Here is a 57,671-nt window from a genome sequence, read left to right as displayed (position 1 = left end):
AGCATTCAGGCAAGGTCTCGGCGCGCACCACTAGCGAGTGGTAACGTGTCGACACCAGCGGGTTGTTAAGGTCGCGAAACACGCCTTGATTGGCGTGATACACCGGCGAGGTTTTGCCATGCATGACCTGCCGTGCGCGCACCACTTCACCGCCATATAACTGGCCGATGCTCTGGTGACCTAAGCACACACCTAAGATAGGGATCTGCCCGGCAAAGCGCTCAATGGCAGCAATCGAAATGCCTGCCTCGGTCGGGGTACATGGGCCCGGCGAGACAACTAAGCGCGATGGCGCTAACTCAGCAATTTGCTCTAGGGTGATTTCATCATTGCGAAAGACACGCACTTCTTCACCGAGCTCGCCGAAATACTGCACGAGGTTGTAAGTGAAGGAGTCGTAATTATCGATCATCAGCAACATGGCTTAGCTCCCAAACCCGGTCGATGCCAGCTCAGCGGCTTTCATGAGCGCACGCGCTTTATTTAAGGTTTCCATCCATTCCAGCTCAGGCACGGAATCGGCGACTACGCCAGCGCCTGCCTGCACATGCATTTGGCCGTCTTTGAGCACGGCGGTGCGAATGGCGATCGCCGTGTCCATCGCACCATTCCACGCTAAATAGCCGACGGCGCCGCCATAAATGCCGCGCTTCACTGGCTCGAGCTCATCGATAATTTCCATCGCACGCACTTTCGGTGCACCCGACAGCGTGCCGGCCGGCAAAGTCGCGCGCAGGACATCGAGCGCCGTCACTTCGGGGCGCAATGTCGCCTCAACATTGGAGACAATGTGCATGACATGCGAATAGCGTTCGATCTTCATTTTTTCAGTCAGGCGCACTTGGCCGATTTGTGCGACGCGACCAACGTCATTGCGACCTAAATCGATAAGCATCAGATGCTCGGCAATCTCTTTCGGGTCGGCCAATAACTCCACTTCGAGCTCACGATCGCGCTCAGGCGTGGCACCGCGCTTGCGTGTGCCGGCAATCGGGCGCACCGAGACTTGGCCATTTTCAACGCGAGCCAAAATTTCTGGACTGGAGCCGACAATATGGAAGTCGTCGCAATGAACAAAGTACATATAAGGCGATGGATTCAGATGTCGCAAGGCGCGATACAGCGACAACGGTGGCTGCACAAATGGCGCACTTAAGCGCTGCGACGGCACGACCTGCATGACATCGCCCGCCAGCACATAATCCTTGATACGGTTCACGCCGGCCTTAAAGTCGGCCTCAGGAAAGCTAGAAACAAAGTCTGCCTCGCACGTGACCTGATCAGGCACAAAGGCATCTTCTGGACGCACGGAGATAGGTTGGCGCAGTACCGCCACCAAATCGTCGATACGCTTTTCAGCATTCGCCAGCGCATCAGCCTGTGCAGGGTCGGCATGGACAACGAGCAGCACCGTGCCCTTGATGTTGTCGAAAACCAAGACTTCATCTGACACCATAAAGAAAATATCTGGCGTGCCAATCGGGTCTGGTTTTACTACGGCGGCCAAACGCTTCTCGACATAACGCACAGTGTCGTAAGAGAAATAGCCGACGAGGCCGCCGCTGAAGCGTGGCAAATGCTCAAGCTCTGGTACGCGATAACGCTCGCGAAACTCATCGACAAAAGCCAATGGGTCATCACAAGTGAACTGTTCGAGCACCACTCCATCACGGCGAATGTCGATCTGATGACCATTGATGCGCAACACCGTTCGTGCTGGCAAGCCGATCATCGAATAGCGGCCCCACTGCTCACCGCCCTGCACCGATTCAAACAAATAGGTGTAAGGCGCGTTCGCCACTTTCAGGTAGCACGACAGAGGAGTATCGAGATCGGCGAGGATTTCGCGCACCACGGGGATGCGGTTATAGCCTTGGGCGGCTAGCCCAGCAAAGGTTTCAGCGTTCATGTGGTTTCACTCAAAAAATGCAGACGGCACAACGTGTTAGCGAGGCAATCACCATCGCCAGCAGAAGCAGTCAACACGGTTGAGCAAACGCATCATGCACACCTAAATTCAGCGGATAGGCGCGACACACCGTCGCGCCTATCACAGAGGTTTGAAAATTAAAGCATGTCGGCCAATGTGGCAACCACGCGATCGGGTTCACTGGCCTCAATGGCTTCGCCGTAATTATAGCCATAGGGCAGTGCCAATACACGCACGCCAGCCGCTTTCGCCGCTTCCACGTCATTGCGCGAGTCACCAATCATCAGGGCTTTGTCGGGAGTTACTGAGAAATGCCGCAGCGAGTGTTGCAGCGGTTCGGGGTGTGGCTTTTTGTGCGTTAAAGAATCGCCGCCCAACACTACGCTGAAATACTCACTGAGTTCGAGCGCATCGAGCAGTGCATTGGCGGGCTTTAGCGGCTTGTTGGTGATGCAGGCCATGTTAATGCCCTGCGCTTTTGCCGCGTCGAGAAACTCACGTACGCCGGGATACACCGTGCTGAATTCGCACACCGCGTCTTCGTAGCGGTGCATAAAAGCGCTCAGCAATTGCTCGTTTTCAATTTGGCGCTGCATGGCGTTATCGAGCTGAGGCCGCACATGCTGCAGGGCGACATCCATTAAGCGTGCGGCACCACGACCAATGCCGTTGCGCACCACTTCATCGGCCACTGGCGGCAGAGCCAAGTCGTCCAGCGCGCGATTGAGCGCAATGGCAATATCGGCAGCGCTATCGGCAAGCGTGCCATCCAAATCAAACATAATGAGTTGCGGTAGACCACCAAACCAACTTTTCAGTTCATCCATGTCGCACACTCCGCTGTTAGAAAGCACTTCGACCAGTCTGCCCTAGCGTTTTGCTTGCGCCAACTCCGCACGCATCGCAGCAATAGCTTCGGCATAACTCGGCGTATTGAAGATTGCCGAACCGGCAACAAACATATCAGCGCCAGCCTCGGCAATTTCACGAATATTTTTCGCGGTCACGCCGCCATCAATCTCTAAACGAATATCACGCCCCGAAGCGTCAATGCGTGCACGTGCTTCACGCAGCTTTGCCAAGGTGCCGGGAATGAATTTCTGCCCACCGAAACCGGGGTTCACGCTCATCAACAAAATCACATCAACCTTATCCATCACATAGTCAAGGTAATGCAGCGGCGTGCCTGGGTTAAACACTAGCCCGCATTTGGCGCCACCCGAGCGTATCAGCTCCAACGAGCGGTCGACATGATCAGAGGCTTCGGGGTGAAAGGTGACGATACTGGCACCCGCTTCAATAAAATCACCAATGAGACGGTCGACCGGGCGCACCATCAAATGCGCATCGATGGGCGCAGTGACGCCGTATTTGCGCAGCGCTTTGCAGACCATCGGACCAATGGTCAGGTTCGGCACATAGTGATTATCCATGACATCGAAATGCACGACATCGGCACCCGCTTCGAGCACGGCATCGACTTCCGCACCAAGGCGAGCAAAGTCAGCAGACAGAATGGATGGTGCAATTAAAAACTCAGTCATAACGCTCTCGTACAGATTAAATTTGGCGGGCGCAGATGGCCGTATCTAGGTCGGTAAGTCGCTGCGGCGTGCCGACATCAACCCAAGGGCCGGGAAAATACTCACCACTGGCACGGCCAGCGGCAATGGCATCATGCAGCAAGGGAGCCAATGGCCGCACACCTTGGCTTAAGCCCTGAAAGAGACTAGGACAATACACGGCCAAGCCGGCATATGTGAAGGCTGAGTCTTCACACTTATCAGTCAGCAACGCCTGCTCTCCAACCACAGGGGCGCCAGATGTGATGCCCTGCAAGCCAAAATCACCCATTAAATTATGCTCAGGATTATCGACTAACACTAAGTGTGCCTGCTTGCCAGGAGCCAACGCCCCGCGCAAGGCAGTCATGTTATAGCGCAGCCAAATATCGCCATTGACCAAGATAAATGGCTCATTGCCGATCAAGCTCAGCGCCTGCACGATGCCACCTGCTGTTTCCAGCGGCTTGCCATCAGGTTCATGCGACCAATGAATTTGCACGCCGAAACTGCGCCCATCCGCCAAAACCTGCTCGAGCTTTTTACCTAGCCATGCAGTATTAATAACGACTTGTGTTATTCCTGCCGCACGCAAAGCTTCAAGATGCCATACGATCAGCGGCTTGCCACCCACCTTGAGTAGAGGCTTCGGCGTGTCATCAGTCAGTGGCCGCATGCGCGTACCCAGACCGGCAGCCAGAATCATTGCTTTCACAAATACGACTCCAATGTCGGCGCAGCACTCGGGTTGCGCGCTAAATATTCGGGCAAAATCCTCAGCAAAATGGCACGTAATGGTGCCAGCTCTGCATACGGCGCTAATTCATCAAGCGCATAGCGATAGACCACAGGAATATCGTTGAGATAGCCATGCTTGCCGTCGCGAAAGCTTAGGCGAGCAAAAATACCCAACACTTTGAGATGGCGTTGCACGGCAATCCAATCGCACCAGCGCGCAAACAAGCTCAAGCTAATATGTCGCTCAAGTTTGCCTGCCTGCTGCAGCTGGCGATGAAATTGCGCAATCCAACGACTGACATCCTCTGCCGGCCAAACCACATAGGCATCGCGCAATAGCGACATCAGATCATAGGTAATTGGCCCTGTTACCGCGTCTTGAAAATCGATAATGCCAAGCTCACCTTCGGGCGTGAGCATGAGATTGCGCGAGTGATAATCACGATGAACAAAGCCGGTGGGCTGCTCTGCAATAGCATCGGCGATCAGACCAAATTGCGCCTCAAGAGCAGCTGCATCAACTTCATTTAAGGTCACGCCCAAGAGCTGCGGAATAAACCAATCACTGAGCAGACGCATTTCTGTTAGCAGGCGCTCACGGTCATAGCTAGGCAAGGCGTAATTGGTTGGCGCAGGGCAATCCAGCATATCGATCAATGCCGTCATCGCGGCACCATAAAGTGTGTTGACCGATGTCGCGCTCAGCTCCGAACCTAACAAGGTGTCGCCCAAATCGGTGAGCAGCATAAATCCTTTCGATGACGACCATGCCAGCACTTGCGGCACACACAGGCCGTGGTCGTGTAACGCACCGGCAATCGCCACGAATGGATGGCAATTTTCCTTTTCGGGTGGCGCATCGACAGCCACTAAACTGCCCTGCGAAAACACTTGGCGGAAGTAGCGGCGAAAGCTGGCATCGCCAGAAATCATCGTTAATGGGCCCATGGCGGAAGACCACTGCGGCTGGCCTTTATGCCAAGCGTGCAGCCATTGCGCGAGCTGTTGCGCGCGGACATCTGAGCTCATTACGGGATTTTCCTAGCTGAACAGGGGTCAATGATTCTATTATCCGTTAAATCCTGATGCGACCCCTGCTTGCGCGCCATGACAAATAAACTTGTAAATACTTCTGCAAAGGTGGCTTTTGCCCGCCTAACCCCTCTGGCTGCAGCACTTTTAGTGCTGCCTAGCGCCGGCTTATCTGCGTCACCATACGGCGTCGAGTCCAATGAAGGACTTTCAGTTTATGCCGCTGCTGAGCGTGACGATGAATTTATTGAGGCTCCTAAGCCACAACGTCCATCATCTTTGCTGATGCAACTGCCTAGCGTTCCTAGTCCGGTCGCTCCAAAATCGGTGAATCAGCCAAGCCCGAGCAGCGCGGTTAATCCGCCTACTACTGCTGAACCGGCAAGAGTTATTGAGCCCGCGAAACCAGCCGACAAAGTTGTCGTGGATGCTCCAGCTGCTGCGACATCGATAGCCGCCACGCCGACTAAAGATCTAGACAGTGTCGATACAGTCGGGACACGCCTAGGCTGGTTAACCACCGCTCAAATCGCACAACTGCCCGACGCCGACAAGCCGCCATTAGATGCCACTTGCCAAGGCGCATGGGCCACGCCTGTGCCATTGAGCACACCATTGGGCGACTTAGACACCTCCGACATCGAGGCTCTAGCCAACTCATTAAGCTATAACGATGAAGGTGGCGCTGATCTCAGCGGCAGCGTGCGCATCACACAGGGCGGCCGCCTGCTCGAAGCCGACAGCGGCAGCATCACGCAAGACCGTAACTTTGGTCGCTTCGATGGCAATGTGCGCATTGCTCAACCCGGCGTATTGCTCACCGGCGAACAAGCGGTAGTGAATATCAACACCAGCGCAGGCCAACTACTCAGCAGCGAGTTTGTCTCGCAAGCCATGCATGCCCACGGCCGCGCCGATCGTATGCGCCGCTTTAGCGACGGCACGCTATTAATCGACCGCGGCATTTACACCACTTGCGCACCAGGTAGTCGTGTCTGGTCATTTGAAGCGAAAGATATTGAGCTCAATCCCAACACCGGCATTGGCGAAGTTTATAGCGCTAAATTGCGCATTCAAGACGTGCCAATTCTGTACTTACCGTACTTCCGCTTTCCAATTGATGATCGCCGCCAAACCGGCATCTTGATTCCGCGCTTTGGTAACACCAACGATGGCGGCTTCGATCTGTCAGTGCCGATTTATTTGAATATTGCACCGCAACTCGATGCCACAGTGACACCGCGTCTGCTGAGCTCGCGCGGTGCCATGCTAGAAACCGAAACTCGCTATTTAACGCATGACTTTGGCAGCGGCGAGCTGAAAGCGGCTATTTTGCCTGGCGATCAAAAAACAGGTGAAGATCGCAAGTCCGCCTCGCTAGATCAGCGCGCTGATTGGCAAAATGGCTGGCGCGCACGTACCTCGCTGAATTATGTCTCAGATAATTTCTATTTCACCGATTTAGGCACTGACCTAAACCTCGCTAACCAAACGCACCAAGAGCGTTTAGGCGAAGTGTTTTACGACACACCAGACTGGCATTTCGTCGCTCGAGCACAAGGCTTTCAAACCATCGACCCCGATCTTTTAGATGTCGATAAGCCCTACTCACGCGTACCGCAATTTCTAGTCACCAGTGAGCGCGAGCGCTTACCGGGCTGGCAACGCAGCATGCGCGCCGAAGTAGCTCGCTTTGAGCGCAATATTGATGATGGCAGCGCGCCCGAAGTCAATGGCACACGCATACGCTTAGATCCAGAGGTTCGCTTTGATTATTCGCAACCTTGGGGCTATCTACGTCCAGCAGCCAAACTCAGCCACTTGAGCTATGCGCTCGATGGCAATGGCGTCACTGGCAATGAAGATACCAGCCTAACTGTGCCAACGCTAAGTCTAGACACAGGCCTAATATTCGAACGCTTCAGCAATAATGGCAGCTCGCAAGTACTTGAGCCACGCTTGTATTACCTCTACGCGCCGAATCGCGACCAAAGCTCATTGCCTAACTTCGACAGCGCCGTGACCACATTTAGCTATGATCAGCTCTTTCGTGATACCCGCTTTTCCGGCGGTGACCGCATCGATGATGCCAACCAGGTCGCTATCGGCTTAACCTCCCGCTGGCTCGACGCCGATGGCTTTGAGCGCCTACAAGCGTCATTAGGCCAAATTGTCTATTTGCGTGACCGCGAGGTTCGCTTAGACCCTGCAGTCGCAGTCGACACCAGCCCCGCATCTAGCTATGCCGGCAATATGACTTTCCGCGCCAATGAAGAAACCAGCTTTTTTGCCGACTTGCTGATGGACTCTGAAGGCTCTCGCCTCTCGCAATACAGCGTTGGCGCTAGCTACTTACCAAAAACAGGCGACCGCCTCTATAACGCCGGCTATCGCTTCCGCCGCGACGACCCAAGCATCGGCCAAAAAGCCGTCAGCCAAACTCAGCTATCCTTCGTTCAACCATTGGGCGTGAACTGGAAAGTGCTCGGCTTATGGAACTACGACATCAAGGAAAAAGAGTCACAAGAGGCCCTCTTTGGCGTATCGTACGAGGCTTGCTGTTGGCAGGTGCGCCTGTTTAAACGCAGCTTTATTGCCGATGCGGCGGCCAACAACAGCCCCACATCTGACCGTAGCCGCGAGGCTATCTTTATTGAAATCGTGCTAAAAGGTTTGGCAGGATTCGGCACTAACGTCGACACCTTGTTTGAGAAAAACGTGTTCGGCTACAACCAACTTGATCACAAAAAGGAAGGCTTTTAATGCGGCGCTATCTGCTGGCACTCACCTGCTTAACGACACTGCTAACTGGCGTATCGCACGCGGCGACAGCGGTCGATCAAGTCGCCGTCATCGTCAACGATGGCGTGATTTTGAAATCTGATATCGAAGCGCGTATGGGCGACCTGCGCTTTCAAGCGCAGCAGCGCGGCGCTCAAGTGCCAGACGATGCGCAGCTATTTGGTGCCGCTCGCGAACAGCTGATCATGGAAAACTTGCAGCTACAACTCGCTAGCCGCAACAGCATTCGCCCTGATGACAATACCGTGAATGCCGCGCTGGCAAATTTAGCCAAGCAAAATGGCTTAAGCCTTGACGCCTTTCGCGCCAAGCTCGACAGCACACCAGGCACTTCGTTCGAGTATTTGCGCAATGCCATTGCTCGCGAGCAAATCATTGAGCGTATGCGCCAACGCCGCATGAACGATCGCATCAATATTACTGATGCCGACATCAATCAGTTTATGGCCACGCCTGCCGGCTCCGAGCTAAACCGACAGCTCGATGTTCAGCTCAATAAAAAGTCAGAAGCTGCCGCGCCCGTTGCAGCGCCAACCATGGAGTATTTAGTCACGCAAGTGCTAGTGCCCGTGGAAGAAAGTGCCAACGCTAAAGAGCAGCTGCGCTTAGCCGATCTCGCCAAGCAAATTCTGCAGTTGCAAGCGCAGGCAATGACTCCCGAGCAGGCCATCGATAGCTTTAAAGGCAAAGCTCCTGAGGCCGCAATTGAGCCATTAGGCTGGCGTAGCACTGCGCAACTGCCCGACTTACTGCAAGCGCCGCTAGAGCGCTTGATCGCTGGTGATGCGCCAGAGCTAATTCGCTCACCGCGCGGCTGGCACTTAATTTGGCTACTGGATCGTCGCGAACTGCGCAGCCCAAACACACTATTGCCGCCACCACCGCCCGTCCCTACTACGGTCGTTAAGCAGCGTGAGGTGCGTCATATCCTCATGCGTCCCAATGACTTGCAGTCTAGCGAAGATATTCGTGAAGTCATGAATGTGCTTTATAAGAAGCTGAAAAATGGCGCCGACTTTGCTGAGTTAGCACGCATCAATTCGCAAGACCCAGGCTCTGCAGTAAAAGGTGGCGACTTGGGCTGGGTTTCGCCCGGCGACATGGTGCCTGCGTTCGACAGCATGATTGGGCAAACACCGATCGGTGCTATTAGCCAACCATTCCAAAGTAGTTTTGGCTGGCATATTTTGCGCGTCGATGGCGAGCGTGAAAAAGATATGCGCGAAACCGTTCTGCGTGATCGTGCTAAGCAGATTCTCTTTGCTCGAGCCTATGACGAAGAGCTTGGGGCATGGCTACGTGAGCTTCGCGCAGAAGCCTATGTCGACTTCCGTGGCAGCAACTAAGCCCTACTACTCTGCCGCCAAACGATAACCAACGCCGAGCTCCGTTAGCAAATAACGGGGCTCGCTTGGATTGGCTTCAATTTTCTGTCGCAGTTGCCGCAAATAAATCCGCAAATAGTGGGTGTCATCGCCATGATGGCGTCCCCATACCGCCTGCAATAGCTGAGCATGCGTGACCACTCGCCCAGCCGATTGCGCCAAAATGGCCAACATCTGAAACTCTTTCGGCGTTAATCTCACCGGCTCACCGGCCAGAGTGACTTGGCGCTGTGCTAAATCAATAAACAACTCAGCCACCGAATATTGCTGACTAATTGGCGTACTTTCGAGCCGCCTCCTCTGCGCCACGCGTAAGCGCGCTAAAAGCTCAGCCACACCAAATGGCTTGGTTAAGTAATCCTCCGCACCGGCATCAAGCGCTGCAATTTTTTCCTCTTCGCGGCTGCGTGCCGATACCACAATAACTTGCGCTGCACAGCGCTCTTTCAGCTGCGGCAATAGCTGAAGGCCATCAATATCTGGCAGGCCAAGATCGAGCAATATCAGTGCTGGATCATCTACGGCCACACGCGCTAAAGCTTCATTCCCCGACATCGCGGTGGTGACGACGTAGCCTTGAGCCGTCAGCGCCGTCGATAGTAATCGCACCAGGCTGGACTCATCTTCAATCACTAAAATATCAACGCTCATGCCTAGTCCCTACCTTCGGTCGCTGCATTAGCTACTGCTGTTTGAGCACTATTGCTTGGCAATGCAAGCTCATCGTCATCTGAAGCTTCATCGTAGTCGAGCATGGGTTGCGCGCTCGTCGGCAAGCTCAGAGTAAAACGTGCACCTTGCGGATCTCGACTACTCGCCACAATGCTTCCGTCATGGGCATCCATAATGGCACGACAAATCGTCAAGCCTAGCCCAGCGCCCGGTGCAGAACCCACGCTGTCGCCACGATAAAATTTCTGAAACAGCATGCTAGGGTCTTCACTAAAGCCCGGGCCATTGTCACTAATGGTCAAAGTCACAACATCGGCAAGAACCTTGGCGCGCACAGTAACCACAGTCTGCTCTGGCGTGTATTTACCAATATTTTCAAATAAATTGGCGAATACTCGCTCTAATAAACGTGGGTCAAAGCGCAGCAACGGCAAGTCATCAGGCAGTTCTACACGAATTTCTCGCGGCGCTAATGCACGACGCCATACCGCCAGAGCAGCGCCTAATACCTCTTCCAAGGCCTGCCAGTCTTGCTGCAGTTTTACCGGGCCGGACTCAAGTCGCGCTAACTCCAGCAAATTCTCAACGAGCACCTGCATGCGCCGCGACTCATCATAAATAAGACTCATGAGTTCGCGCTGAGCGGGCTCATCTAAGGTGATTTCATCAGACATTAACGATGAGCTCGCACCCACTAGACTTGCCAATGGCGTGCGCAAATCATGCGATAGCGCGCTTAATACCGAGTTGCGAAGGCGTTCGGTCTCTAGCTCACGGGTATAGCGATACAGCCGGTCTAGCTCGCGCGCCCGCTCGGTAGCGACCAGTGCTTGATCTCGCCAACGCGTGGTGAGCTGGCTAATAAACCAACTCAAACCGACAGTAATAAATAGCGTTAAGGCGTACTGCCCCGTTTCCGCAACATCCAAAAATGCCCATGGCACATAGAGCACGGCATAAGCCAAACCACCCAGCACCGACGCCAACACAGCTGCGCCACGACCGCCCCAATAGGCCACCATGACGGCGGCCATAACAAATAGTAAGACGAGATTTGGTAGCGACACATAGGGCTGCAATAGCCATGCGAGCAAGGTAGTCGCCGCCAACACGCTGAGCGCAAAAACGTATGGGCGTAAACTCAGCCACGACAACATAACGCTCTCCATGAAAGGCCACATAAAAAGCGTGTGTGAAAATAACTACGCCGATTTTACGGGATTTTTACTTGGCGGCGCGGAGCAATCATCTAACAATAGCCAAGTCGTTAATCAGGCCACCTCTGCTGGCCATAACACCTGCACTGCAGCCCTTTGCGGTAGGCCTCCAGCGCAGAGCGTCCGACGTCGGCATTCACTCCCCTCTCAGGTTGCCTATGGCACAATGGCGTGAATGACCGACGCACGGGATGCACCTTCGCATGTCACACCCTCATATCATTTCACGCCTAGCGCTAACGCCCGGCGAACCCGCTGGCATTGGCCCCGATCTGCTTGTGCAGATTGCCCAAGAGTCGTGGCCGGCGCAACTCATTGCCATTAGCGATAGCGCCATGCTGCTGCGTGCTGCTGCGCGCTTGAAGCTGCCGCTGAGCTGTAGCGCTTGGCAGCCTAACTCACCTGCTTCAGAGCATACGCCTGGGCATTTGTGGGTTTGCGAAACGCCATTGCCCGAACAGGAGCAGCCCGGCCAACTCAATACCGCACTAGTGCCTGCAGTCTTGGCCTCACTAACCCGTGCCTGCGATGGTTGTCTAGATGGTGGCTTCGATGCATTAATAACTGCCCCGCTGCACAAGGCGGTGATTAACGACGCTGGCATTGCCTTCAGCGGCCACACCGAGTTTCTGCAAGAGCGATGCGGCGTTGAGCGCGTGGTGATGATGCTGACCTGCCCCGGCTTGCGCGTGGCGCTGGCTACGACGCACTTACCCTTGCGCGATGTTGCCGATGCCATCACGCCGACACGCCTGAAGCAGGTGTTACGAATTTTGCACGCCGATTTACGCGATAAGTTTGGTATTGCTCAGCCGCGAATTTATGTCACTGGCCTGAATCCGCACGCCGGCGAGGGTGGGCATTTGGGCCGCGAAGAAATTGAAATTATTGAGCCCACACTCGCGGCCTTGCGCGAAGAAGGTTTAAGCCTCATCGGCCCACTGCCCGCCGACACACTGTTTACGCCACAGCATTTGCAGCAGGCCGATGCCGTCTTGGCGATGTATCATGACCAAGGTTTGCCGGTGCTAAAACACGCTGGCTTCGGCAATGCCGTGAACATCACGCTAGGCCTACCAATTATTCGCACCTCAGTTGATCACGGCACCGCGCTCACACTCGCCGGCACCGGTCTTGCCAATGCCGGCAGCTTGAAAGCCGCCATCCATGAGGCACTTGCCATGATCAACGCTAGACGCTCGCTATTGGGCACACAGGATTTACTCGTATGAACTCACCTCGCCCAAAGCGCCGCCCATCAGGAAAAGCTGTTGAGGGCCATGTTGTACGCAAACGCTTTGGCCAAAACTTTCTCCATGATGAGCGCGTGATTCAGCAAATCGTCGCCAGCTTCACGCCAATTCCTGGCCAATCAGTGGTGGAAATTGGTCCAGGCTTAGCAGCACTGACAAAGTTTTTATTGCCAGCCGTTGAGCGCCTGCACGTCATCGAGCTCGATCGTGACTTAGCTGCTCGTTTGCCAAAAACACTGGCAGGTCTCGGCGAGCTGATCATTCACGAAGGCGATGCGCTGAAGTTCGATTTCAGCACCTTGGCGAGTGCCGATGCGCCGATTCGTGTCATTGGCAACCTGCCCTATAACATCTCCACACCGCTGATTTTTCATTTGCTTAGCCATAGCGAACTGATCGTCGACATGACTTTTATGCTGCAGAAGGAGGTGGTCGATCGGCTGTGCTCAGGCCCCGGCGATTCAGCCTATGGACGACTGAGTGTGATGACGCAATATCGCTGCTTGCCCGAATGGCTATTTGATGTGCCGCCAGAGGCATTTAATCCGCCGCCGAAAGTGATGTCGGCGATCATTCGCCTCACGCCACACGCTGTGTTGCCACATCCTTGCCGTGATGAAAAACTGCTCGGCGAAGTTGTCGGCACTGCATTTACTATGCGCCGAAAAACCTTACGCAATGCCCTAGGAAAATACCCCGCCAGCGCATTGGAAAAGGCTGGCGTAAACTTAGGTGCTCGCCCTGAAACCTTGTCAGTGGCAGACTATGTAGCCATTACACACGCCCTTTTGGACGAACCCACATGAGCCAATCAGTGCAAGCAACCGACGAGCGCGGCATCCGCGTATCGGTGCGCAGCGAATACCTTGCAGAGCCATCGAGCCCGAGTGATCAGCGTTATGTGTTTGCCTATCACATTCATATTAAAAACGAAGGCACGCGCACCGTGCGCCTGCTAACACGGCACTGGATCATCACCAATAGCGAAGCCAGCGTGCAGGAAATTCGCGGCGATGGCGTGATTGGCGAGCAGCCCGTTTTAGCCCCGGGCGAATTTTTCGAATACACCAGTGGCACCGTGATCGAAACGCCGGTGGGCAGCATGCACGGCTCCTATGGCATGCTCGATGATATTGGCGAGCGCTTCGAATCGCCGATTCCTGCCTTCACGCTGGCTATCCCTCGCGTACTAAACTGATGCGCCATTTTCTCATCGGCGATGTGCAAGGTTGTCGAGCCGCGCTCGAAGACTTATTAGTGCGCATCGCCTTTGATCCAGCGACCGATCATGTGTTTTTTGCTGGTGATTTAGTCGCACGCGGGCCAGATTCACTTGGCACATTGCGGCTTATTAAAAATCTTGGTTCAGCTGCCAGCACCGTGCTCGGCAACCATGACTTGCACTTGTTAGCAGCCTTTCACGGCCATGCCAGAGTGAAGCCAAAAGATCTCACACAGCCGATTCTAGATGCATTCGATGCCACTGAGCTCATGCGCTGGCTGCAGCAACAGCCGCTGCTGATCACACTGCCCACAGGCGATGTGCTGACCCATGCAGGTCTACCGCCAAGCTGGTCTTTTGAGCAGGCGCAAACGCTCGCCTTTGAGGTTGAAACCATCCTACGCAGCGAACACGCCGCTGGTTTTTTTGCCGCCATGTATGGCAACGAGCCCAGTGCGTGGAGCGATGACTTAGCTGGCACCGATCGCCTGCGCGTCATCACCAATCATTTCACTCGCATGCGTTTAATCGACGCCGATGGCCAGTTAAATTTTCAGCACAAAACTGGCAATAGCGATCTGCCCGAAGGCTTTAAGGCATGGTTTGATTGGCCGGCTCTGCGCCCTGTTGCCCAGCGCGTATTTTTCGGCCATTGGGCAGCGCTCGACAGCATCACTCATCAAACCCATGCCATCGCACTCGATAGCGGCTGCGTCTGGGGCAAATACCTCACGGCCTATTGCCTAGAGACCGGCGAACGCACGACCAGTACACCGGGGCTGACATGAGCCCGCAGATTTATCGCGTTGGCGGTGCCGTGCGTGATGAGCTGCTCAGCCTGCCGGTACATGACATCGATTATGTGGTGGTAGGCGCAACACCGGAATGGCTAACCGATCAAGGCTATCGCCAAGTTGGACATGAATTCCCCGTGTTTTTGCATCCCGAAACGCAGGCCGAATACGCTTTAGCGCGCACCGAGCGCAAACAAGGCGCGGGCTATCATGGCTTTATTTGCGACTTTCATCCTGATGTGAGTTTGGAGGCCGATCTTGAGCGCCGCGACCTCACCATCAACGCCATGGCCAAAGCTGACGATGGCGCGCTAATCGACCCCTACGGTGGCCAACAAGACTTAGCCGACCGATTACTGCGACACGTCTCACCGGCGTTTGCTGAAGATCCACTGCGTGTGCTGCGCGTTGCACGATTTGCCGCACGTTTTCATAGTCTTGGCTTTCGCGTGGCCAACGATACATTAGCGCTGATGCGCGAACTGGCAGAGTCAGGCGAACTAGCACTGCTAACGCCCGAGCGCGTGTGGCAAGAAACCGAACGTGCGCTAATGAGCGACGCACCGCAGATTTATTTCCAAGTACTGCGCGATTGTGGCGCGCTAAAGATCTGTTTTCCCGAAGTCGATGCGCTCTTTGGTGTGCCCCAGCGCGCGGATTATCACCCCGAAATAGACACCGGCGTGCACACGCTAATGGCCTTAGGCCAGGCCGCGCGCCTGCAAGCCTCAAGCGCTGTCCGCTTTGCTGTGCTCGTGCATGATCTCGGCAAAGCCCTAACGCCAGACCCTGTTTTACCAAGCCATACCGGCCATGAAGTTCGCGGCCTGCCATTGATCGATGCGCTCTGCGCTCGCCTAAAAGTGCCGGCGACACATCAGGCCTTAGCTCGCGTCGTTGGCGAGTTTCATCTTGACTGCCATCGCGCCAACACACACTCGGCAGAAGTTTTACTTGATCGTTTGCAGCGCGTAGATGCATGGCGCCGACACGAGCGCCTAGGCGAGTTTCTCAATGCCTGCGAGGCCGATGCTCGTGGACGCACAGGCTTGGAAGATCGCCCGTATTGGCAGCGCGATTTTTGGTTAGGCGCTGCTGCTGCCTGTCATATCGACAATGCCGCGCTTGTTGCGCAAGGTTATCGTGGTGCGGAAATGGCTAACGCCATTGCGGCCATACGACTAGAAAGACTGACTGAATTTAAGGCGAGTTGGCAGGCTAAGCATGAATAATTCTGACGCTCCCGTTGCGCTAATCACAGGTGCTGCAAAGCGAGTTGGCGCAGCCATTACTGAGCAGTTACACGCCTTAGGCTGGCGCGTATTGGTGCATTGCCATCACAGCGAGGCCGATGCTGAAAGCCTGTGCCAGCGCCTAAATCTCCAGCGCTTAGATTCAGCGCACTATCTCGTCGCCGACCTTAGCGATGCAAATGCAATTACAGCACTAGCCGAGAAAGCACAGGCGCATTGGGGGCGACTCGATGCATTGGTGAACAACGCCTCCAGCTTCTACCCCACGCCCTTTGGTGGTGCCACGCAAAATGACTGGGACCTTCTTTTCGCTAGCAATGCGCGCGCTCCGTATTTCCTAAGCCAAGCGCTGCGGCCTGCATTGGCAGCACGTGGCGCTGGCGCCATCGTCAATATCATTGATATTCACGCTGCATATCCGCTGCAAGATCACAGCCTCTACTGCATGGCAAAAGCAGCCAATGCCGCCATGACTCGGGCACTAGCAAAGGAGCTGGCACCTGCTATTCGTGTCAATGGTGTGTCGCCAGGCGCAATTGCCTGGCCCGAAGGTAGCGGTGAAATGAGTGAGGCAATGAAGACCGAGATCTTGCGCACCGTGCCCATGGGGCGAGTTGGCGGCGTTGAGGCAGTTGCTGAAGCAGTGGTGTTTTTAATTACTGGGACTAGCTACATCAATGGTCAGATTATCGCTGTCGATGGCGGTCGCACGGTCTGGGGCTGAGCCCGCCGACAACAGGCCTAGCGCTCGTTAAGTAACAAACGCCCGGACCTACTGAGCTGGCTTCACACCACGCTCTATCAGCACACCAACATCTTTCGCACCACGTACCGCACCTGGCTTGCTCACACGCAGGCGGCACCACGGCACCGAAAACTCCTCGCGTAAAATCTGCCAAATCGACTCAGCCAAGGTTTCAACCAGTTGGTAATGCGCCTGCTCCACATGCGACTTCAGTCGCTCCGACACCGCTCGATAATCCAGTGCCTCGGCAATCGTGTCGGTAGCCGCAGCTGGGCGAATGTCCCAAGCCATCTCCAAGTCCAAACTCAGCGTCTGCTGGATGCGGCGCTCCCATTGAAACATGCCAATGACCGTCTCAATTTTGAAATCTCGAATGTATACAATGTCCACGTGTTGCCCCGTTTCGCGCCTGATTTTTTTGCTAAGATGCGAGCCACACACCCCAAGTTGGAGCGACTATGAGCCCTGAATCTATTGCCGACTTTGTTGCGATTGCGGCGCTGATTCTAGCCTATCTCGCCGGCTCTGTTTCGGCCGCGATCATTGTTTGTCGTGTTATGGGCTTGCCCGACCCGCGCACCGATGGCTCACGCAACCCTGGCACTACCAATGTGCTACGCCTAGGCGGCAAAAAAGCCGCGATCCTAACTTTGCTCGGCGACATGCTAAAAGGCGTATTGCCAGTCCTTGCAGCGCGCTATTACGGGCTCGATGTGATGCTGGTTAGCGCCATTGGCTTCGCCGCCTTTATGGGTCATTTATACCCGATCTTTTTTCGCTTCGAAGGTGGCAAAGGTGTGGCGACTGCGCTCGGCGTTTTACTCGCACTATCGCCAATTATTGGCGGCACCGTGATCGCGCTTTGGATTACGGCATTTGCTCTAACACGCTACTCCTCGCTTGGCGCCATCGTTGGCTTTATTGCCGCGCCCATCCTTACTCAGTTTTTGCTACCCGAAGCCATGCTCGGCGTGGTCGGCATGAGCTTGCTGCTATTGGCGCGCCACAAAGCCAATATGAAGGCGCTAATCGAGGGCACTGAACGCCGCTTTAAATAGCGGCGGCGGCTTATCTTGAATAGACCTTAGATGGCTGCCAGCTCAGTCATTGGCCATCGCGCACGCACATTAACCGTTAGGTCTTGACGCTCACCCGCACGCAAACGCTGCGCGCCAGCAAAGGCGATCATTGCGCCGTTATCAGTGCAAAAAGCTGGAGCAGGATAAAACGCTTGGCCACCGATAGGTTTCAAGGCTAGCGCTAAGTCATGGCGCAGGCGCTTATTTGCACTGACACCACCCGCTAGTACCAAGCGCTTCAAGCCAGTCTGCTTTAATGCGCGTAAGCATTTGCGAATTAAGGTATCGACCGCTGCCGCCTCAAAACTTGCACAAATATCGGCAACTTTAGTTGGCGAATCCTCTGATTGATTGCGCGCGGTGAGCACAGCGGTTTTTAAGCCACTAAACGAGAAGTCCAAACCTGGGCGGTCGAGCATTGGGCGTGGAAATTTAAAGGCATCATCACGGCCAGTTAAGGCTAGACGCGCCACCGATGGCCCGCCGGGATAGTCCAGCCCGAGCATTTTGGCGACTTTATCGAAGGCCTCGCCGGCAGCATCGTCGATGGATTCGCCGAGCAGCTCGTAACGGCCAATACCTTCAACTTTCATGAGCTGGGTATGGCCGCCAGAAACCAATAGGGCGACAAAAGGAAACTCAGGCGGCTCAGCCTCTAGCAAAGGCGCTAGCAAATGCCCTTCCATATGATGCACGCCGACGGCAGGCACGCCCCAGGCGTAGGCCAGCGAGCGTGCCATTAGCGCACCTGTTAACAGCGCGCCAGCAAGCCCAGGGCCCGATGTGTAGGCGATACCATCGATGCTATCGGCACTGATGTCGGCATCGGCCATCATGCCGCGCACTAAGGGCACGAGGCGGCGAATATGGTCGCGCGAGGCCAGCTCGGGCACCACGCCGCCATAGTCTTTATGCATCTCAATTTGGCTATGCAGGCGATGCGCCAATAGCCCAGCCCCCGGCGCATCGTCATAAATAGCGACGCCAGTTTCATCACACGAGGTCTCAATACCTAGCACGCGCATGCCATTTCTCTCCATTTTTCATGGCGCGAAGTGTAGCGCTCTACACAGGGTGTTTGCCATTCCAGATGAATCTGGCTAAAATCCGCGCCCCACGCCCCCGATGGCGTTCCGTAATTTGTAACAGGTGAGCAATTCATGCCCAACGTTAAAGTAAAAGAAGGCGAACCGTTTGACGTCGCACTGCGTCGCTTCAAGCGTTCATGCGAAAAAGCTGGTGTGTTAGCCGATGTTCGCAAACGTGACTTCTACGAGAAGCCCACGCAAGAGCGCAAGCGCAAAGCCGCTGCCGCTGTTAAGCGTCACGCCAAAAAAGTACAGCGCGAAGCCGTAAAAGTTAAACGCTTGTACTAAGCCATGCTGGTTACGCGAGCAGATTCTTTTGCGCTCGCGTACCGCATAGCTGCGTTGGTCACATCTGCTTTATTTCTATCGCTTCAGCATTCACTCGCTGTATGAGCTAGCTTTGCCATGCCTGCACTAAAAGTTCGTCTAACAGATGCCATGAAAGACGCCATGCGCGCCCAGCAAAAAGATCGCCTGCTGGTGATCCGCACCGCACTCGCCGCGTTTAAACAAATTGAAGTCGATGAGCGCATTGAGCTCGATGATGCCCGCTCCTTAGGCGTCATGGAAAAACTAGTGAAGCAGCGCCGCGAATCCGCCGCCGCTTTTATTGCTGGTGATCGCCAAGAGTTGGCCGAGCGTGAAAATACTGAGATAGCCATTCTGCAAGAGTTTTTGCCAGCGCCATTAAGCGAAGAGGAACTACTCTCGCTGATTTCCGCTGCCATTGCTGAAGCTGGTGCCACTAGCCCGAAAGACATGGGTAAAGTGATGAATTTATTGCGCCCCATGGTCGCTGGTCGTGCCGATGTCGGTGCACTGTCGCAGCAAGTTAAAGCGCGCCTTTCAATTTAAGAAAGCGCCAGCCTAGAGATCGTCAGCCAAAAAAGCTCCTGCTCAATTGACTGACGATTGCGCTGCAAAGCTTGCTGTCGCACACTCAACTCCCCGTTTCTGCTTGAGCATTAGCCCGCATGTCCGCTGGTCGTATTCCGCAATCATTTATCGATGAAGTGCTTTTGCGCACCGATGTCGTCGATCTGATTGACGCACGCGTCAAGCTCAAGCGTGCGGGCAAAAATTACTCGGCCTGCTGCCCTTTCCATCAAGAAAAATCGCCCTCGTTTACGGTCAATCGCGAGAAGCAGTTTTATTACTGCTTCGGCTGTGGTGCCACCGGTAACGCACTGAGCTTTCTGATAGAGCACGACCGTCTCGACTTCATTGATGGCCTGCGCCAACTCGCTGGTGCCGCCGGTTTAACACTACCTGAAACACGCGATGCCGCCGCGGCACACAAGCCAACACAGCAGCCCTTATTCGATGCTCTTGAGCGCGCCGCCGTATTTTTTGAGCAGCAACTTCGTAGCGCCACGCAGAAGCAGCGCGCCGTTGGCTATCTAAAAAATCGTGGTGTTAGCGGCGCAATCGCCAAGCAGTTTCGCATTGGATACGCGCCGCCAGGCTGGGATAACATGCTGCAAAGTCTTGGCCAAGACACGGCCATGCGCGATCTCTTGCTAGCCTCGGGTTTGGCTATTTTCAACCCGCAGCGCCAATCTCACTATGACGCGATGCGCGATCGGGTAATTTTCCCCATCCGTGATTTTCGTGGTCGCGTCATCGCCTTTGGTGGTCGCGTACTCAACGACGACAAGCCCAAATATTTGAACTCGCCTGAGTCACCGGTGTTCCACAAAGGCCAAGAACTGTATGGGCTTTATGAGGCACGCCAGTCCGGCAAGCTCACACGCCTACTCGTGGTCGAAGGCTATATGGATGTGGTCGCGCTCGCGCAAGCCGGCATCCATGAGGCCGTGGCAACGCTTGGCACAGCCACTAGCACCACGCATGTCGAACGCCTATTTCGCGTCGTGCCCGAAGTCGTTTTTTGCTTCGATGGTGACAGCGCTGGCCGCCGCGCTGCTTGGCGCGCCCTAGAGAATGCCCTGCCCGCTCTGCGCGATGGCGTTGGTGCGAAGTTTCTTTTTCTGCCCGATGGCGAAGACCCCGATAGCCTTGTGCGCAAAGAAGGCGCGGCGATGTTTCGTGCGCGCATCGATGCCGATTCCGTGCCGCTTGCCGACCAATTATTTAAGCATTTAAGTGAATCGCTAAACCTAGCGTCGATCGAAGGCCGCACGCAGCTCGCGACCGTGGCGCTGCCATTGCTGATGACTATGCCGGAGTCGCTGTTTCGCACCTTGCTATTGCAGCGCCTAAGCGAGATCACTCAGCTCAGCGTGGCCGTGCTGGAAAAGCAGCTCGCGCAAATGTTAGAAAAGCATGAGGCACAGACTGTGGCGCGTGAGCAGGCAGCGAAAGCTGCCGCTGAGGCCGTGGCGCAGACTGCTCAACAGACAGCGAGCACGCAGCAGTCACATCGTCATGCGCAGAGTAATTATGAGCAGAATCATCAGCCCCAACATGACAGCTCGCATGATGCCGCCTATGACACACACTGGGCCGCAGACGATGACGAGCGCAGCTCCATTGACGAGGCTTATTACGCCAGCCTAGCAAGCTCATCGAACCAGAGTGATGAGCGACCATCGAGCTTTACGCCGAGCAAGCGCCCATTCACCCAACAAGCAGCACGCAAGCTGCGCCCGCAAGCGCCGGCACGACCTGGGCTACGCTCATTGTCGGCGCAGGCCATTCGCCTGTTGCTGCGCGAGCCAAGCCATGCGCAACTCTGGCCTGAAGCCATGCTAGGCAGCCTCAACGACCCCGAAACCGAGCTGCTTTGCACATTGGCCCAGGCTCTACGAGAAGCGCCAGAACGCTCCTTAGCGGCGTTACTAGGAAGCTGGCATGGCCGACCCGAAGGTGAAGCATTAGCCTCCATCGCAGCTGCTGAAAGCCTTTTGCCCGATGCCGACAGCACATTGGAAGCTGAAGCGCTGAGCCATCGCTTACACAGCCGATTACTCGAACAGCGCATTGCTCATGCCGATAACACACTGCAAAAATCGCCAAATATGGAAAACCTACTGGCTTTAACGCTGGCAAAGCGTGAGTTCGCTGACTGGATGCGTCAATTGCCGCAAGCACCGAGTAGCTGAGTACGCTTGTGAGCTGACAAACACCCCCTTCTCGGCTTATAATCCCGCTCTTATTTTGCAGCCGTTGCGCGAGGGGCCACATGAGCACCAAAAAGCCGAACACGCCAGATCCATCTCAGCAAGACGCAGATGGACCAGACGATATGCCGTTGGATAAGGCAAAGCGTAACTCCCTGCTCGCCGAGCTCATCAAGCGCGGCAAAGATCAAGGCTATCTGACCTATGGCGAGGTGAACGATCACCTTCCTGAATCGGTCACTGAAAGCGAGCAAATCGAAGACATCATTCAGATGCTCAATGACCTGGGCATCCCGGTGCACGAGCGCGCGCCTGCCGCTGACGACCTCATGCGTGAGGAAACGCCAGAAGCCAGCGACGATGACCTCGCCGCCGAAGAAGCCGCTGCCGTTTTGGCCTCGGTGGAGAACGAACCCGGCCGCACCACCGACCCCGTGCGTATGTATATGCGCGAAATGGGCACGGTCGAGCTGCTCACCCGCGAAGGCGAAATTGCTATCGCCAAACGCATCGAAGAAGGCATCCGCGACGTTCTGCACGCCATGGCTTATTGGCCACGTGCGGTGGAATTACTAGTCGATGAGTTTGATGCAATCGATGCTGGCGAGCGCCGCATTAATGACGTTATCTCTGGCTTTTTAGATCCTGATGATGATGGCGCTAGCGCACCTAAAGAAGTTGATCACAACGCGGCCCTAGCCGCGTTGGCCGCCAAGAAAGCCAAAGAGGCGAAAGACGCTAAGGATGCAAAAGGCTCAAAAGACGCCAAAGCAGACGATAGCGAAGAGGAAGAAGAAAGCACTACTGATGACGATACTGCCGATGAAAATGATGGCGGCATCGACATGGAAAAGCTGGCAGCGCGCGTGGATGCACTACGCAAGCAGCTAAAGAAAACGGACAACTCCGAAGAGCGCCAAGGTCGCGAATCGAAAGTGTGGCAAACCAATGTCGAAGAACTGGCTAACCAGTTCATGATGTTCAAATTGACGCCACGCGTGTATGACGGCATCGCTGAGCATATTCGCTCCAACATCAGCATCATTCGTGCGCAAGAACGCGTGATCATGATTTCCTGCGTACGTCGCGCTCGCATGGATCGCAGCCATTTCCTCGCCGACTTCCCCGGCAATGAAATTGACCTGACGTGGCTAGATGGTGTTGTCAGCAAACGTAAATCGATTGCTAAAGCTCTTGAAACACAACGCGAATATATTATTCGTGCGCAAGAACGCCTGCTTGAAGTTAGTGACAATCATGGCGGCTTAAGCATCGCCGAAATAAAAGCGATCAGCCGCCGCATGAGCGTTGGCGAAGCGAAAGCACGTCGCGCCAAAAAGGAAATGGTCGAGGCCAACCTGCGTTTGGTTATTTCGATTGCGAAGAAATACACCAACCGTGGCCTGCAGTTCTTGGACTTGATCCAAGAAGGCAATATCGGCTTGATGAAAGCCGTCGACAAGTTTGAATACCGTCGTGGCTTTAAGTTTTCGACCTATGCGACATGGTGGATTCGTCAGGCCATCACCCGTTCGATTGCTGACCAAGCGCGCACCATTCGTATCCCCGTGCACATGATTGAGACCATCAACAAGCTCAACCGCGTGTCGCGTCAGATGCTGCAAGAAATGGGTCGCGAACCAACGCCAGAAGAACTCGGCGAACGCTTAGAAATGCCTGAAGACAAAGTGCGCAAAGTCCTGAAGATCGCGAAAGAGCCGATCTCCATGGAGACGCCGATTGGTGATGATGAAGACAGCCATTTAGGTGACTTCATTGAGGACACTTTGGTGACCTCGCCTATCGATGCTGCGACCTCGGAAGGCCTTCGTGAAGCAACGCGTGAAGTTTTAGAAAACCTCACGCCACGCGAAGCGAAAGTGCTGCGTATGCGCTTCGGTATCGATATGAATACCGACCATACCTTGGAAGAAGTGGGCAAACAGTTTGATGTCACGCGTGAGCGTATTCGTCAGATTGAAGCGAAAGCGCTGCGTAAGCTGCGCCATCCAACTCGCTCCGAACACCTGCGTTCATTCCTCGACACTGAGTAATCTGGCAAACGCGGCGCTCTGTGAGTTTGCAGAGCGCCGCCTTTAACAGCTCAATGTTCTTGGACATAAAAAAACCGGCCTTTAAAGCCGGTTTTTTTATGTCTCGCGCATTTTACTTCATGCGGCTCGAACCCATCGCAATCAGCTTTTGATAGCCCGATGGGAAGATGCGCACGACCAAATCTAAAACCTTGGCATCGGCACCAATAAGTAAGCGGCGCTGATTTTTTTCCACGGCACGAAGCATTTGTGCAGCAGCTTCATCGGCAGTGGTACGGAATAGTTTTTCAAACTTGGCGGTGCTGCTCGCATCCATACCAATCTTGCTGATTGACTGATCCATACGCGCCGCTTTGGCGATATTGGTTTTAATGCCACCGGGATGAACGCTGGTCGCGCTCACACCAACTTTTTGCAAATCCAATTCTTCGCGCAAAGCTTCAGTGAAGCCACGCACAGCAAATTTCGAGGCGTTATAGGCGCTCTGCGAAGGCACAGCAATCAAGCCAAACAAGCTGCTGGTGTTAATGATATGGCCATCACCAGCATCCTTTAGGTAAGGCAAGAATGCCTTGGTGCCATGCACCACTCCCCAAAAGTTGATGTTCATGATCCATTCAAAATCATCGTAACCACCACCGTCGACTACTGAGCCGAGAGCAACGCCAGCGTTGTTGAAGATCAAATTTACTTTGCCATGGTCGCCGGCAACTTTATCGGCCCAAGCAAAAACGGCGTCTTTATCGGCAACATCGAGCTTCTGCGAGGTGACTTTAACGCCAGTGCCATCGAGCAGTTTGACTGTTTCAGTCAAGCCTTTTTCATTGATGTCGCTAAGTGCTACGTGACAGCCGCGTGCGGCCAACAACACAGCAAGCGAACGACCCATGCCAGAACCAGCACCGGTGATGGCAGCCACTTTATTCTTGAAATCTTTCATAAGGAAACCCTAATACGGTGACAGTGAACGATGGCACGATATAAGTGACAACGCGCCATGTCAATGAATTTTAAAACCCGCCGCACTTACTCTGAGCGCGACGAGCCTTAAATCAACCTTATAGTGCCGCAGCTAATTCAGCACCTTCACGAATGGCACGACGCGCATCAAGCTCACCAGCCAGCTTGGCACCACCAATTACGTGGTAACGGCTGTCGGTAATTTTGCCTTCAGCATCGCGCGGCAGCATATCTGTCACTGACTCTTGGCCCGCGCACAAAATTACATGATCGACATCGAGGATACGCTCCTCACCATCCACACGAATATGCAAACCAAGGTCATTGACCTTTACATATTCAACTTCGGCGAGCATTTTCACACCAAATTGACCAAGTAATAATTTGTGCGCCCAGCCCGTGGTTTTACCTGGGCCTGCACCCATTTTTTTCACGCCAGGCTTACGTTGCAACATGGTGATTTCACGCGAAGCAAAACGACGCTCAGGTGCCGTTAGGCCATTCTCGGTGACATCAAAATCGATGCCCCAATACTTCGCCCAATGTTCGACCGACTGATTGTGCTCTTCGAGAAGGTAGGCGCAGGTGTCGACACCAATACCACCGGAGCCAATCACTGCCACGCGTTGGCCAACATTAACTTCGCCGCGCAGAACTTGGGCGTAATCCAACACTTTCGGATGGTCAATGCCAGGAAAGCGTGGAATGCGTGGTTTGACGCCGGTAGCAATGACGATGTCATCAAAGCTTGCCAAATCCTCATGGCTAACACTGGTGTTGAGCTTCACTTTCACGCCGCTACGTTCTACTTCATAGCGATAGAAACGAATGGTTTCTTGGAACTCTTCTTTGCCAGGCACGGCGGCGGCCATATTAAATTGGCCACCGATATCTGCTGCTGATTCAAACAGTGTGACGTCATGACCACGATCGGCAGCTACTGTGGCGGCGGTTAGGCCAGCCATGCCACCGCCAACGACGGCGACTTTTTTCGGCTTCGTCGACTTCACATAGACCAATTCAGTTTCGTAACCCGCACGTGGGTTTACCAAGCAAGTAGCACGCTTGTTTGAGAAGGTCAGATCCAAGCAACCCTGGTTGCAGGCGATACAAGTATTGATAGCTTCTGGCTTGCCTGCCGCTGCTTTATTTACGAAGTCTGGATCGGCCAAGAGCGGACGCGCCATCGAAATCAAATCGGCATCGCCGCTTTCAACGATGTCTTCGCAAACCTCAGGCGTATTGATGCGGTTTGATGCCATCACCGGCACCTTCAGCTCTTTTTTGATGCGCGCAGTAACGCTACGGAAAGCCGCACGTGGCACTTGCGTGGCGATGGTCGGGACACGCGCTTCATGCCAGCCAATACCGGTATTGAGAATAGTTATGCCTGCGGCCTCAAGGGCTTTGCAGATGGTCACGATCTCATCCCAGGTATTACCACCGGGCACTAAATCGATCAGCGACATGCGATAGCAAATAATGAAGTTCGGGCCAACTTTTGCACGCACGGCCTTAACAATTTCTACCGGTAAGCGCATGCGATTTTCTACCGAGCCACCCCATTGATCGGTACGCTGGTTCACTCGTGAACAGATGAACTGGTTCAGCAAATAACCTTCTGAACCCATGATCTCCACGCCGTCGTAACCGGCCATTTGTGCCAAACGAGCAGAGTGAGCGTAGTCTTTGATGGTCGACAGAATAACCTTTTCGGTCATTGCCTTTGGTTTAAACGGGTTGATGGCCGACTTCACCGCCGACGACGACACCTGAAATGGGTGATAGCCATAACGACCGGCGTGCAGCATTTGCATAAGAATTTTGCCACCGTGCTCATGCACCGCTGACGTCACTCGGCGATGATTCAAAATATCGCCGTAACTATTCATGGTGCCGGCTGCAGGCAGCAACCAACCTTGGCGATTCATTGCGATACCACCGGTAATCATCAATGCCGTACCGCCCTTGGCGCGCTCAGCAAAATAGGCCGCAAGCTTGCCGTAATTCCAGAAGCGATCTTCTAAGCCAGTGTGCATGGAGCCCATGACGATGCGGTTGCGAAGCGTGGTGAAGCCTAGATCGAGCGGGGCCAGCATGTGATTAAAAGCAGTCATTGTAATTAAGTCCTCGTCAAAACGACGTTAGCGCGCTAAAGTTAACACCGTTAAGATACGAGGATTTACGGCAATGTCAAGAGCGCCAAGCAAGCCTAGCTATCATCATGGTGACCTGCGTCATAGCATAATTACAGCGGGTCTTGCTCGCATTCGAGCTGAGGGCGTGCAGGCTTTGAGCTTACGACAATTGGCGGATGAGCTTGGCGTTTCGACACCAGCGCTTTATCACCACTTCCGCAGCAAGCACGCCTTACTCACAAGCCTAGGTGAGGCTGCGATGGCGGAGTTTGTGGTGGTCATGCAGGCGGCCATCACAAGCGATGCTAGCGCGGAAAGTTTTGCACTGGGTTACGTCGGCTTTGCTCGTCGCGAGGCCGCGCTGTATGACTTAATTTTCGGCAGCCTGCTCTGGCGTGACCCTAATGCAGAATCATTTCGAACGGCTGCTAGGGCACATGTGCGCATCATTACGCAGCATGTTCAGAGCATGCAAGATCGCGGAGAACTACCCGCCAGCGTCAGCGCCCTACGTGTCGTGCAGGTTGCTTGGGCCACGCTTCATGGCCTCTGCCGTATGTATAACGATGGCCTGGCATTTACCGCAGAGACTATCGAGGACATCGCAAAAACGGCTATGGCATTGATTCATCAAGCCTTAGACAAAAGCTCGCCGTAGAGCTTGTGTGTAATACAAAAATAATAGCAATACAGGCAGGGTAAGCGTCTTGATTTAGCGATGAGACTGCCGACATGCACAACGTTCTCCGCCTCGCCATCATCGGTGCCGGCGCCAGCGGCTTAATAGCCGCCAGCGAAGCTCAGCATCAAGGCCTGCTCTGCACAGTCTTCGATAAAGCCCGCCGCGCCGGTGGCCGACTGGCTTCGCGCCGCAGTGACTGGGGCAGCTTTAATCATGGTGCACCGTTTTTATCCATGCCAACACAGGCTCCCACTCCCAGCGATCCGCGCCTGCAACACGCCCTGAGCCATGGACTGAGCACACTTCATGTCAGCGCCATCCATGGTGAAAAACAGCCTGCGTTTGTGCCTAGCGACAGCATCAATAGCCTCGCACAGCTGTGGACACAAGGCCTTACCTGCCACTTTGAACACACACTGTACGAGCTCAAGCACGACGGCAATAATTGGTGGCTGAAATTTAGCGAGCAGCTGGGTTGGCTTGGGCCATTTGATCGAGTACTGATGACCTGCCCACCAGTACAAGCATTGGCATTACTATCGAAGCTACCCAGCCAGTATCGCCTGTGTCAGCAGCTACAAACGATGCACCATGCGCCCTGCTGGAGTGTGCGCTGGGCGCCAAAAGCCTCGCCAGCACTCGCAGCCGGCGTTTTCATTCGCGATGACTTGCAGGCCAGTGGCATTGCTCTGTGCATCCGTGAAGACCTGCGCCCTCAAGGTGGCGGCGCACCCCGTTTTACGTTGCATGCTACGGCAGCATGGAGCGCGGCGCATCTAGAAGAGAGTAGCGAAAGCGTAGCTCTAGCACTCATGCACGCTGCCGCTGAAGCACTCAAATTGCCCGCCAGCACAGAATCTTTAGAGGCTCATCGCTGGCGTTATGGCTATGTCAGTGCTGCCGCCGGTAAGGCATATTTGCGTGGCGAGCATGGCCTGTTTTATGCCGGCGATGCCTGCTTGGGCGCAACTGCTATCGATGCCATGCACAGCGGCTTGGCGGCAGCCGACGCCCTCTGCGCCGAACTGCCGTTGACAGCCTAAGGTCGTCATGAACCCATCGCTGCCACTTAAAGATAACGCACAGGCCATTGTCTGGTTTCGCCACGATTTACGCCTGCATGATCATGCACCATTACGACTCGCCAGCCGCGCTGAGCGATTACTTGCGGTCTATTGTCTGCCACCGCATTGGCTGGCGCTGGGGCCAGCGGGGGTGCCACGTATTGGTGTGCATCGCCTTGCATATCTTGGCCAAGCATTAGGCGCGCTTGATACCTCGCTTCGTGCCTTGGGCAATGAGCTGATGATTGTGCTCGCCGAGCCGGTGCAAGCGCTCGGCGATATCAGCCGAGCCTTAGGTGAAGCACCGATTTTTGTGCATGCCCATCCCGGCTGGGAAGAACGCGAGGCCATTGCGAAGTTGCAGGCAAGCGGCGTAACAGTGCAGGCTGTGCACGGCGGCGGTCTGTTTGACCCCGATGATTTGCCGTTTGCGCTTGAGCCATTTCCAGTGCCATTCACGCGTTTTCGCAAACTCATTGAGACCGCACAATGGCCAAGTGTGGCTCCGCTGGCTGCACCAACGGCACTGCCACCATCCGCTGAGTTGCCCGCAGATTTTTATGCTCAGGCACGCGAACAGGTTGCGGCTTTATTGCATTCACACAGCGCATCGGCACAGCAGTGTTCAACCGCCACCCGTAGCGCATTGCCTTATACCGAGCCTGCCTGGCAGGGCAGCGAGACCGCTGGACTGGCGCATCTGGCGCGCTATTTCAGCAGCGGTCTCGTGGCCGATTACAAAACCACGCGCAACGGCTTGTTAGGCAGCGATTATTCGAGCAAATGGTCGCCGTGGCTGGCTGTGGGCAGTCTCTCAGTGCGCGAAATTGAAGTACAACGACTGGCCTATGAGATGCGCTTAGGCGCCAATGACGGTAGCTATTGGCTCTGGTTTGAGCTGCTCTGGCGCGAGTATTTTCAGCTACTGATGTGGCGCTATGGCCGGCGCTGCTTCAGCCGGAGTGGCATCCAAAATCAGCTCTCGCACAGCAGCGCAAAAGCACGTCATAACCCTGCTGCTTTTGCTGCTTGGTGCCAAGGTAATACTGGTTGCGACTGGGTCGATGCCGCCATGCGCGAACTCGCCGCCAGCGGCTATATGGGCAATCGCATGCGGCAAAATGTCGCCAGTTATTTGATTCACGATTTAGCGCTAGACTGGCGCTTGGGTGCAGCGTGGTTTGAGCATCAGCTCATCGATTTCGATGTCGCCAGCAACCAAGGCAACTGGCTCTACCTCGCTGGCGCCGGTACCGATCCGCGCAGCGATCGTCGCTTCAGCCCATCACGCCAAGCCGCTATGTATGACCCCGATGGCGCTTATCAGCGCTATTGGTTATCCGAACGACATCATTCCGATCAGGAGCACATGCGATGAATACCACATGGATTACCGGCGCTGCCGGCACAGTCGGCTCGGCCCTCGCCGAAAGCTTAGCGGCAAAAGGCCATCGTTTAGTACTAACCGGTCGCGATGCCGAGCGCCTACAAACGCTGGCCGATCGACTCGATACGCCCTGCCATATTGCCGCTGGCGATGTGGCTGAGCCGGGCGTGGCCGCCGACTTACGCGTTAGCGCCGAAGCTGCCATGGGGCCCATCACTGGCTTTGCCCATTGCGTAGGCTCGACGTTTATTAAGCCGTTGCACCTCACGCGCGAGGCCGATTTTGAGGCCGTGATGAAGCATAATTTTTACTCGGCGGCCTACTGCCTAAAAGCCTTTGTCGATGGCGCGCGCAAACATCGCGAGCCCTCGGCGGCTGTTTTGGTCGGCTCATTGGTGGCACATGCCGGCTTTCCTAATCATGAAGCCATCGGTAGCGCCAAGGCTGCCGTCGCCGGGCTCGCGCTGAGCACCGCGGCGACTTATGCCGACAAAGGCATACGCGTCAATTGCGTGCACCCGGCCCTAGTCGTGTCGCCACTGGCAGGACGCCTGACCGACAGCGACGAAGCCATCGCGCGCAATAGCAAACCTAACCCTATGCAGCGCATCGGCCGCGGCCCTGATATTGCCGGGCTGATGGCGTTTTTACTGAGCGATGAGGCGAGCTGGATCACCGGCCAAAATATTAATATCGATGGTGGCCAAGCACTAATTCATCCACTACCACGCGGCTAAATATAGGCGAGTGGCTCAACGCTAAACTCAGCACACATTCGCCCATGCACCGCTATTTGCCGGTAGCATGGGCGCTTTCGCGCCACCGGAGTCTTCAATGACCACACTGAATTTGCACCGCGTATTGCCACTGAAGCGCTCCTTGGTGGAAGTCTTTCGCTACCTACGCGATTTCGACAATATCGAGCAATGGGACCCGGGCGTATTTAGCGCTGAGCGCGAGGCCACGAGCTCAACACAGGAGCTCGAAAGCACCCACGGCGATTCAGTATCTCGCTCTGGGCTGAGCAAGCCGTCCTTCGCGTTGCAACTCAATGTCATGGGCCGCTCTGTGCCCATGCGCTACACACTCGACATTTGCGAGCCACCATCAGAGCAAGGTCAGGCACGCCTAGTGCTCACCGGCATTGGCGATGGCTTTACTGCTGTCGATACGCTCGCGCTGAGCGCCACTAGCGCGAACGAATGCACGCTAGATTATCGCGCCGACATCACCACTGCAGATGTCCCGAGCTTACTCATGCCCGTGTTGAATTGGTGGGGCAGCCGCCTTAGCGATGCCGCGATGAACGGCCTCAAAGGCGCGCTAGAAAATGACGGGCCCTCGCAGCCCGGCGCCCTAGCACGACTAGCCGAGCGCTTAGTCTTACCCGGCATGATCAACTACACCCGCCGCGGCTATCGCAAGATGCCCTCGCGTGGCCTCTCGCGCTACCTCGATGGCCGACGCGTTGGCATTAGCGGTGTGACATCCGGTTTAGGGCTGGCTTGCGCGCAACAGTTGGCGCGATTGGGAGCCGACTTAGTGTTGATCGGCCGCGGAGCTGAGCGCTTAGCGCAAGCAGCGGAAAGCATACGCCCGTGGGCCAGCCACGCCATCGACATTCAATGCATTGAGGCTGAGCTCTCCAACATCGCCAGCACGCGCGCGCTCAGCCAACAGCTATTGGCGCTTGAGCGGCCATTAGATGTCTGGATCAATAACGCCGGCGCGCTATTCGATTCACAAGCGCTTACTAGCGATGGCCTAGAGCGCACCATGGCGGTGAATTTCGTCGCGCCCGCGCTGCTCACTCAAGCTCTCGCGCCAATGCTCGCCGCACGTGGCGGCCGCATCATTCAAGTCGTCTCCGGTGGGCTCTACACACAAGGCATTCGGCTCGATGACATGGCCTTCGCCAATGAGCCCTTTAACGGCCCCCAAGCCTATGCCCGAGCCAAACGCGCTTTGCTCGATGTTAGCCAGTACTGGGCCACGCAACATCGTGGCCTAGGCCTGCACACCATGCATCCCGGCTGGGCCGCAACGCCTGGCGTAGCCAGCGCCCTGCCCGACTTCAATCAGCGCATGGGCAAATGGCTACGCAACGCGCGCCAAGGCAGCGACACCGCCGTCTGGCTCGCCAGCCATCCCGTGTTTGCACAAGGCCAACACAGCGGTGAGTTTTGGTTTGATCGCGCCCGCCGCCCCGGCGCACTACTGCCCAACACCGCCAGCAGCAAAACCGACGTGCAAGCATTAATTTCTTGGTATGAAGAACAGATTTCTGTCTAGTCGAGCGGCATCGTGCTTGCTACACTGCGCGCCTGCATTTCGGCGTCAAGCCACTCGTGCGGGCCTGTAGCTCAGTTGGTTAGAGCAGAGGACTCATAATCCTTTGGTCGTCGGTTCAAGTCCGACCGGGCCCACCAATTTATGATACTAGTCAATTACTTGCACCTTAACGGCATGTCTTCACGTAGCTTAAAGGTCCAGTGCTCTCGGAAGAACAGTTAAAGCAACGTCCGGAGTTAGTTGACCGCTACAAAATGACGCTTAGCTAGTGCCAAAAAATCTTAATCGCCTATCTCGCCAAGATCATTTGGTTATCCAATCGGCTCGCTCATAGCAAAAAGCTAAAAATAACTGCATCCAATCTGCCACGCGCTGCGTATAGGTCTAGCAACACCACCATAACGCTTAGAATTCGTGGAGTTACCCTATGATCAATCGCAAATCCCAACGCCCGCGCCTGTTGCCTTTAGTCGGCATGATGCTGATGGCTAGCGCGACCGTTGCTACTACCGCATACGCCTCAAGTCACCGTGAAGCGCCATACATCACCTCACAACCGAAAGTCGATGGCACTGACTTTTATATGTTCCGCAGCTATGAAGCTAACCGTCAGAACTTTGTAACGCTGATTGCTAACTACCTACCGCTACAAGATGCCTACGGCGGACCAAACTACTTCTCTCTCGACCCGAATGCGCTTTATGAAATTCATCTCGACAATAACGGCGATGCGGTCGAGGACATTACTTTCCAGTTTCGCTTCAAAAATACGCTTAAAGACCTAAAGGTTCCCGTAGGCGGCAAAATGACCTCAATACCTTTAGTCAACTTGCCACCCCAAGGCAATGTTCCGACGCTTAATGTAGATGAGTCATTCACCGTCACCATGGTAAAAGGCCCACGTCGTGGCGCTAACAGCTCGCGCCAACTGCTGACCAATGCTGCTGGTGGCGGCAGCACATTCACTAAGCCAGTCGATAACATCGGCAACAAATCTATTCCCAACTACGCCTCCTATGCGAACCAGTTTATCTACAACGTAGACATTCCAGGCTGCTCCACGCAGGGCAAAATATTTGTCGGTCAGCGCAAAGACTCCTTTGTGGTTAACTTGGGCGAGACCTTTGACTTGATCAATATTGCTAACCCTGTTGGCAGCGAAAGTGTTGAGCGCGACGATCTCGCCGATAAAAACGTCACCACATTGGCCATGGAAATACCCAGTAGCTGCTTAACCGCTGGCAATGAAAAGGTTATTGGGGGCTGGACTACCGCTAGCGTACGCCAAGCGCGCTTGATCAACCCTAAACCCGGCAGCAACAATAACTCCGCAAGCAAGGAAGGCGGCCCATGGGCACAAGTTTCACGCCTCGGCATGCCGCTGGTGAATGAAGTTATTATTGGTCTAAAAGACAAAGATAAATTCAATGCCAGCCAGCCAAAAGATGATGCGCAGTTTGCCGACTACGTGACCAATCCATCACTACCATTTTTGATTGAGGCGCTATTTCAAACGCCAGCACCCACGAACTTCCCGCGAACCGATTTAGTCACAGCGTTCTTAACCGGCGTTCCTGGCTTAAACCAACCGGCTAATGTGAAAGGTTCAGAAATGCTGCGCTTAAATACGTCTGATGTGCCGCCAGTACCTGCAGCAAATCAAAATCGCCTAGGTGTTGTAGCAGGCGACAATGCCGGCTTCCCCAATGGCCGTCGCCCTGGCGATGATGTTGTCGATATTGAGCTACGTGTAGCTATGGGCTTGCTCTGTCATGCAGGTCTTGGCGTTTGCTCTCCTGATGATGCTAAAGCAGGCACGCTGGGCTTTACTGATGGCGCAATCCAACAAGCAAGCCAGTTCAACAGCACCTTCCCATACCTGAAAACACCATTAGCTGGCGCTACATCCACTAACTAAGCCACCAACAGGAGAGTGACGATGAACAAATTCACCCCACTCGCCTTAGTCACAGTAGCCGCGTTCGCGCTGGCTGCCTGTGATGGCGAAAACAATAAGGCCGTAGCTAACGATGGTTTTGTTGCTGAGGTTCGCGCATTGCTTAATGACATGAGCGAAGCGATGGAACCCATGCAGGCGCTATTTGATCGCCTGATAGCTACAACGCCAGAAACCACGGAGCCGGAGCCTCTATGAGGCTTGGGCTACTTCTTGTCCTGAGTACGCTAGTGTCGACGCCCTTATGGGCGGCCGACACCATGCGCCAGGTTATTACACCTTCCGACGACAGCATCGTGTTGGAATCTTTGCCGTCTGGCCCACGCATCAGCGCACCAACCACACCTACAAATACACGCTCACTGGCTTCACAACTAGAACGCGTGCAAAGCTTACTCACTATCGCCAGACAACAAGGCGACCCTAGATATTTAGGCTATGCCGATGCGCAGTTGCGCATGCTGCTAGCCAAACACCCCGCCGAACTTGGCATTCAATTACTTCAAGCACGATTGCTGCAAGCAAATCATCATTTTGATGCTGCAGAGCGCGTGCTCAATGCCCTACTGGCCTCGCCTTCTGCCGTGCATTCAGAAGCAGCATTAATGAGCGCATCGATTGCCCTAGTTCAAGGCCGCTATGCTCATGCCACAAAGCGCTGTCATCAGCTCACAGGCCTTGCGATGTTGCCGTTTTCTTTGATCTGCCAAGCGCAAGTGCAAGGAGCGACCGGGCAAGCAAGCGAAGCACTGGCCAGGCTCAATGCCTTGCCCGCCAAGCAGCTAGGGCTAACCTCGGATCAACGCACGTGGTGGCGCCTGAGTCAGGCCGACATGGCCGATAGACTCGGATCCGATAACAGTGCCGAGGACGACTATCGAGAAGCGGCAGCTGCTGGATCAGCTGAGGCCGTAGCTGCCTATGCCGACTGGTTATTTTGGCAAGGGCATGCACGCGATAGCCTGAGCTTGTTTGCGCCGTGGACGGCCCACGATGGTCTACTCAGCTTACTCACGCGAGCCGAACAACAGCTAGGCCTTAGCAAATCTGCAACTGCGCATAAGCAGCAAGCGCTTGGTCGCTGGCAGGCATTCCTAGCGCGAGGCGAGCCTGGCCATGAGCGCGAACTAGCCACATTTTATTTGGATGTAATGCAGCAACCCGCAACTGCTTTACGCCTTGCTCAGCGCAATTGGACGGTGCAGCGCGAAACCGCTGACTACCGCATATATATTCGAGCCGCCTTAGCGCAATCTGCCAAAAAAGACTTAGCTATCTTGGCCAAATGGCAAGCCAGCACTAAGTTTGAAGATGTCCGTGTACAGCGCTGGCTGAGTGCTGGAAATGCCGCGTTACCGAGCTCAAATAAATGAGTCATTGTCTGCGGATTTTTGCGGGCATCTGCCTTTTACTGCTGGCTTCGCTGAGTTGGGCGCATAAAGCAGGCGATAGCTATTTAACGATTGAGCAAGACGGCCCTGTACTTGGTGTGACATGGGATGTGGCGCTGCGCGACTTAGATTTGCTGCTCGTGCTCGATAGCAATAATGATCATCAGCTAACGTGGGGCGAAGTACGCACGCGCAGTGCCGATATAGAAAGCCTGCTGCAAAGCCAACTAACACTGAAGCTGGGCAAGCACGCCTGCGAATGGCTAGGCCAGTCGGCTCCGCTGGGCGTAGTGCAACATAGCGATGGGCTGTATGCCGCTCAGCACTGGCTAGTTACTTGCCCCGGTGCACAAGATGGTGATGCGCTGAATATCGACTATCGCCTGCTAAACGGCATCGATAGCCTGCACCGAGGGCTGCTCAGCCTGCACTCAGGAAACCAGCACAGCACAGCCGTGCTTCGCCCCGATCAAGGTGCCGTTGATATCGCTACCGACTCCAGTCTGTGGTTAACGTTTACGCGCTTTATGCATGAGGGCATTCATCATTTGCTCTCTGGCTACGACCATATTTTATTTTTACTGTGCTTGCTGCTACCGGCCTGTCTAGCGCGCCAAGATAAACAGTGGCTACCCTCGCGTTCATTTCGCTCAGCCATAACGCATACGGCTGGCGTTGTGACCGCCTTTACTGTGGCACACTCGATCACCTTGGCGCTTGCTGCACTTCAAGTGGTTGTGCTGCCTTCACGATGGGTAGAGTCGGCTATTGCTGCCTCCATTGTGCTCGCCGCCGTGCACACAATATCGCCACGCCTGATTCACTCGCGCGCACTGCTGGCCGGCCTCTTTGGTCTGATTCATGGCTTTGGTTTTGCTGGCGTATTGCAAGGATTACCGCTTACCACGGGCCCTCGCCTTTCAGCTCTAGCAGGCTTTAACACCGGCGTTGAGCTAGGCCAACTAAGCATTGTCTTAGTGTTATTTCCACTACTTTGGTGGGCTAGATCTTCACGCATTTATCGCAAATTTGTACTGCCTGTTGGCAGCTTACTCATCGCTCTGGTGGCGAGTATTTGGCTGTTGCAACGGGTATTTGAATGGCAACTTATTCCGGGGTAATTATGGCCGACGAACTGGCCGACTTGGTCACACGCATGGGTGCTGGTGACCAACAAGCATTTGCGACGCTTTACCAACGCACGTCACCAAGGCTATTCACTTTAGCCATTTCGGTTTTGCGCAATCGCGACTTAGCGCAGGAAGTGCTGCAGGAAGCTTTTATCAATATTTGGCGCTCAGCTAGCAGCTATCACGCAGGTAAAGGCAGCGTGCAAGTCTGGCTAAATGTCATTGTCCGAAATCGATGCATAGATAGTTTACGGCAACGCACAAGCCGTATTGAAGAAGTTGACTTAGTCGACTGGCCAGAATTGGTTTCTGAGCAACCATCGCCATTACAGGCCTTGCAAACTCAACATGAAGCTACCGACTTAGCACGCTGTATGGATGGCCTCGATAGCCAGCAGCAACGCGCTCTTACGCTGGCATTTTTTCATGGCCTAAGCCATCGCGAACTGGCCGAAAAGCTCGCAGCCCCACTGGGCTCGGTGAAGTCACATGTCCGCCGCGGCTTAGCAAACTTACGGAGGTGCCTACATCATGCAACTATCTAATGAGATGACTGACGCCCTTAGTGCCGAAGCTGCCTTAGGGACACTGCGTGGAGCAGCAGCTAAACGCTGGCAACGATTGAGCGCCGCGGACTCAAAGCTTATTGACCAAGTTGCAAGTTGGGAGCAGCTCTTAGCGCCGATGGCAAACTGGCTACCGGAAACGCCCGTACCGACTGGAGTGTGGAATGGTATTGAGCAGGTACTTTTTGCCGCGCCAGTACCTTTGCCTGCTCGCCGCTCAACGAATGCACGCTGGATTGGTGCAACCTTAGCTATGGCCGCAAGCCTTGGCCTCTGGTTAGCGTTACCGTCAGCTCCTACGACCATTTCAACTCCGGCTTTGCAGCTGAAAACACTGGCAACGCTGAGCAGTGAACATCAGCTCGCTCGCTGGCAAATTAGCCAGCGTAGCGACGGCCAAGTCAGCGTCTCAGTCAACGTGGCTTGGCAACAACCTGCTAATCGAAGCCTGCAACTCTGGGCTATCGATACAGAAGGTACTCCGCACTCGCTAGGGATAATTACCTTGGTTGAACAAAGCTCCACGCTAAACCTCAGCGTTACTCAGCGCGATCAGCTAAGTCGAGTTACGGTTTTTGCTATTAGCGATGAACCACTTGGTGGCTCACTCAATGCTCTGCCCAGCGGCCCAGTTATATTTAGCGGTAAAGCCTCCAAAAGTTAGAGCACCGTAAGTCTGTAGTAGTCAATTAATCTCAGACACGGTTTTAGGTTTTTCTTCAGCAATTTACGACGCTAATATGGTCATAAGGCCTAGCTATGCAGGAAGCCATCAACACCCTATGACCTAAGGCTGCTGTCAGGGCATACTAAGCACTAAGAAAAATTCGCCTGGGGTACGTTTTGACTAATCAGCCGAACTGGCTACGCGCCATATTATTGGCCACCGCCATGCTGTCTGCACCGACGGCCTGGAGCGTAGAGCCCGCCAGCAAAGATGCGCCCCCTCGCGAAGCTGCTGTACCTAGCGCACAAGAAGTCACGCTGACGCATTTACAGGCCGAGATTGCCGATTTGCAGGCATTGCTAGTCGGTCAGCTGCCACAAAACGCCTCGCTGCCAGCGCTATTTGAAATTGACTTAAGCGATGCGCAGGCCGTGACGCAGCGCATCCAATCGCTGCAAGAGCGGCTAAGTGTCGAGATAGAGGAAGCGCCAGCGACAAATAGCAGTGCAGAGAAAAAAGACACCGCACCAAGCAAGAAGGCTGGCACCGAGCAAGTGCAATCTAAAGCTCCCGTCGCTCAGGCAGACCATTTTGTTTTATTGCGACGTGAGCGTGATCGCCTGCGCTTGAGCTTTCTACAGCTGCCAGCAGAGCGACGCGTCGCGCTCATTGAGCAAGACCGCTTAAAGCGCGCGCAAGAATCATTGCTGGCCGAACAAGCGGCTTCGGCAAAGGCTTTAGCATCTACTGAACTTGCTCGCGATAACGCGCTGGCCGCTGCTACTGCCGCGCGTAATGATGGCGAGCGCGTATTGGCGACTGAAGAGGCGCGTCTATTAGCGCAACTCAGCGAGCTTGCAGCGCTGCGCCAACAATGGGCCGAATCTAATCAAACCCAGCTCGATCAACGCCGAGAATTATTTGCCCGTTACGCAGCTGTCTCGCAGCAAACACCATTGCCAAGCGCGCAGGCCGACGAACTTTATAGCAGCATTCGTAGCGATTTAAAGAGCCTGCGCGAAGGTGCGGCGCAAGCGCTAAACAGACTCAATAGCGCCAGTCAGCTGCCCCTACGAGAAGAGCCGCTATCGCTAAACGACAGCCGCTTTGCCGCTCACGGCGCGCTAGTCGCACGCATCATCCAGCTACGCCAGCGCATAGCACAAGAAACCGCACAGCTCACAGAGCGCGAGCAGCAAGAGCGCTATCAAGACGCCAATACTAAGATGACTGGCCTGCAAACTTTACAGGCCCAGCGCGTGACTTTACTAGGCCAGCTCAGCCCCGAAAAGCGCTCAGAGGCAACCGGCTTTAATACCCAAGGCATGGCTCGGGTGCTCGATGAAATCGCCCACGTTCGCCTCATGGCTAGCTGGTATCCGCTGCAACGAGCGCATGACGCCCAGAGCCTATTCTCGCTGCTGCAAGATGTGTTTACCGCCGGCAAACTCGGCATTGATTTACTAAAGCTACTGCTGCTTATCGGGCTCAGCGTATGGGTGCGACGCCGCTGCCGAGGCTGGATTAATCGCGCTCGGCAATGGCTCATCACGCATGTGCAGCCAAAGACTTTACGCGCCAATATCGATCGCGCCGCCATCACCCTCACCGCTGTTGCCCGCGAACTCACCTTACTGCTAAGCATCTATCTGATTTTCGACTGGCTTTATGCGTCGGAGTTGATCATTGCTGAAGTGGCTGTGCTGCGCAAACTAGCCTATGCCTATGGCTTTTACGCACTGGCTTTGGCGCTGATTCACCGAGTATTTCTCACCGCCATTTCTCGCTACCGAGCAGTTAGCAACGAGCTCAATCACAAGATTTTGCGCTCATTACGCTGGGTCGCGCGCTGGGCCTTAGTAGTCACCATTTACCTAATTTTTGCGCAAGCCTTACTCGGTCGCGGTGCGCTTTATGGCATTGCCGAGGACGTTGCGACGCTTGGTGGTTTGATCGTGGCTTGGCGCTTAATCCGCGCCTGGCGTAGCGAAGTCACGCAAGCGTATTTGAGCTATTCGCCAAATGGTCGCTTAGCTGAACTAGTTCATAAAAGCCAAAATCATAGCTATGGTTTAGCCCTTGCCGCCATGGCATTTATCTTCGTTGCAGCGCGTGGCTTATGGACATGGGTCAGCGATTTAGCGCTTGGCTTTGAACAAACACGCAAGGCCTTAGCCTACTTATTTCGCCGCCAACTCGAGCGCAAATCGCGCAATCAAGCAGATGCTTTTGAGGTCGCACCACTGCCGGAAGAACTGATGCTGGCATTCAGCGAAGAGCCCGCTACTGCCGACCTCAGCATCGATAACTTCCCTAAGCTCAACACTGTCCTAGAGAAAGCTATCGCGCTCCATGATGGCGGCCGTGGCGACTTGATCGCGCTAACGGGCGATCGTGGCGCCGGCAAAACTAGCTGGCTGATGGCGCTCAAACGCAGCCTGCCGGACGATATGACCTGTGTTTATCACAGCCTAGAAGAGCGTAATTATCAGGCCGATGGTGTTTGCCTATTGCTCTGCCACGCGCTCGGCATCGCAGACTCGACAGATCCAGATCAAATCATTGCTCAGCTGCACGCGCAGCGCCCGCAAGTTGTGCTGCTCGACTTAGGCCAAAACCTAATGTTGCGCACAGTCGGCGGCTTGGCTGGCTACGATGCCTTTGTCTACATCGCTCAGGCCACTGTGGGGCGCGTGCTCTGGGTCATTGCTTTCGCATCATGGCCGTTTGAGTATTTGCAGCGCATCCATCCCAACCGTGATGTCTACGACCAGCACTTGGCACTACCGCCATGGTCTGACCAACGTATTGGCGAACTTATCGATGCACGCATGGAGTCCGCCGGCTTCACTGCCGACTACGACAGCCTGCTTAATAACGATGCCTTAGCGCCAAACCCAACACCACTGATCAACGACGAAGAAGCGGAGCGTGTTGCCGATCGTTATCACCGGCTGGTTTGGGATTATGCCGATGGCAATCCGCGCTTAGCCCTGCATTTTTTCCGTATGTCGTTACAGCTGATCGGCGATAAGCGCGTCGAAGTGCATCTCTTCCCCATGCCTCCGATGAGTGCACTTGAGGACTTCGCCACGCGCACGCACTATGTTTTGGCGTGCTTGGTGCAGCATGAAAACCTCACTGCCCCCGAGGCCGCAAAATCATTATGCTTTGCCTTAAATGAGTGCGAGCGTGCTTTGTACTTGCTACATAAGCGCGGCTTTTTAACCACCTGCGACGACCAACGCTACCGCGTGTCATCGCATTGGAACCGTGCCGTGCTGCGCTTTTTGCAGCGTAAAAAATTACTCGTGGTATGAGGCATACGCAATGAATGACACCACGCAAATTTTGCAATTTATTCGCCCTGGCAGCATCCCCACGGTGCTGATTATTATTGCCTTCGCTTGGGCCGCAGTTCAGCTCTTGCGCAAAGCCAGCGATCAGCTTGGCGACCGCATGGTGGACCGCCGCTTAGCGATTAATCAGCTCGCCACCATCCTTCGTTTCGTTATTTATATCGGCACTATCTCGGCCATTGTGCCGGTGATTTTTGTGCTCTCGGATGAAATGCTGCTGGCCTTGGGCGGCACCATTGCGGTCACGGTTGGCTTTGCTTTTAAAGACTTGGCGGCATCAATTATTGCCGGCATCACTCTGCTCATCGATAAGCCATTTCAAGTCGGCGATCGAGTCAGCTTCGATGGCTATTATGGCGAAATTGTTGCCATTGGCCTGCGCTCGGTACGCTTGGTCACGCTGGATGACAACCTCATCACCATTCCCAATAACAAGTTTCTTAATGACAGCGTTTCCAGCGGCAATGCTGGCGAGCTCAATATGCTCATCCAGCTCGACTTTTATATTGCCATCGACCAAGACCTTGCTAGCGCCAAACGCATTGCGCGTGATGCGATTACTAGCAGCCCATATGCCTATCTCGACAAACCATGGGCAGTGTTGGTTAACGAAGTGGTACATGAGCAATATTTCGCGCTGCGCGTTCGCACCAAGGTCTATGTCATGGATGTGCGCAATGAAAAGCTGCTCGAGTCCGATGTGACCGAGCGCATCGTGCGCGGTTTTGCCGAAGCCAATATTCAACGACCCGCTATTTTATATCGGCTAGCCCCGCGTGAGCCCAGTGAGGCTCTACTCAATAGCGAGCCCGGCACGGCAACGAACATCAGCCCAATGGTTCCTGGCGAGCACGGCGGCCAACCATGATTCCACCGGTTCGAACACAGAAGCCGCGAAAGCGTATTTATATAAAATCTGAGCACTCACCAGAACATGTTTTGCTCCGACGAATCGGTCTTATCCTGGCTTTGATTGGGCTAGTTTTACTGATTTTCTGGCTTGATCGTGATGGCTTAAAAGATACGCACGATGGTCATATGAGCTTCGGTGATGTCGCTTATTTTACCGCCGTCACCATCACCACCGTGGGCTATGGCGACATCGTGCCGATCAGTGATCGCGCTCGCCTAATCGACACTATTTTTGTCACACCGCTGCGCTTAATCATTTGGTTTATTTTCTTAGGCACTGCTTATGAGCTAGTGCTACAACGCTGGCTGGAGACACGTCGCATGACTCGTTTACAAAAATCCCTACGCGACCATGTGATCATTTGTGGTTATGGTCATAGCGGCAGAAGTGCCGCACACGAGGCAGTATTGCGCGGCACGCCTATCGGCCAAGTGCTGATCATTGACCAACATGCTGAGAACTTAAAAGCCGCAGCAGAACATGGCTATATTGGCCTTTTAGGCGATGCCACTAGCGAATATATACTCACCGATGCCGGTATCGCACAGGCTAAAGCAGTGCTCATTTGCCTTGGTCGCGATGATGCTGCCGTGCTCACGATCTTGACCTCTCGCCACCTGAACCCGAGTGTTCGCGTTATCGCATCTGCCAGTGAAGAGGAGAATATTAAGCTCATTCGCCAAGCCGGTGCAGACGCCATTATCGCGCCATCGATTGTCGGCGGCTACTTAATGGCGGACTCTGTTGAGTCCACTCATGTCGCAGACTACATCAATGATCTCATGCAATCCGATGGCCGCGTTCGCTTAATTGAGCGTGCCGTAGAGCCAGAGGAGATCGGTAAAACTATGCGCGAGCTAGGACCAAATTTAGTTGTTCGCATTAATCGCGGCGGTGAACATATCGGTTTCTGGGAGGGCGAGCGTTCACGTGCTCAGCCCAATGATCGACTGCTAGAAATTGAGCCCAGCCAAGCTACAGACACACCTTAGCCTATGATGCTCGCGGCACTGGCTCCTCAGTATTGGGAGCCACTAGCTGCAAGGTCTCAAGAGGCATCTCTACTCCTGCTGCGCGCAATGTTTCAAAAACGCTCTCGCGTAAGGCAAAACGCAGCTCAACATGCTCACGCTCATTGATAATCCACGCCTGCAGCTCCAAGGCAAGGTTATAGTCATTCAAGGCCGTAACTACCACGCGCGGCGCAGGCTCGCTCATATATTCAGGCTTATCCCTAAGGATGCCTAAGAGCAGTTCACGAACACGGCCCAAGCTCTCCTCCACACCCACTGTCACCGCAATATCGATGCGTAAATTAGGAAAGTTGGTGTAGCTAGCTACGGTTTGATTAATTACTTCGGTATTTGGCACCGCCAGCATTTTGCCATCGCGCGTGATGATGCGTGTTGACCGCAGCGTGATGCGATCAACACGACCGTATTGACCATCAACTTCAACTAAGTCGCCAATCACAAATGGTCTATCAATAAAAATTAAAATGCCTGAGATCAAATTCGACAACGCATCTTTGGCCGCAAAACCTATGGTCAAGCCAGCAATGCCCAGTGAAGCAATGACTGCCCCAGTCTGTACGCCAGCCGTATCTAGCGCACTAATAAAACCAACCGCCAACACACCGTATTTCAATAGTGTTTGCATAAATGACACAGTGGTCTCATCAACACTACTGCGCGCAGATGCGACATTTAAAGCCACTCTGAGCAATCGCCAAATAACATAAAAAGCCATGAATACTGCCAAGGCAGTGGCGATGTTAATCAGGCCATTGACGGCCGTTTGCGCCATTTCTTCCATTGAAAAAGCATCTTGTAACCGTGCCAGCAAACGCGAGCTCAACTCATCCATACCAGCCTCTAATTCATTAATGATGACTTTTGTTTACACCACAGCTCAGCCTTGTATGATCCAAGTATTCACTCAATTGCGTCAACACAACTCTGGGTAGCACATGGACTTCTTGCAATGGCTAGATCAAGTAACCCAGCTACTCACACATCCGCTACTTAGTGTCGGGAAAACCGACATCACCGTAAGCCGCATTATCGCCCTCATCGGCTTTTTAGTATTAGCTCGAGTGCTTGTAGCCATTATTGACCGTGGCCTATTACGACTAGCTCGGCCCGACCGCACCGTTACACTCAGCAAATCCGGAATTTATGCTCTATCACGCATCATGCGCTATACAGTCTGGGGCATTGTTGCCTTTATGGGCATCGACTATCTCGGCATCAATTTATCGCACTTGGCGCTGGTCGGCGGAGCCATCGGTGTCGGTATTGGCTTCGGCTTACAGAATATTTTCAGCAATTTTATTTCTGGCATCGTGCTGCTACTTGAGCAAACCTTAAAGGTCGGTGATTTTGTCGACTTGCAATCGGGAGTGGTTGGTCGCGTTAGTGAGATAAGTATTCGCTATACCCGCGTCACGACCAATGACTCAGTTGACGTCATTGTGCCCAACTCCGAATTTATCAATGGCCGAGTGACAAACTGGACCTTCGATAATGAAAATCGCCGCATACATGTTCCCTTTGGCGCGGCCTATGGTTGCGACAAGGAGCTCGTGCGTGAAGCCGGCTTAGCCGCAGCGGCTTCAGTTGAAGGTACGGTGAGTAATGCCACACATAAAAGCGATGTTTGGTTGGTGGGATTTGGCGACAGCAGCCTGAACTTCGAGCTAGTGATTTGGGTAGATGAGGATCTAGTCAAAACGCCAGCTCGCACTCAGGCCTTATATTTATGGGCATTAGAAACCGAGCTGAGCGCCCGTAATATCGAGATTCCATTTCCGCAACGCGACCTGCATATTCGTTCCGGCGTGCTGCGTATCGCAAACGAAAGTAGTGACGCAGAGCCAGCAGCATAGCTACGTTATCGAGCACCAATTGGCTGCGCCAAAATCCATAAGCCTGATGCGGTAAAAGCCATCATTAAAACCAATAGTGGCAGCTGACTCAGCGTGGCTTGGCGCGCCGTCGCGAAAGTGCGCAGCGCGATACGGTGGCCAATATAAACACTGATGACATGCCCCAAGACGATCAGCCCGACCTGTGTATGCCAGACCACGGCAACATCGGGAATGATCGGCGCACGCCATAAACCTGCTGTGCCAAATAGGTTCCAGCCCCAGCCAAAGGGGTCAGACAACATGCTCACCACTTTCACCCCTTGCGTGAAAATCAGCGTGTAGTAATGCGTGATGTTATAGACCAAGGCTATCGGCAGTAGGCTATAGGCAAAGCGCAGGCTGAGCTGCATCACCGTCAATGGGCTACCCGTCAGCAGTTTGGCCAACGCCATGCAGAGCATATAAATCGCGCCATAAACAAAGGGTGAAAGCAGGAGCACACTGCTTTCATAAGCCATGTAGTAAGGCCTCAAGGTAGAGAAATTGTAGATTGGCGCACTGCCTAACCATTCGGTAAGCAGGCCAGTGCGATCTTGCCAAAAAAGAGCAACCCACCAGCTCGTCGCACGCAGGCCATCAAATGCCGTCGACGATAATAAAAATAATACGAATAGCAGCAGTGCTAAATGTCGCGGCTGCTCGCGCAACATGCCAGAGAGCGGCGCCTGCCAAGACACGGCATGTCGGCCGCGATGGAACGGTGACATCAGTGCCATCAGGCGAAACATCACACTAAATAGCTCACCATAGCGCGACCATTTCGCCACGCCAAATAGCGCCATGCCGACCAGGCAATACAGTGTGTAAGCACCTAAGGTCTGGCCTAAGCTTAGTGGCGTGTTATGAGTAAATAGCTCTATCCAAATTAAGCCTAAATAGGCAATAAAAGCTGGCCAATAATTCGCCCATGAAGGGTAGCGAAAATAGCCTCGTCGCCAACGCGGGAAAGCTCGGCTAAAGACTAGACCTAAGCTGGTGAACGGATTTATATCGCGATAATAATTTCCCGTGACCGTACTGAGATAAGTAAAACCCAGCAAAAATACGATCCAGAAAAAGGTCATATTGAAGTTAACGTAAGGGTCGCGATTACCGAAAAGGCCCGTGGCAATCGTGAGCAGCAAAAAGCCCACACTAAGCGATCGCGCCAAGTATGCTTTTGAGGATTTTTTATAAAGTAGCCGCCGTGGCTTTACCACAGCATGTTGTTCGCCGCGCATCATAAATGCGGCTAAAAAAAATGATAACGCCAGTGCCGCCGCGCCACCATAAAGATAGAGCCACAGCGGAACTGGCAAGTTGTATTGGCGGCCAAAGGAATGGGCCAATGCCAATGATGGCATCAGCCCACACACTAGCGCCGCAAGCGCAATGCTTCGGCGCATGACTTAACGATTCACCGTTTGTTCCCACATTTGAATATAGGCTTCGGCCGAACGATAAAGCGCATCGATAGCTTCCTTACCGCCCTCCAAACGAACCTCTTCAACATAGTCAGCCATCATGCCGTAATGCGCAGTACCGACTTCATCGATAGGCCATGTTTTGCCACTTTCAGGCTGTGTCTGCAGATTGACTTGTACTGGTGCGATACCGTCGAACTGTGGCCCCCAATCTTCTCCTTGAAACAGCGTGAACGGGTATTGCACAGGTTTGCTACCCGCGCCACGAGGGCCTGCACGGTCAGTAATACCATTAGCATCCATACCGTAGCCTAAAGGTATGGGGCCACGGTCTGCGGGCCAAATTGGCTTAAGCTTATTTAAGAAATCGACATGGCCTTTGCCATTGGGCTTCATTGGATAGATCAGGCCGCCACCAGCAAGCAAGTCCTTTGCTTGCTGCAAGCTCAAACCACCTTGTGCACCATGCGCTGATATCAATGGGTACTTCGGTGTTTGTGCATTGGCCATTTCCAGCATTTTGCCTTTAATGGAAAGCTCAGCATGATCAATATCGATGATAAAGCCTTTCGCCATCAAACGTTTCATCACGTACTCACCGAGATCGGTCATGCCACGTGCATTACATTGGCGACGATCGGATGGGTAGAGCGGCAAGGTGCCTGGTAGCACACTTGAAGTCGCACCTAATATCAAGCTAGTGAGAGGGTCGTTACCTAAGCCGGGAGGGGTAATAGTGATCTTGGCTCCCGCATTGTAAAAATATTTGTCGCCTTCACCACCATCCGGGCAGTCGTATGTTTGCCAAAAGCCACCTGTGGCGTAAAAGCCAACAATATTGAGAATATCCTGAAACAACCCCGTTCCGCCTAGGGCACTGTTTATGTCGTGATACGGAAAAATCTCGCGCACGCCCAGATCCCATACTTCATCGATTTGGCGATCTATACTTTCCTTCGTACAACCTCGCACTTCGCCCAGCAAACCACCTGGCGTGAAATGTACGGTGCAATCAAACACGTTGGCAAACTCTAGACCTGCCACTACCGCAAGCTTGCCATCGTTAATCACACGCCGCGCTTCTTGCGGAGTTTTCACGATACGAAACCAGCCCAGACCTGGGCCACCTTCTTGAGCATCGACATAGTCTTGCAGCTGAAATAGATACTTTACCTGCGAAATACCTAGGCGCATGTCGTTACATTCTGCTCCAGGGCGCAGCACAGCCAATCGACCCACTTCGCAAAGCGCAGCAATATTTGTGCCTTCAGTAACCATAATTCGCATGCCTGCCTGCCAAGCACGCTCGACCCACTTGTAGTACATAGCTTGGTGAAGCTGTGAGTCAGCTTTTGGCCAGTCAATAAATGTGGGCCACCCCTTCGTGTCATGCATTGTTAAAGGCGTCATGTCGAGGATAAGAGCCTCGGGATCACGAATACCTTGCGGTCCATGCCAATCAGCACAATCCGCCATCGCATGCGGCACGCCAAAGCGATGGAACATTTGGCCATACATCACACCGCCAGCAGATGGACCAACAATGTGTTTGCCATCGGACATTTCATGACCCATGGCCATGTGCGTATGCACTTCAGCAAAGCCGATAACAGGCTTATCAATACCGCGGCCAACATAGGTTTTACCTACAATATCGGTGCTAATTTCAGGGTACGGCGTGCAATCGGTAGTCGGCACAAAGCGGAATTCGCCGGCTTTATCGGAGCTAGAAGACAAGATCAAGGCATTTTGCTCGCCTAGCTGCATCCGCTTATCCGTATCGCTATTGCTTAGCGTAAAGACGCCAGCGCGAGGCATATCTACTGACCACACCGTGGCATTGCTTGGCTTCATGGCGCTGCCAATCGCGGCACCCGCATTACTCAATAATGTTTTGTTTTTTGCCTGGATTAAATACTCACCCAAGGCCGTTGGCTTCATATAGAACGCTTCAGCATTGGCTGGAGAGCTTGCGCTGAAGGCATAGCCGCCAGAGCCATTGCTCGCAGCATAGGCATTGCTTGCAACCGACTGCAGTGCAAAGCAGTTATTCGCCATCGCATACTTTGTCTTTGGTGCAAGGCGCGTTTGCGGATTCTCAGATCCAGCAGCGGCACCATCGCTGCTATTGCCACAAGCTACCAAGGCGCTCGTTGCTACCAGTAGCGCCGCCATGGCGATACGTGTAGAAAAACCTGAAATATTCATGTCTAGCCTCGTTATTATTTTTTTAATGTTTTTAGTTTAGGTAAGGAAAAGAGCCGGCTGAGTAGCGCATCGCGTAGCGATAGCGGCAGCCAACGCGCTAACAATGGCAATGCTCGACTGCCCTTGCCCAAACGTATATATGCAGGAGGTGTTCTACGCAGCATTGCTGCTGCCAGTTGCTCAGCAAAGACTGCAGCTGGCGTTGCTTGCTGCTGTGATGCCGATGCGCGCTTCATGATAGCGTTCGCTAGTGGCGCATATAGCGAGCCAGGCCTCACCTCAACGGTGTTACTCGCTGTCGCGCCAAACGATGAGGCAATGGCTCCTGGCTGCACCACCATGACGTGAATGCCTAAGGGCGCAAGCTCCATGCGCAGTGCATCGGAGAGTGAGTGCACGGCGGCCTTCGTGGCACAGTAAGCGCCCGCAAATGGCGTGGTGAGCACACCCGAGACACTGCCAACGTTAACGACTAAGCCTTGCCCTTGCGCGGCCATAGTAGGAATAACGGCCTGTGTCATTGCCAAGAGGCTGAGCACATTGGTTTGAAATTGTTGCGAAGCATCAGCTGCTGAAATATCGGCGAGAGGCCCCATAAGACCGTACCCAGCATTGTTCACAAGGCCGGTCAGGGCGATATTGCGTTGCGCTAGCTCAGCCATTAATGCCGCAATAGAGTTAGGGCTGTTTACATCTAGGCCTAGTGTCAAAATGCCTTTTTCTGCTAACTCGCCTAATGTCTCTGGGCGGCGCGCAGTCGCACACACCGAAGCTCCGCGCGCATGCAGCGCCAAGGCAAGTGCATGGCCAATGCCGCTAGAGCAACCGGTGATTAAAATCATTAGCGCGGCTCCACTTCAAGTACGCTGATTACGCGATGTAGGCGATGCGTTTCGAGCTCAAAGCGACCGCTATGCTCAAGTCGAACGCGGAGCGTGGCAGGCTCGTTTGCATTGATCTGTACTGCTTGCTCGTAGCCGTGCAAATGCACTTCGTCGGGCACATCGCTGATGAAAGACAACAGCAAAGTTTCATTCTGAGGCACCTCAACTTGCTGCGGCCCGATGATTTTCCCTGCTTGAATTTGCCAATGATAATCGGCGGTTTCGATAGCCGCCTTGGGCTCGTTATTTGTTGTTAGATCGGGGGTTGCGACAAAAGCTACCACGGAGGTTTGCGGCGCGCTTGGCGCCATGAAAAACCACAATGCAATCAGAGAGATAATCGCCAAGATGGCGTAGATAAAATTTCGCATAAACACTAGCTGCCGTCATTTTGTGACAAAAAAGTGGCGGACATTTATGTCACTTTTTGTCGTTAATTTTTATTTTAAGCAACATAACAAAAATCGATGCTCACACAAACTACTTAATTGTAACAACCGCTGTGAAGTACGCCATTTTCATGGCTTATTATCACGTGAGCGATTCTGCTTAATTTACATACAGATCTCAGGCTGAGGCGCGCATGCGGTATGATGCGCGTCTATTTCTAGAGTTTCTCCTATGTCTTTTGCTGATCTGGGCCTGATGCCCGAGCTGCTGCAAGCACTCGAGGCCGTGGGTTACACCACGCCCACGCCAATTCAACGTGACGCTATCCCAGTGGTTTTAGCCGGCCGCGACTTACTCGCCGCCGCACAAACTGGCACCGGCAAAACTGCCGGCTTCACGCTGCCCATGTTGCAATTGCTGAGCTCACGCCATGCCATGCACCCGAGCACACGCCATCGCCCACGCGCGCTGATTTTGACTCCAACGCGTGAACTTGCCGCGCAAGTCGAAGAAAGCGTTAGCACCTATGGCAAACAGTTATCGCTAAACTCGATGGTGATGTTTGGTGGTGTTGGCATGCAGCCGCAGGTCACTAAGCTACGCGGCAAAGTCGATATTCTGGTGGCAACACCTGGCCGTCTACTCGATCACGTTGGCCAAGGCACCTTGGATCTTGGCGGCATTGAGCTATTCGTTCTTGATGAAGCTGATCGCATGCTCGACATGGGCTTTATTCGCGACATCCGCCGCGTGCTCGCGATATTGCCCAAGCAGCGCCAAAACTTACTTTTTTCTGCAACCTTTGCCGATGAAATTCGCAACCTCGCCAATAGCTTGCTGAAAGACCCAGCCACAGTCGAAGTTACGCCGCGCAATACCACCGTCGAGCGCATCGAACAGACCATTTACCCAGTCGATCGCGAAGCCAAACGTCAGCTCCTTGAGAAGCTCATCCTCGATGGTGAATGGTCGCAAGTACTGGTGTTTACGCGCACCAAGCATGGCGCCAACCGCCTTGCCGATCAGCTCGATAAAAACGGCATTGCGGCCATGGCCATCCACGGCAATAAAAGCCAGACAGCGCGAGAAAAAGCGCTGCGCGAATTCAAGTCCAATCGCCTGCGCGTGCTAGTCGCCACCGATATTGCCGCACGCGGCATCGACATCGACTCCCTGCCTTATGTGGTCAACTATGAGTTGCCGCAAGTGGCGGAAGACTACGTTCACCGCATTGGCCGTACTGGTCGCGCCGGAGCCGGCGGTGAAGCGGTGTCATTGGTTTGTGTCGATGAGCTGAAGTTGCTCGCAGATATCGAACGCACGATTAAACAGAAGCTTAATCGCGTCATCGTGCCCGGCTTTGAGCCCGACCCTAACGCCAAGCCTGAGCCACTGCGCAAGGCGCCACCACCCCGTGGTCCTCGCCGCGATAAGCCTGCGCGTGCAGCTGATCAAGTTCGTCGCGATCAGCCCAGCCAGCGCCGACGCTCATCGGGCAATGGTCCGGCTGCGGGCGCAGCACCTGCGCCCTCGTCGCGACCAACATCACGCCCAAGCTCACGGCCTTCGTCAGGCTCTAAGCCTTCGCGATAAGCCTTCGCGCTTAACAGCCTAAAACGACATCAGCGCGCCCTAAAAAGCGCGCTGATGTCGTTTTAGCCGCCTATTTCCACCAAGGATAAATCGCCGGCATCTTGCTGGCACGGCTGGTGTACTGCGGGTCACGCTTCTCTAAAAACGACTGCACGCCCTCTTTGCCATCTTCCAGGCTAGTGTAGAACATCGCCAAGGAATCGATGCGATGCGCCTCAATAGGATGCGGCTGCGCGGCGTTGCGATACATCATCTGGCGAGCAAAGGCGACGGCCACTGGCGACTTGTTCTGGCTGAACTTCCGCGCGAGCTCATAGGCCGCTGGCAGCAAATCATCGGGCGCATGTACCGAGCGCACGAGCCTGCCAGCGAGCACTTGCTCTGCCGTTAAAATATCGCCGCTATAGACCCATTCCAGTGCTTGCTGAATACCAACAATACGCGGCAAAAACCAGCTCGAGCAGGCTTCAGGCACTACGCCGATTTTGCCAAAGACAAAACCAATACGGGCTTTCTCCGATACCAAACGAATATCCATAGCCAAGGTCATGGTTGCGCCAATACCAACCGCAGCACCGTTAATGGCACCAATGACCGGTTTCTTGCAGTCGTAAATCGCCAAAGTCACACGACCGCCGGTATCGCGCACACCATCGAAAATAGCCGGATCATTCAGGCGTGAATGCATATCTTCAACACTGGGCTGTTGTGACTCATCTAAACCAAAGACATTGCCCGGTGCCGTTAAATCCATGCCAGCACAAAAGGCACGGCCAGCGCCCGTTACCACAATGGCGCGAACCTCATCATCTTCGCTAGCACGACCAAAGGCGTCCACTAACTCATTGGCCATGATCACCGTAAAGCTATTGAGCTGATCGGGACGATTAAGCGTCAGCGTGAGGATGTGTTCACTCACGTCATATTTCAGGGTGGTATAGCTCATGCAACGCTCCAATGACTAAGTTTTCGATGAACTGCGGTTGTACCTGAGCGAAGCACTTTCGACAACCGCGCAATCCATGTCCACTTTCTGTCATAATTTTGTCTTATAAATATCACAGAGGTTGGGTCATGGATCTAAAGCATTTAGAAGGCATGGATCGCGCGATGGATAAAAACCGCGGCGATCAAGTCCGGCTCGGCATAGGCCTGCTCTTTATTTTAGGCGTGATGTTATACGCCGCCAGCCAAAGCGTTGGCGAAGTTAGCATCATGTTAGTTATGGCCGCGATGGTTGGCGGCTATATGGCAATGAACATCGGCGCGAACGATGTCGCCAATAATGTTGGCCCCGCCGTGGGCTCACGCGCACTGACGCTCGGTGGCGCACTTGCGATCGCCGCTGTCTTCGAGGCCGCTGGCGCTATCATTGCCGGTGGCGAAGTGGTTGGCACCATTCGCAATGGCATTATCGACCCCAACTTAATTCCAGACTCCGACACTTTTGTTTGGATCATGATGGCCGCACTAATCGCTGGCGCACTCTGGCTAAACATTGCCACGGCTATCGGCGCACCAGTTTCGACTACACACTCGATTGTTGGCGCTGTTCTCGGCGGCGGCATCGCTGCCTCCGGCTTTGATATTGTGAACTGGTCCACGATGAGCGGCATCGCGGCAAGCTGGATCATCTCACCTGTGCTCGGCGGTCTCGTCGCTGCGGCGTTTTTGTATTTGATTAAACGCAGCATTACCTACAAGCCCGACATGATGGCGGCAGCTCGGAAAGTGGTGCCGTGGCTAGTCGCGGCCATGGCCTTGGTGTTCAGCGTCTATATCCTACAAAAAGGCCTGAAACAGATAGTTCACATCTCTCTGATGCAGGCCACATTAATTGGCTTAGTCATTGCTCTCGGCGTTTTTGTTCTTGTGCGTTGGCGACTAAGGCAGCCTAAGTCGCAGTTCCTCGAAGGCAAGCAAGGCGTAAATAGCTTATTCACCGTGCCACTGATTTTCGCCGCCGCCCTGCTCAGCTTTGCTCATGGCTCCAATGATGTCGCCAATGCCATCGGCCCATTAGCAGCCATTGTCGATGTCTACACGGCGCATCCAGGTGAGTTCGGCACCTCGGCGGCTATCCCTTTATGGGTAATGATGATTGGCGCGCTGGGCATCGTGATTGGTCTAGCTTTGTTTGGCCCAAAAGTCATTCGCACTGTCGGCACCGGCATTACCGAGCTTGATCAAATGCGCGCTTTTTGCATTGCTATGGCGGCAACCATCACGGTGATTATTGCCAGCCAGCTCGGCTTGCCTGTGAGTTCGACACATATCGCCGTGGGCGGTGTATTTGGTGTGGGCTTTCTGCGCGAATATCTGAAGAAAAACTACGATCGCATGGTTATGGAGATTAAAGATCACCACCCAGAAGATGACCAAGCTGCCATCGATGTTTTCTTACAACACTTTAATCACGCCGACATTCATCAAAAAGGGGCGATGCTGCGTGACCTAAAGGCACTGTCTAAGGCCAATGAAGATCCCGCGCACTTCTCTAAAGGTGAGCGCAAAAATCTGAAAAAGGTCTATCGCAAAGAGTTGGTGAAACGCTCGCAAATCATGCGCATCGTTTCGGCGTGGATCATCACTGTGCCAGCCACGGCACTGATGGCCAGCCTGATCTTCTTTATGCTGCGCGGCATGCTTGCTTAAGGCCAAAAGCTACTCTGCAGCCTGAGCACCTTAGCGATGGCACGGCACTTGCTGTGCTTTCGCTAAGATGTCTGCTTACCGAGGCTCGCTGTGTCCATTATAATTGCACTGCATCATGTATCGGACTACCGATATGACCGTCCTGTACAACTTGGCCCACAGTTAGTGCGTTTGCGCCCGGCACCACATTGCCGCACGCGCATCCTCTCTTATAGCCTCGGCATCACGCCTGAAGAGCACTTCGTTAACTGGCAGCAAGACCCGCAGGCCAACCATCTTGCGCGCTTGGTCTTCCCAGAAAAAACCACGCACTTCCGCGTTACCGTTGATCTAACGGCTGAGCTTTCCGTCATCAACCCTTTTGACTTTTTCCTTGCTCCTGAAGCGGAGCAATGGCCGTTTACACCCAGCGAGGATGAGGCGCTAGAACGTGAGCTCGCACCATATCGACGCGTGAACGCGTTGACGCCATCGCTAACGCACTATCTTGATGCGATCCCGAAAACCAAACGCCCGACCATCGACTTTTTAGTCGATATCAACCAGCGCTTATTTAACGATATTGCCTACACCATTCGCCTAGAACCCGGCGTGCAAACTCCCGATGAAACACTGAGCAAACGCTCTGGCTCCTGCCGCGACACGGCATGGCTAATGGTGCAACTGATGCGCCATCTTGGCGTCGCTGCGCGCTTTGTCTCGGGCTACTTAATTCAGCTCACACCCGATGTGAAATCAGTCGATGGCCCCAATGGCCCCGAGGTCGACTTCACCGACTTGCATGCATGGTGCGAAGTCTATTTACCTGGCGCCGGATGGGTTGGCCTAGACCCGACCTCCGGTCTGTTTGCCGGCGAAGGTCATCTACCACTAGCCGCCAGTCCAGAGCCTACTTCTGCCGCGCCAATCAGCGGTGTTGTTGATGAGGCCGAGTGCGAGTTCAGCCATGAGATGTCCGTTACTCGCCTCGATGAGCAACCGCGCGTCACTCAGCCACTCACGGATGCTCAGCGCGAAGCCATGATTGCCCTCGGGACACGCATCGATGTTGACCTGAAAAAACAGGATGTACGCCTAACCATGGGTGGAGAGCCGACTTTTGTCGCCGCCGACGACCCTGATGGTGCCGAATGGAATACCGATGCCCTCGGCCCAACCAAACGTGCTCGTGCGATCGAGCTTTATAAGCGCATGGCCGATCAATACGCCAAAGGCGGCTTACAACACTTCGGCCAAGGCAAATGGTATCCCGGTGAACAATTACCGCGCTGGTCTCTGAACTGCTTTTGGCGACGTGATGGCAAGCCGCTGTGGAAAAACTCTGCGCTGTTTGCCGATGAGCAAACACCTGGCAATGCCACCAGCGCTGACGCTGAAAGCTTCTTAAAAAAGCTCAGCCTCGCCCTGCACCTCCCACAAGGTAGTCTGTTTCCCACCTATGAGGACACGCTGTATTACCTTTGGCGCGAGAGAAGCTTGCCAAGCAATGTGCTACCCAGCGACTCGCGCCTCAAAGACCCGATGGAACGTGCTCGCATGGCGCGCATTTTTGCCGAAGAAGGCCTCGGCGAGGTAGTGGGCTATGCCCTACCGCTAGCACGCAGCCACAACGGCAAACGCTGGCAAACTGGGCAATGGTTTTTGCGCGATGAAACTTGCTACTTGCTGCCTGGTGACTCGCCCATGGGCTATCGCCTGCCGCTAGAGTCATTGCCATGGGTGAAATCATCAGACTTCCCCTATTTGCATGCGCAAGATCCACAGCAGTCCTACCCTGCGCTATCGCTGACATCATCCCTATGTTCACCGCGCATGACGCGTGCCGATGAGCGCGATGCTGAAGCCGAAATGCATGCGGCTAAACCTAGCCTCAACGCCTCCGCCGACGGTATCGTGCGCACCAGCCTATGCGCACAAGTCCGCGATGGTCATTTGTATCTATTCCTGCCGCCGCTAGCCGAGCTACCTGCGTTCATTGAGCTGATGGCCGCCATTGAAGCCACTGCAAAAATCCTCAAGCAGCCGGTGATTTTAGAAGGCTATGAGCCGCCAAAAGACCCGCGCCTAGAGCGCTTTTCAGTGACGCCAGACCCTGGCGTGATCGAAGTCAATATTCACCCAGCCACAAGTTGGGCGGAGACAGTCGAGCGCACACAATTTCTCTATCAAGCCGCGCATGAGTGCCATTTAAGTCCTGAAAAATTCATGGTCGATGGCCGCCACACCGGCACCGGCGGTGGCAATCACACCGTGCTTGGTGGTGCCACGCCCGTCGATTCGCCATTTTTGCGGCGACCAGATTTGCTGCGTAGTTTGGTCAGCTTTTGGCATAACCACCCGTCGCTGTCATATTTGTTTTCAGGACTGTTTATTGGCCCAACCTCACAGGCACCACGCATTGATGAGGCGCGCCAAGATGCACTCTATGAACTGGAAACTGCGTTTGCGCAATTTCCACCAGCTGGCGAAAGTTGTCCGCCATGGCTAGTCGATCGTCTGCTTCGGCATTTGCTCGTCGATGCCACTGGCAATACGCATCGCGCTGAGTTTTGCATAGACAAACTGTATTCGCCCGATAGCAGCACTGGACGTCTCGGCCTGCTCGAATTACGCGGCTTTGACATGCCACCACATGTGGACATGTCGTTGGCGCAACAGGTCTTATTGCGCGCACTGGTCGCGCATTTCTGGCAAACGCCGTATGCGCCTGAGCGACTCGCACGTTGGGGCACGACGCTGCATGATCGCTTCATGTTGCGCCACGAAGTCGAGCAAGACTTCCACGACGTCTTAAGTATTTTGAAAGATGCCGGCTATGCCGTCTCACCCGACTGGTATCGCGCGCAGTTCAATTTCCGCTTCCCGCACTATGGTGACTTGGACATCAAGGGCATGCACATGGAGCTAAACCAAGCGCTTGAGCCCTGGCATGTACTCGGCGAAGAAGCTGGCGCCGGTGGCACTGTGCGCTATGTCGACTCTTCGGTAGAGCGTGTTGAGGTGAAAATCAGTGGCATGGCGCCCGATCGCTATACCGTCACCTGCAATGGTGTTGCGCTGCCACTCCGGCAAACCGACGTCGCTGGCGAATACATTGCCGCCGTACGTTATCGTGCGTGGCAACCGAGCAACTGCCTACACCCGACCATCGGTGTGCATGCACCACTGACCTTCGACATTATCGACACTTGGCA

49 protein-coding genes and 1 tRNA gene (1 of these 50 running past the window's edge) are annotated in these 57,671 nt (G+C 54.1%); 32 read left to right on the top strand and 18 right to left on the bottom strand.

Going from position 1 to position 57,671, the window contains the following annotated elements:
• From AC3DKE_RS05470 to AC3DKE_RS05445, 6 genes are all read right to left on the bottom strand, one after another.
• On the bottom strand, positions 1-421 hold the 5' portion of the coding sequence (locus AC3DKE_RS05470) for an aminodeoxychorismate/anthranilate synthase component II (protein WP_340675411.1). Its footprint begins 164 nt before the window's first position; only the first 421 of its 585 coding nucleotides appear in the window; the start codon lies at positions 419-421; its stop codon lies beyond the left edge, outside the window.
• 3 nt (positions 422-424) lie between these two features.
• Complete coding sequence (gene trpE, locus AC3DKE_RS05465; RefSeq protein ID WP_487990185.1) at positions 425-1,909, bottom strand: anthranilate synthase component I; 1,485 nt, start codon at positions 1,907-1,909, stop codon at positions 425-427.
• A gap of 158 nt (positions 1,910-2,067) precedes the next feature.
• A complete protein-coding gene (locus AC3DKE_RS05460) occupies positions 2,068-2,757 on the bottom strand; it encodes a phosphoglycolate phosphatase (RefSeq protein WP_340675409.1) in 690 nt (229 codons plus the stop codon).
• Positions 2,758-2,799: 42 nt separating this feature from the next.
• A complete protein-coding gene (gene rpe, locus AC3DKE_RS05455) occupies positions 2,800-3,474 on the bottom strand; it encodes a ribulose-phosphate 3-epimerase (RefSeq protein WP_340675408.1) in 675 nt (224 codons plus the stop codon).
• Between the two features lie 16 nt (positions 3,475-3,490).
• Positions 3,491-4,207 carry an N-acetylmuramate alpha-1-phosphate uridylyltransferase MurU gene (gene murU / locus AC3DKE_RS05450; protein ID WP_379071009.1) on the bottom strand — a complete coding sequence of 239 codons (717 nt, stop codon included), beginning with the start codon at positions 4,205-4,207 and terminating at the stop codon, positions 3,491-3,493.
• Entirely contained in the window at positions 4,204-5,259 is a 1,056-nt protein-coding gene (locus AC3DKE_RS05445; protein WP_411729486.1) for an aminoglycoside phosphotransferase family protein, read from the bottom strand. Before AC3DKE_RS05445 ends, murU begins: the two co-directional genes overlap by 4 nt.
• Positions 5,260-5,337: 78 nt before the next feature.
• Here AC3DKE_RS05445 and AC3DKE_RS05440 point away from each other — a divergent pair, with 78 nt between their 5' ends.
• Together AC3DKE_RS05440 and AC3DKE_RS05435 are read left to right on the top strand one after the other, a co-directional pair.
• Entirely contained in the window at positions 5,338-8,025 is a 2,688-nt protein-coding gene (locus tag AC3DKE_RS05440) for an LPS-assembly protein LptD (RefSeq protein WP_340675405.1), read from the top strand.
• Complete coding sequence (locus tag AC3DKE_RS05435; RefSeq protein WP_411729487.1) at positions 8,025-9,410, top strand: peptidylprolyl isomerase; 1,386 nt, start codon at positions 8,025-8,027, stop codon at positions 9,408-9,410. The genes AC3DKE_RS05440 and AC3DKE_RS05435 overlap by 1 nt, the downstream gene beginning before the upstream one ends.
• 6 nt (positions 9,411-9,416) lie before the next feature.
• Here AC3DKE_RS05435 and AC3DKE_RS05430 read toward each other — a convergent pair whose 3' ends face one another.
• Together AC3DKE_RS05430 and AC3DKE_RS05425 are read right to left on the bottom strand one after the other, a co-directional pair.
• The gene (locus AC3DKE_RS05430; protein ID WP_340675403.1) at positions 9,417-10,100 is read right to left on the bottom strand and encodes a response regulator; all 684 of its coding nucleotides are present in this window, start codon (positions 10,098-10,100) and stop codon (positions 9,417-9,419) included.
• Positions 10,101-10,102: 2 nt separating this feature from the next.
• Complete coding sequence (locus tag AC3DKE_RS05425) at positions 10,103-11,278, bottom strand: sensor histidine kinase (RefSeq protein WP_340675402.1); 1,176 nt, start codon at positions 11,276-11,278, stop codon at positions 10,103-10,105.
• A gap of 263 nt (positions 11,279-11,541) precedes the next feature.
• On the opposite strand from AC3DKE_RS05425, the gene pdxA reads away from it, so the two are divergent.
• From pdxA to AC3DKE_RS05395, 6 genes are read left to right on the top strand one after another with little or no spacing between them, the layout of a single operon-like run.
• A complete protein-coding gene (pdxA, locus tag AC3DKE_RS05420) occupies positions 11,542-12,570 on the top strand; it encodes a 4-hydroxythreonine-4-phosphate dehydrogenase PdxA (protein ID WP_340675401.1) in 1,029 nt (342 codons plus the stop codon).
• Positions 12,567-13,397 (top strand): 16S rRNA (adenine(1518)-N(6)/adenine(1519)-N(6))-dimethyltransferase RsmA, encoded by an 831-nt coding sequence (rsmA, locus tag AC3DKE_RS05415; RefSeq protein ID WP_340675400.1) that lies wholly within the window; start codon positions 12,567-12,569, stop codon positions 13,395-13,397. Before pdxA ends, rsmA begins: the two co-directional genes overlap by 4 nt.
• Positions 13,394-13,789: a Co2+/Mg2+ efflux protein ApaG gene (gene apaG, locus AC3DKE_RS05410; RefSeq protein WP_340675399.1), complete on the top strand. Its 396-nt coding sequence runs from the start codon at positions 13,394-13,396 to the stop codon at positions 13,787-13,789. The genes rsmA and apaG overlap by 4 nt, the downstream gene beginning before the upstream one ends.
• Entirely contained in the window at positions 13,789-14,601 is an 813-nt protein-coding gene (locus AC3DKE_RS05405; protein WP_340675398.1) for a symmetrical bis(5'-nucleosyl)-tetraphosphatase, read from the top strand. The genes apaG and AC3DKE_RS05405 overlap by 1 nt, the downstream gene beginning before the upstream one ends.
• Positions 14,598-15,839, top strand: a complete 1,242-nt coding sequence (locus AC3DKE_RS05400) for a multifunctional CCA addition/repair protein (protein WP_411729488.1) — start codon at positions 14,598-14,600, stop codon at positions 15,837-15,839. The genes AC3DKE_RS05405 and AC3DKE_RS05400 overlap by 4 nt, the downstream gene beginning before the upstream one ends.
• On the top strand, positions 15,832-16,584 hold the full coding sequence (locus tag AC3DKE_RS05395) for a pteridine reductase (RefSeq protein ID WP_411729489.1): 753 nt from the start codon (positions 15,832-15,834) through the stop codon (positions 16,582-16,584). Before AC3DKE_RS05400 ends, AC3DKE_RS05395 begins: the two co-directional genes overlap by 8 nt.
• A gap of 48 nt (positions 16,585-16,632) precedes the next feature.
• Here the strand turns inward: AC3DKE_RS05395 and folB are convergent, their stop codons facing one another.
• Entirely contained in the window at positions 16,633-16,995 is a 363-nt protein-coding gene (gene folB, locus AC3DKE_RS05390; RefSeq protein WP_340675395.1) for a dihydroneopterin aldolase, read from the bottom strand.
• A 68-nt stretch (positions 16,996-17,063) separates the two neighbouring features.
• Here folB and plsY point away from each other — a divergent pair, with 68 nt between their 5' ends.
• Entirely contained in the window at positions 17,064-17,663 is a 600-nt protein-coding gene (gene plsY / locus AC3DKE_RS05385; RefSeq protein ID WP_340675394.1) for a glycerol-3-phosphate 1-O-acyltransferase PlsY, read from the top strand.
• Positions 17,664-17,689: 26 nt separating this feature from the next.
• On the opposite strand, the gene tsaD is transcribed toward plsY, so the two are convergent.
• The gene (tsaD, locus tag AC3DKE_RS05380) at positions 17,690-18,709 is read right to left on the bottom strand and encodes a tRNA (adenosine(37)-N6)-threonylcarbamoyltransferase complex transferase subunit TsaD (protein WP_340675393.1); all 1,020 of its coding nucleotides are present in this window, start codon (positions 18,707-18,709) and stop codon (positions 17,690-17,692) included.
• Positions 18,710-18,844: 135 nt separating this feature from the next.
• Here tsaD and rpsU point away from each other — a divergent pair, with 135 nt between their 5' ends.
• The 4 genes from rpsU to rpoD all read left to right on the top strand — a co-directional run bounded on the left by rpsU (position 18,845) and on the right by rpoD (position 23,909).
• Positions 18,845-19,060, top strand: a complete 216-nt coding sequence (gene rpsU / locus AC3DKE_RS05375; protein WP_340675392.1) for a 30S ribosomal protein S21 — start codon at positions 18,845-18,847, stop codon at positions 19,058-19,060.
• Between the two features lie 117 nt (positions 19,061-19,177).
• The gene (locus AC3DKE_RS05370; RefSeq protein ID WP_340675391.1) at positions 19,178-19,627 is read left to right on the top strand and encodes a GatB/YqeY domain-containing protein; all 450 of its coding nucleotides are present in this window, start codon (positions 19,178-19,180) and stop codon (positions 19,625-19,627) included.
• A 119-nt stretch (positions 19,628-19,746) separates the two neighbouring features.
• Positions 19,747-21,837: a DNA primase gene (gene dnaG / locus AC3DKE_RS05365; protein WP_379071037.1), complete on the top strand. Its 2,091-nt coding sequence runs from the start codon at positions 19,747-19,749 to the stop codon at positions 21,835-21,837.
• Positions 21,838-21,980: 143 nt separating this feature from the next.
• A complete protein-coding gene (rpoD, locus tag AC3DKE_RS05360) occupies positions 21,981-23,909 on the top strand; it encodes an RNA polymerase sigma factor RpoD (RefSeq protein ID WP_484216337.1) in 1,929 nt (642 codons plus the stop codon).
• A 112-nt stretch (positions 23,910-24,021) separates the two neighbouring features.
• Here the strand turns inward: rpoD and AC3DKE_RS05355 are convergent, their stop codons facing one another.
• A complete protein-coding gene (locus tag AC3DKE_RS05355; protein ID WP_487990184.1) occupies positions 24,022-24,849 on the bottom strand; it encodes an SDR family NAD(P)-dependent oxidoreductase in 828 nt (275 codons plus the stop codon).
• A 118-nt stretch (positions 24,850-24,967) separates the two neighbouring features.
• Entirely contained in the window at positions 24,968-26,986 is a 2,019-nt protein-coding gene (locus AC3DKE_RS05350; RefSeq protein ID WP_487990183.1) for an oxidoreductase, read from the bottom strand.
• A 73-nt stretch (positions 26,987-27,059) separates the two neighbouring features.
• On the opposite strand from AC3DKE_RS05350, the gene AC3DKE_RS05345 reads away from it, so the two are divergent.
• From AC3DKE_RS05345 to AC3DKE_RS05275, 15 genes are all read left to right on the top strand, one after another.
• Positions 27,060-27,665 carry a TetR/AcrR family transcriptional regulator gene (locus tag AC3DKE_RS05345; RefSeq protein ID WP_411729493.1) on the top strand — a complete coding sequence of 202 codons (606 nt, stop codon included), beginning with the start codon at positions 27,060-27,062 and terminating at the stop codon, positions 27,663-27,665.
• A gap of 74 nt (positions 27,666-27,739) precedes the next feature.
• Complete coding sequence (locus AC3DKE_RS05340; protein ID WP_487990182.1) at positions 27,740-28,732, top strand: NAD(P)/FAD-dependent oxidoreductase; 993 nt, start codon at positions 27,740-27,742, stop codon at positions 28,730-28,732.
• 7 nt (positions 28,733-28,739) lie between these two features.
• Entirely contained in the window at positions 28,740-30,131 is a 1,392-nt protein-coding gene (locus AC3DKE_RS05335; protein ID WP_411729495.1) for a DASH family cryptochrome, read from the top strand.
• Positions 30,128-30,877, top strand: a complete 750-nt coding sequence (locus tag AC3DKE_RS05330; RefSeq protein ID WP_379071056.1) for an SDR family NAD(P)-dependent oxidoreductase — start codon at positions 30,128-30,130, stop codon at positions 30,875-30,877. The genes AC3DKE_RS05335 and AC3DKE_RS05330 overlap by 4 nt, the downstream gene beginning before the upstream one ends.
• Before the next feature lie 97 nt (positions 30,878-30,974).
• Positions 30,975-32,432 (top strand): SDR family NAD(P)-dependent oxidoreductase, encoded by a 1,458-nt coding sequence (locus tag AC3DKE_RS05325; RefSeq protein WP_487990181.1) that lies wholly within the window; start codon positions 30,975-30,977, stop codon positions 32,430-32,432.
• Between the two features lie 60 nt (positions 32,433-32,492).
• Positions 32,493-32,569, top strand: a tRNA-Ile gene (locus AC3DKE_RS05320).
• 338 nt (positions 32,570-32,907) lie between these two features.
• Positions 32,908-34,350, top strand: a complete 1,443-nt coding sequence (locus AC3DKE_RS05315) for a DUF4331 domain-containing protein (RefSeq protein WP_484216338.1) — start codon at positions 32,908-32,910, stop codon at positions 34,348-34,350.
• A 21-nt stretch (positions 34,351-34,371) separates the two neighbouring features.
• Positions 34,372-34,587 (top strand): hypothetical protein, encoded by a 216-nt coding sequence (locus tag AC3DKE_RS05310; protein WP_340676128.1) that lies wholly within the window; start codon positions 34,372-34,374, stop codon positions 34,585-34,587.
• Between the two features lie 32 nt (positions 34,588-34,619).
• Positions 34,620-35,762, top strand: coding sequence for a hypothetical protein (locus tag AC3DKE_RS05305; RefSeq protein ID WP_487990180.1), 1,143 nt, complete (start codon positions 34,620-34,622; stop codon positions 35,760-35,762).
• On the top strand, positions 35,759-36,901 hold the full coding sequence (locus AC3DKE_RS05300; protein WP_340676126.1) for a HupE/UreJ family protein: 1,143 nt from the start codon (positions 35,759-35,761) through the stop codon (positions 36,899-36,901). Before AC3DKE_RS05305 ends, AC3DKE_RS05300 begins: the two co-directional genes overlap by 4 nt.
• 2 nt (positions 36,902-36,903) lie before the next feature.
• A complete protein-coding gene (locus AC3DKE_RS05295) occupies positions 36,904-37,455 on the top strand; it encodes an RNA polymerase sigma factor (protein ID WP_340676125.1) in 552 nt (183 codons plus the stop codon).
• Positions 37,442-38,140, top strand: a complete 699-nt coding sequence (locus tag AC3DKE_RS05290; RefSeq protein WP_379071119.1) for an anti-sigma factor — start codon at positions 37,442-37,444, stop codon at positions 38,138-38,140. The genes AC3DKE_RS05295 and AC3DKE_RS05290 overlap by 14 nt, the downstream gene beginning before the upstream one ends.
• Positions 38,141-38,319: 179 nt before the next feature.
• Positions 38,320-41,463, top strand: coding sequence for a hypothetical protein (locus AC3DKE_RS05285; RefSeq protein WP_379071122.1), 3,144 nt, complete (start codon positions 38,320-38,322; stop codon positions 41,461-41,463).
• Between the two features lie 10 nt (positions 41,464-41,473).
• Positions 41,474-42,370, top strand: a complete 897-nt coding sequence (locus AC3DKE_RS05280; protein ID WP_340676122.1) for a mechanosensitive ion channel family protein — start codon at positions 41,474-41,476, stop codon at positions 42,368-42,370.
• On the top strand, positions 42,367-43,407 hold the full coding sequence (locus AC3DKE_RS05275) for a potassium channel family protein (RefSeq protein ID WP_411729499.1): 1,041 nt from the start codon (positions 42,367-42,369) through the stop codon (positions 43,405-43,407). The genes AC3DKE_RS05280 and AC3DKE_RS05275 overlap by 4 nt, the downstream gene beginning before the upstream one ends.
• A 1-nt stretch (position 43,408) precedes the next feature.
• Here the strand turns inward: AC3DKE_RS05275 and AC3DKE_RS05270 are convergent, their stop codons facing one another.
• A complete protein-coding gene (locus AC3DKE_RS05270; RefSeq protein ID WP_484217275.1) occupies positions 43,409-44,281 on the bottom strand; it encodes a mechanosensitive ion channel family protein in 873 nt (290 codons plus the stop codon).
• Between the two features lie 103 nt (positions 44,282-44,384).
• On the opposite strand from AC3DKE_RS05270, the gene AC3DKE_RS05265 reads away from it, so the two are divergent.
• The gene (locus AC3DKE_RS05265) at positions 44,385-45,302 is read left to right on the top strand and encodes a mechanosensitive ion channel family protein (protein ID WP_411729501.1); all 918 of its coding nucleotides are present in this window, start codon (positions 44,385-44,387) and stop codon (positions 45,300-45,302) included.
• Positions 45,303-45,307: 5 nt separating this feature from the next.
• Here AC3DKE_RS05265 and AC3DKE_RS05260 read toward each other — a convergent pair whose 3' ends face one another.
• From AC3DKE_RS05260 to AC3DKE_RS05245, 4 genes are read right to left on the bottom strand one after another with little or no spacing between them, the layout of a single operon-like run.
• Positions 45,308-46,729 carry a hypothetical protein gene (locus tag AC3DKE_RS05260; RefSeq protein WP_484217274.1) on the bottom strand — a complete coding sequence of 474 codons (1,422 nt, stop codon included), beginning with the start codon at positions 46,727-46,729 and terminating at the stop codon, positions 45,308-45,310.
• Between the two features lie 3 nt (positions 46,730-46,732).
• On the bottom strand, positions 46,733-48,955 hold the full coding sequence (locus tag AC3DKE_RS05255; protein WP_487990179.1) for a hypothetical protein: 2,223 nt from the start codon (positions 48,953-48,955) through the stop codon (positions 46,733-46,735).
• Between the two features lie 14 nt (positions 48,956-48,969).
• On the bottom strand, positions 48,970-49,797 hold the full coding sequence (locus AC3DKE_RS05250; protein WP_411729504.1) for an SDR family oxidoreductase: 828 nt from the start codon (positions 49,795-49,797) through the stop codon (positions 48,970-48,972).
• A complete protein-coding gene (locus AC3DKE_RS05245) occupies positions 49,797-50,210 on the bottom strand; it encodes a hypothetical protein (protein WP_379071143.1) in 414 nt (137 codons plus the stop codon). The genes AC3DKE_RS05250 and AC3DKE_RS05245 overlap by 1 nt, the downstream gene beginning before the upstream one ends.
• Before the next feature lie 250 nt (positions 50,211-50,460).
• Between AC3DKE_RS05245 and AC3DKE_RS05240 the strand changes: the two genes are divergently transcribed.
• Positions 50,461-51,822 carry a DEAD/DEAH box helicase gene (locus AC3DKE_RS05240; protein WP_340676114.1) on the top strand — a complete coding sequence of 454 codons (1,362 nt, stop codon included), beginning with the start codon at positions 50,461-50,463 and terminating at the stop codon, positions 51,820-51,822.
• Positions 51,823-51,892: 70 nt separating this feature from the next.
• On the opposite strand, the gene AC3DKE_RS05235 is transcribed toward AC3DKE_RS05240, so the two are convergent.
• Positions 51,893-52,768, bottom strand: coding sequence for a crotonase/enoyl-CoA hydratase family protein (locus AC3DKE_RS05235; RefSeq protein ID WP_411729505.1), 876 nt, complete (start codon positions 52,766-52,768; stop codon positions 51,893-51,895).
• A 128-nt stretch (positions 52,769-52,896) separates the two neighbouring features.
• On the opposite strand from AC3DKE_RS05235, the gene AC3DKE_RS05230 reads away from it, so the two are divergent.
• Together AC3DKE_RS05230 and AC3DKE_RS05225 are read left to right on the top strand one after the other, a co-directional pair.
• Positions 52,897-54,477 (top strand): inorganic phosphate transporter, encoded by a 1,581-nt coding sequence (locus tag AC3DKE_RS05230; protein ID WP_411729506.1) that lies wholly within the window; start codon positions 52,897-52,899, stop codon positions 54,475-54,477.
• A 90-nt stretch (positions 54,478-54,567) separates the two neighbouring features.
• Positions 54,568-57,671 (top strand): transglutaminase family protein (locus tag AC3DKE_RS05225; protein ID WP_487990178.1); only part of this gene is annotated, 3,104 nt, incomplete at its 3' end.

It is taken from the genome of Paraperlucidibaca sp. (assembly GCF_982810325.1).
Note: the sequence above shows the minus strand (reverse complement) of the source record. Positions and strands in the feature narration are given on the sequence as shown.

Bases quoted from the DNA above. Each gene is read 5' to 3' on its own strand.
- trpE (WP_487990185.1), bottom strand. From the start codon at position 1,909: ATGAACGCTGAAACCTTTGCTGGGCTAGCCGCCCAAGGCTATAACCGC.
- AC3DKE_RS05460 (WP_340675409.1), bottom strand. From the start codon at position 2,757: ATGGATGAACTGAAAAGTTGGTTTGGTGGTCTACCGCAACTCATTATG.
- rpe (WP_340675408.1), bottom strand. From the start codon at position 3,474: ATGACTGAGTTTTTAATTGCACCATCCATTCTGTCTGCTGACTTTGCT.
- AC3DKE_RS05445 (WP_411729486.1), bottom strand. From the start codon at position 5,259: ATGAGCTCAGATGTCCGCGCGCAACAGCTCGCGCAATGGCTGCACGCT.
- AC3DKE_RS05440 (WP_340675405.1), top strand. From the start codon at position 5,338: ATGACAAATAAACTTGTAAATACTTCTGCAAAGGTGGCTTTTGCCCGC.
- AC3DKE_RS05435 (WP_411729487.1), top strand. From the start codon at position 8,025: ATGCGGCGCTATCTGCTGGCACTCACCTGCTTAACGACACTGCTAACT.
- AC3DKE_RS05430 (WP_340675403.1), bottom strand. From the start codon at position 10,100: ATGAGCGTTGATATTTTAGTGATTGAAGATGAGTCCAGCCTGGTGCGA.
- AC3DKE_RS05425 (WP_340675402.1), bottom strand. From the start codon at position 11,278: ATGTTGTCGTGGCTGAGTTTACGCCCATACGTTTTTGCGCTCAGCGTG.
- pdxA (WP_340675401.1), top strand. From the start codon at position 11,542: ATGTCACACCCTCATATCATTTCACGCCTAGCGCTAACGCCCGGCGAA.
- rsmA (WP_340675400.1), top strand. From the start codon at position 12,567: ATGAACTCACCTCGCCCAAAGCGCCGCCCATCAGGAAAAGCTGTTGAG.
- apaG (WP_340675399.1), top strand. From the start codon at position 13,394: ATGAGCCAATCAGTGCAAGCAACCGACGAGCGCGGCATCCGCGTATCG.
- AC3DKE_RS05405 (WP_340675398.1), top strand. From the start codon at position 13,789: ATGCGCCATTTTCTCATCGGCGATGTGCAAGGTTGTCGAGCCGCGCTC.
- AC3DKE_RS05400 (WP_411729488.1), top strand. From the start codon at position 14,598: ATGAGCCCGCAGATTTATCGCGTTGGCGGTGCCGTGCGTGATGAGCTG.
- AC3DKE_RS05395 (WP_411729489.1), top strand. From the start codon at position 15,832: ATGAATAATTCTGACGCTCCCGTTGCGCTAATCACAGGTGCTGCAAAG.
- plsY (WP_340675394.1), top strand. From the start codon at position 17,064: ATGAGCCCTGAATCTATTGCCGACTTTGTTGCGATTGCGGCGCTGATT.
- tsaD (WP_340675393.1), bottom strand. From the start codon at position 18,709: ATGCGCGTGCTAGGTATTGAGACCTCGTGTGATGAAACTGGCGTCGCT.
- rpsU (WP_340675392.1), top strand. From the start codon at position 18,845: ATGCCCAACGTTAAAGTAAAAGAAGGCGAACCGTTTGACGTCGCACTG.
- AC3DKE_RS05370 (WP_340675391.1), top strand. From the start codon at position 19,178: ATGCCTGCACTAAAAGTTCGTCTAACAGATGCCATGAAAGACGCCATG.
- dnaG (WP_379071037.1), top strand. From the start codon at position 19,747: ATGTCCGCTGGTCGTATTCCGCAATCATTTATCGATGAAGTGCTTTTG.
- rpoD (WP_484216337.1), top strand. From the start codon at position 21,981: ATGCCGTTGGATAAGGCAAAGCGTAACTCCCTGCTCGCCGAGCTCATC.
- AC3DKE_RS05355 (WP_487990184.1), bottom strand. From the start codon at position 24,849: ATGAAAGATTTCAAGAATAAAGTGGCTGCCATCACCGGTGCTGGTTCT.
- AC3DKE_RS05350 (WP_487990183.1), bottom strand. From the start codon at position 26,986: ATGACTGCTTTTAATCACATGCTGGCCCCGCTCGATCTAGGCTTCACC.
- AC3DKE_RS05345 (WP_411729493.1), top strand. From the start codon at position 27,060: ATGTCAAGAGCGCCAAGCAAGCCTAGCTATCATCATGGTGACCTGCGT.
- AC3DKE_RS05340 (WP_487990182.1), top strand. From the start codon at position 27,740: ATGCACAACGTTCTCCGCCTCGCCATCATCGGTGCCGGCGCCAGCGGC.
- AC3DKE_RS05335 (WP_411729495.1), top strand. From the start codon at position 28,740: ATGAACCCATCGCTGCCACTTAAAGATAACGCACAGGCCATTGTCTGG.
- AC3DKE_RS05330 (WP_379071056.1), top strand. From the start codon at position 30,128: ATGAATACCACATGGATTACCGGCGCTGCCGGCACAGTCGGCTCGGCC.
- AC3DKE_RS05325 (WP_487990181.1), top strand. From the start codon at position 30,975: ATGACCACACTGAATTTGCACCGCGTATTGCCACTGAAGCGCTCCTTG.
- AC3DKE_RS05315 (WP_484216338.1), top strand. From the start codon at position 32,908: ATGATGCTGATGGCTAGCGCGACCGTTGCTACTACCGCATACGCCTCA.
- AC3DKE_RS05310 (WP_340676128.1), top strand. From the start codon at position 34,372: ATGAACAAATTCACCCCACTCGCCTTAGTCACAGTAGCCGCGTTCGCG.
- AC3DKE_RS05300 (WP_340676126.1), top strand. From the start codon at position 35,759: ATGAGTCATTGTCTGCGGATTTTTGCGGGCATCTGCCTTTTACTGCTG.
- AC3DKE_RS05295 (WP_340676125.1), top strand. From the start codon at position 36,904: ATGGCCGACGAACTGGCCGACTTGGTCACACGCATGGGTGCTGGTGAC.
- AC3DKE_RS05290 (WP_379071119.1), top strand. From the start codon at position 37,442: ATGCAACTATCTAATGAGATGACTGACGCCCTTAGTGCCGAAGCTGCC.
- AC3DKE_RS05280 (WP_340676122.1), top strand. From the start codon at position 41,474: ATGAATGACACCACGCAAATTTTGCAATTTATTCGCCCTGGCAGCATC.
- AC3DKE_RS05275 (WP_411729499.1), top strand. From the start codon at position 42,367: ATGATTCCACCGGTTCGAACACAGAAGCCGCGAAAGCGTATTTATATA.
- AC3DKE_RS05270 (WP_484217275.1), bottom strand. From the start codon at position 44,281: ATGGATGAGTTGAGCTCGCGTTTGCTGGCACGGTTACAAGATGCTTTT.
- AC3DKE_RS05265 (WP_411729501.1), top strand. From the start codon at position 44,385: ATGGACTTCTTGCAATGGCTAGATCAAGTAACCCAGCTACTCACACAT.
- AC3DKE_RS05260 (WP_484217274.1), bottom strand. From the start codon at position 46,729: ATGCGCCGAAGCATTGCGCTTGCGGCGCTAGTGTGTGGGCTGATGCCA.
- AC3DKE_RS05255 (WP_487990179.1), bottom strand. From the start codon at position 48,955: ATGAATATTTCAGGTTTTTCTACACGTATCGCCATGGCGGCGCTACTG.
- AC3DKE_RS05250 (WP_411729504.1), bottom strand. From the start codon at position 49,797: ATGATTTTAATCACCGGTTGCTCTAGCGGCATTGGCCATGCACTTGCC.
- AC3DKE_RS05245 (WP_379071143.1), bottom strand. From the start codon at position 50,210: ATGCGAAATTTTATCTACGCCATCTTGGCGATTATCTCTCTGATTGCA.
- AC3DKE_RS05240 (WP_340676114.1), top strand. From the start codon at position 50,461: ATGTCTTTTGCTGATCTGGGCCTGATGCCCGAGCTGCTGCAAGCACTC.
- AC3DKE_RS05235 (WP_411729505.1), bottom strand. From the start codon at position 52,768: ATGAGCTATACCACCCTGAAATATGACGTGAGTGAACACATCCTCACG.
- AC3DKE_RS05230 (WP_411729506.1), top strand. From the start codon at position 52,897: ATGGATCTAAAGCATTTAGAAGGCATGGATCGCGCGATGGATAAAAAC.